The 57,289-nt window shown below is 48.0% G+C and carries 56 protein-coding genes (2 of these 56 running past the window's edge); 22 read left to right on the top strand and 34 right to left on the bottom strand.

Annotated elements, in window-relative coordinates:
- The 4 genes in view from ACYQ1O_RS06775 to ACYQ1O_RS06760 are tightly spaced (at most 49 nt apart) and all read left to right on the top strand, a layout consistent with a single transcriptional unit that may run on beyond the window.
- Positions 1–799 carry the 3' portion of an AAA family ATPase gene (locus ACYQ1O_RS06775; RefSeq protein WP_459990903.1) on the top strand. The gene continues 152 nt to the left of window position 1, outside the view, so only the last 799 of its 951 coding nucleotides appear in the window; its start codon lies beyond the left edge, outside the window; it ends in the stop codon at positions 797–799.
- Positions 799–1,368, top strand: coding sequence for a hypothetical protein (locus ACYQ1O_RS06770; protein ID WP_459990902.1), 570 nt, complete (start codon positions 799–801; stop codon positions 1,366–1,368). The genes ACYQ1O_RS06775 and ACYQ1O_RS06770 overlap by 1 nt, the downstream gene beginning before the upstream one ends.
- A gap of 49 nt (positions 1,369–1,417) precedes the next feature.
- On the top strand, positions 1,418–2,110 hold the full coding sequence (locus ACYQ1O_RS06765) for a response regulator transcription factor (protein ID WP_459990901.1): 693 nt from the start codon (positions 1,418–1,420) through the stop codon (positions 2,108–2,110).
- The gene (locus ACYQ1O_RS06760) at positions 2,101–3,696 is read left to right on the top strand and encodes a sensor histidine kinase (protein WP_459990900.1); all 1,596 of its coding nucleotides are present in this window, start codon (positions 2,101–2,103) and stop codon (positions 3,694–3,696) included. Before ACYQ1O_RS06765 ends, ACYQ1O_RS06760 begins: the two co-directional genes overlap by 10 nt.
- A 529-nt stretch (positions 3,697–4,225) precedes the next feature.
- Here ACYQ1O_RS06760 and ACYQ1O_RS06755 read toward each other — a convergent pair.
- Positions 4,226–4,867: a YdcF family protein gene (locus tag ACYQ1O_RS06755; RefSeq protein WP_459990899.1), complete on the bottom strand. Its 642-nt coding sequence runs from the start codon at positions 4,865–4,867 to the stop codon at positions 4,226–4,228.
- 399 nt (positions 4,868–5,266) lie between these two features.
- Here ACYQ1O_RS06755 and ACYQ1O_RS06750 point away from each other — a divergent pair, with 399 nt between their 5' ends.
- Positions 5,267–6,754 carry a CheR family methyltransferase gene (locus tag ACYQ1O_RS06750; protein WP_459990898.1) on the top strand — a complete coding sequence of 496 codons (1,488 nt, stop codon included), beginning with the start codon at positions 5,267–5,269 and terminating at the stop codon, positions 6,752–6,754.
- A gap of 168 nt (positions 6,755–6,922) precedes the next feature.
- Positions 6,923–7,489 (top strand): histidine kinase, encoded by a 567-nt coding sequence (locus ACYQ1O_RS06745; protein WP_459990897.1) that lies wholly within the window; start codon positions 6,923–6,925, stop codon positions 7,487–7,489.
- Positions 7,490–7,557: 68 nt separating this feature from the next.
- On the opposite strand, the gene ACYQ1O_RS06740 is transcribed toward ACYQ1O_RS06745, so the two are convergent.
- The 5 genes from ACYQ1O_RS06740 to shc form a co-directional block, all read right to left on the bottom strand.
- Positions 7,558–8,385: a response regulator gene (locus tag ACYQ1O_RS06740; RefSeq protein WP_459990896.1), complete on the bottom strand. Its 828-nt coding sequence runs from the start codon at positions 8,383–8,385 to the stop codon at positions 7,558–7,560.
- 333 nt (positions 8,386–8,718) lie between these two features.
- Positions 8,719–9,519: an OmpA family protein gene (locus ACYQ1O_RS06735; RefSeq protein ID WP_459990895.1), complete on the bottom strand. Its 801-nt coding sequence runs from the start codon at positions 9,517–9,519 to the stop codon at positions 8,719–8,721.
- A 17-nt stretch (positions 9,520–9,536) separates the two neighbouring features.
- Positions 9,537–9,917, bottom strand: coding sequence for a DUF4398 domain-containing protein (locus ACYQ1O_RS06730; protein ID WP_459990894.1), 381 nt, complete (start codon positions 9,915–9,917; stop codon positions 9,537–9,539).
- A gap of 242 nt (positions 9,918–10,159) precedes the next feature.
- A complete protein-coding gene (locus ACYQ1O_RS06725) occupies positions 10,160–11,140 on the bottom strand; it encodes an SPX domain-containing protein (protein WP_459990893.1) in 981 nt (326 codons plus the stop codon).
- A 52-nt stretch (positions 11,141–11,192) separates the two neighbouring features.
- The gene (shc, locus tag ACYQ1O_RS06720) at positions 11,193–13,184 is read right to left on the bottom strand and encodes a squalene--hopene cyclase (RefSeq protein WP_459990892.1); all 1,992 of its coding nucleotides are present in this window, start codon (positions 13,182–13,184) and stop codon (positions 11,193–11,195) included.
- Positions 13,185–13,477: 293 nt separating this feature from the next.
- Between shc and ACYQ1O_RS06715 the strand changes: the two genes are divergently transcribed.
- Together ACYQ1O_RS06715 and ACYQ1O_RS06710 are read left to right on the top strand one after the other, a co-directional pair.
- Positions 13,478–13,846 (top strand): DUF4870 family protein, encoded by a 369-nt coding sequence (locus ACYQ1O_RS06715; protein WP_459990891.1) that lies wholly within the window; start codon positions 13,478–13,480, stop codon positions 13,844–13,846.
- A gap of 87 nt (positions 13,847–13,933) precedes the next feature.
- Positions 13,934–14,377: a host attachment protein gene (locus ACYQ1O_RS06710; RefSeq protein WP_459990890.1), complete on the top strand. Its 444-nt coding sequence runs from the start codon at positions 13,934–13,936 to the stop codon at positions 14,375–14,377.
- Positions 14,378–14,500: 123 nt separating this feature from the next.
- On the opposite strand, the gene ACYQ1O_RS06705 is transcribed toward ACYQ1O_RS06710, so the two are convergent.
- The 3 genes from ACYQ1O_RS06705 to ACYQ1O_RS06695 form a co-directional block, all read right to left on the bottom strand.
- Complete coding sequence (locus ACYQ1O_RS06705; RefSeq protein WP_459990889.1) at positions 14,501–15,883, bottom strand: NAD-dependent succinate-semialdehyde dehydrogenase; 1,383 nt, start codon at positions 15,881–15,883, stop codon at positions 14,501–14,503.
- 197 nt (positions 15,884–16,080) lie between these two features.
- Positions 16,081–16,629 carry a general stress protein gene (locus ACYQ1O_RS06700; RefSeq protein ID WP_459990888.1) on the bottom strand — a complete coding sequence of 183 codons (549 nt, stop codon included), beginning with the start codon at positions 16,627–16,629 and terminating at the stop codon, positions 16,081–16,083.
- 109 nt (positions 16,630–16,738) lie between these two features.
- The gene (locus ACYQ1O_RS06695; protein WP_459990887.1) at positions 16,739–17,083 is read right to left on the bottom strand and encodes an acid-shock protein; all 345 of its coding nucleotides are present in this window, start codon (positions 17,081–17,083) and stop codon (positions 16,739–16,741) included.
- A gap of 307 nt (positions 17,084–17,390) precedes the next feature.
- On the opposite strand from ACYQ1O_RS06695, the gene ACYQ1O_RS06690 reads away from it, so the two are divergent.
- The 5 genes from ACYQ1O_RS06690 to ACYQ1O_RS06670 all read left to right on the top strand — a co-directional run bounded on the left by ACYQ1O_RS06690 (position 17,391) and on the right by ACYQ1O_RS06670 (position 22,412).
- Positions 17,391–18,041 carry a BON domain-containing protein gene (locus tag ACYQ1O_RS06690; protein WP_459990886.1) on the top strand — a complete coding sequence of 217 codons (651 nt, stop codon included), beginning with the start codon at positions 17,391–17,393 and terminating at the stop codon, positions 18,039–18,041.
- Positions 18,042–18,127: 86 nt separating this feature from the next.
- Positions 18,128–18,952: an ATP-binding cassette domain-containing protein gene (locus tag ACYQ1O_RS06685; protein WP_459990885.1), complete on the top strand. Its 825-nt coding sequence runs from the start codon at positions 18,128–18,130 to the stop codon at positions 18,950–18,952.
- Positions 18,953–18,961: 9 nt separating this feature from the next.
- A complete protein-coding gene (locus ACYQ1O_RS06680) occupies positions 18,962–19,732 on the top strand; it encodes an ABC transporter permease (RefSeq protein ID WP_459990884.1) in 771 nt (256 codons plus the stop codon).
- A gap of 175 nt (positions 19,733–19,907) precedes the next feature.
- A complete protein-coding gene (locus tag ACYQ1O_RS06675; protein WP_459990883.1) occupies positions 19,908–21,644 on the top strand; it encodes a DUF4407 domain-containing protein in 1,737 nt (578 codons plus the stop codon).
- A gap of 30 nt (positions 21,645–21,674) precedes the next feature.
- The gene (locus tag ACYQ1O_RS06670) at positions 21,675–22,412 is read left to right on the top strand and encodes a hypothetical protein (protein ID WP_459990882.1); all 738 of its coding nucleotides are present in this window, start codon (positions 21,675–21,677) and stop codon (positions 22,410–22,412) included.
- Positions 22,413–22,491: 79 nt separating this feature from the next.
- Here ACYQ1O_RS06670 and ACYQ1O_RS06665 read toward each other — a convergent pair whose 3' ends face one another.
- The 8 genes from ACYQ1O_RS06665 to ACYQ1O_RS06630 form a co-directional block, all read right to left on the bottom strand.
- Complete coding sequence (locus ACYQ1O_RS06665; protein ID WP_459990878.1) at positions 22,492–22,824, bottom strand: helix-turn-helix domain-containing protein; 333 nt, start codon at positions 22,822–22,824, stop codon at positions 22,492–22,494.
- Positions 22,808–23,068, bottom strand: coding sequence for a type II toxin-antitoxin system RelE family toxin (locus tag ACYQ1O_RS06660; protein ID WP_459990881.1), 261 nt, complete (start codon positions 23,066–23,068; stop codon positions 22,808–22,810). The genes ACYQ1O_RS06665 and ACYQ1O_RS06660 overlap by 17 nt, the downstream gene beginning before the upstream one ends.
- A gap of 69 nt (positions 23,069–23,137) precedes the next feature.
- Entirely contained in the window at positions 23,138–23,572 is a 435-nt protein-coding gene (locus ACYQ1O_RS06655; protein WP_459990880.1) for a type II toxin-antitoxin system VapC family toxin, read from the bottom strand.
- Positions 23,559–23,813: an AbrB/MazE/SpoVT family DNA-binding domain-containing protein gene (locus ACYQ1O_RS06650; RefSeq protein ID WP_459990879.1), complete on the bottom strand. Its 255-nt coding sequence runs from the start codon at positions 23,811–23,813 to the stop codon at positions 23,559–23,561. The genes ACYQ1O_RS06655 and ACYQ1O_RS06650 overlap by 14 nt, the downstream gene beginning before the upstream one ends.
- A 272-nt stretch (positions 23,814–24,085) precedes the next feature.
- Positions 24,086–24,418 (bottom strand): helix-turn-helix domain-containing protein, encoded by a 333-nt coding sequence (locus ACYQ1O_RS06645; protein ID WP_459990878.1) that lies wholly within the window; start codon positions 24,416–24,418, stop codon positions 24,086–24,088.
- Positions 24,402–24,527 carry a type II toxin-antitoxin system RelE family toxin gene (locus ACYQ1O_RS06640; protein WP_459990877.1) on the bottom strand — a complete coding sequence of 42 codons (126 nt, stop codon included), beginning with the start codon at positions 24,525–24,527 and terminating at the stop codon, positions 24,402–24,404. The genes ACYQ1O_RS06645 and ACYQ1O_RS06640 overlap by 17 nt, the downstream gene beginning before the upstream one ends.
- A 322-nt stretch (positions 24,528–24,849) precedes the next feature.
- Complete coding sequence (locus ACYQ1O_RS06635) at positions 24,850–25,500, bottom strand: hypothetical protein (protein WP_459990876.1); 651 nt, start codon at positions 25,498–25,500, stop codon at positions 24,850–24,852.
- A gap of 91 nt (positions 25,501–25,591) precedes the next feature.
- Positions 25,592–26,026 carry a GlcG/HbpS family heme-binding protein gene (locus ACYQ1O_RS06630; protein ID WP_459990875.1) on the bottom strand — a complete coding sequence of 145 codons (435 nt, stop codon included), beginning with the start codon at positions 26,024–26,026 and terminating at the stop codon, positions 25,592–25,594.
- 72 nt (positions 26,027–26,098) lie between these two features.
- On the opposite strand from ACYQ1O_RS06630, the gene ACYQ1O_RS06625 reads away from it, so the two are divergent.
- Entirely contained in the window at positions 26,099–26,395 is a 297-nt protein-coding gene (locus ACYQ1O_RS06625) for a hypothetical protein (RefSeq protein WP_459990873.1), read from the top strand.
- Positions 26,396–26,479: 84 nt separating this feature from the next.
- Here the strand turns inward: ACYQ1O_RS06625 and ACYQ1O_RS06620 are convergent, their stop codons facing one another.
- The 3 genes from ACYQ1O_RS06620 to ACYQ1O_RS06610 all read right to left on the bottom strand — a co-directional run bounded on the left by ACYQ1O_RS06620 (position 26,480) and on the right by ACYQ1O_RS06610 (position 32,447).
- Positions 26,480–26,776, bottom strand: coding sequence for a DUF1840 domain-containing protein (locus ACYQ1O_RS06620; protein WP_459990872.1), 297 nt, complete (start codon positions 26,774–26,776; stop codon positions 26,480–26,482).
- Between the two features lie 157 nt (positions 26,777–26,933).
- Positions 26,934–28,589: a glucose-6-phosphate isomerase gene (gene pgi, locus ACYQ1O_RS06615; RefSeq protein WP_459990871.1), complete on the bottom strand. Its 1,656-nt coding sequence runs from the start codon at positions 28,587–28,589 to the stop codon at positions 26,934–26,936.
- A gap of 240 nt (positions 28,590–28,829) precedes the next feature.
- Entirely contained in the window at positions 28,830–32,447 is a 3,618-nt protein-coding gene (locus ACYQ1O_RS06610; RefSeq protein ID WP_459990870.1) for an HAD-IC family P-type ATPase, read from the bottom strand.
- 729 nt (positions 32,448–33,176) lie between these two features.
- On the opposite strand from ACYQ1O_RS06610, the gene ACYQ1O_RS06605 reads away from it, so the two are divergent.
- The 5 genes from ACYQ1O_RS06605 (at position 33,177) to ACYQ1O_RS06585 (ending at position 39,041) form a co-directional block, all read left to right on the top strand.
- A complete protein-coding gene (locus ACYQ1O_RS06605) occupies positions 33,177–33,833 on the top strand; it encodes a BON domain-containing protein (protein ID WP_459990869.1) in 657 nt (218 codons plus the stop codon).
- Between the two features lie 17 nt (positions 33,834–33,850).
- A complete protein-coding gene (locus ACYQ1O_RS06600) occupies positions 33,851–34,552 on the top strand; it encodes a VIT1/CCC1 transporter family protein (protein ID WP_459990868.1) in 702 nt (233 codons plus the stop codon).
- 67 nt (positions 34,553–34,619) lie between these two features.
- On the top strand, positions 34,620–35,177 hold the full coding sequence (locus ACYQ1O_RS06595; RefSeq protein ID WP_459990867.1) for a LysR substrate-binding domain-containing protein: 558 nt from the start codon (positions 34,620–34,622) through the stop codon (positions 35,175–35,177).
- Positions 35,178–35,706: 529 nt separating this feature from the next.
- On the top strand, positions 35,707–37,986 hold the full coding sequence (locus ACYQ1O_RS06590; RefSeq protein WP_459990866.1) for a tetratricopeptide repeat protein: 2,280 nt from the start codon (positions 35,707–35,709) through the stop codon (positions 37,984–37,986).
- A 311-nt stretch (positions 37,987–38,297) separates the two neighbouring features.
- Positions 38,298–39,041 (top strand): L-dopachrome tautomerase-related protein, encoded by a 744-nt coding sequence (locus ACYQ1O_RS06585; RefSeq protein WP_459990865.1) that lies wholly within the window; start codon positions 38,298–38,300, stop codon positions 39,039–39,041.
- A 37-nt stretch (positions 39,042–39,078) separates the two neighbouring features.
- Here ACYQ1O_RS06585 and ACYQ1O_RS06580 read toward each other — a convergent pair whose 3' ends face one another.
- The 14 genes from ACYQ1O_RS06580 to ACYQ1O_RS06515 all read right to left on the bottom strand — a co-directional run bounded on the left by ACYQ1O_RS06580 (position 39,079) and on the right by ACYQ1O_RS06515 (position 55,061).
- Positions 39,079–40,113, bottom strand: coding sequence for a class I fructose-bisphosphate aldolase (locus tag ACYQ1O_RS06580; protein WP_459990864.1), 1,035 nt, complete (start codon positions 40,111–40,113; stop codon positions 39,079–39,081).
- 92 nt (positions 40,114–40,205) lie between these two features.
- On the bottom strand, positions 40,206–42,569 hold the full coding sequence (locus ACYQ1O_RS06575) for a phosphoketolase family protein (protein WP_459990863.1): 2,364 nt from the start codon (positions 42,567–42,569) through the stop codon (positions 40,206–40,208).
- A gap of 52 nt (positions 42,570–42,621) precedes the next feature.
- On the bottom strand, positions 42,622–43,605 hold the full coding sequence (locus ACYQ1O_RS06570) for a zinc-dependent alcohol dehydrogenase family protein (RefSeq protein WP_459990862.1): 984 nt from the start codon (positions 43,603–43,605) through the stop codon (positions 42,622–42,624).
- Positions 43,606–43,613: 8 nt separating this feature from the next.
- Positions 43,614–44,459, bottom strand: a complete 846-nt coding sequence (locus ACYQ1O_RS06565) for an oxidoreductase (protein WP_459990861.1) — start codon at positions 44,457–44,459, stop codon at positions 43,614–43,616.
- A gap of 503 nt (positions 44,460–44,962) precedes the next feature.
- On the bottom strand, positions 44,963–45,154 hold the full coding sequence (locus tag ACYQ1O_RS06560) for a hypothetical protein (protein WP_459990860.1): 192 nt from the start codon (positions 45,152–45,154) through the stop codon (positions 44,963–44,965).
- Between the two features lie 387 nt (positions 45,155–45,541).
- Positions 45,542–45,745, bottom strand: coding sequence for a hypothetical protein (locus ACYQ1O_RS06555; RefSeq protein ID WP_459990859.1), 204 nt, complete (start codon positions 45,743–45,745; stop codon positions 45,542–45,544).
- A gap of 398 nt (positions 45,746–46,143) precedes the next feature.
- A complete protein-coding gene (locus ACYQ1O_RS06550; RefSeq protein WP_459990858.1) occupies positions 46,144–46,968 on the bottom strand; it encodes a transglutaminase-like domain-containing protein in 825 nt (274 codons plus the stop codon).
- A gap of 452 nt (positions 46,969–47,420) precedes the next feature.
- Positions 47,421–48,158, bottom strand: a complete 738-nt coding sequence (locus tag ACYQ1O_RS06545; RefSeq protein WP_459990857.1) for an N-formylglutamate amidohydrolase — start codon at positions 48,156–48,158, stop codon at positions 47,421–47,423.
- 11 nt (positions 48,159–48,169) lie between these two features.
- On the bottom strand, positions 48,170–48,895 hold the full coding sequence (locus tag ACYQ1O_RS06540; protein WP_459990856.1) for a proteasome-type protease: 726 nt from the start codon (positions 48,893–48,895) through the stop codon (positions 48,170–48,172).
- Between the two features lie 148 nt (positions 48,896–49,043).
- Positions 49,044–50,267: an ABC transporter permease gene (locus tag ACYQ1O_RS06535; RefSeq protein ID WP_459990855.1), complete on the bottom strand. Its 1,224-nt coding sequence runs from the start codon at positions 50,265–50,267 to the stop codon at positions 49,044–49,046.
- Complete coding sequence (locus ACYQ1O_RS06530; protein WP_459990854.1) at positions 50,264–50,944, bottom strand: ABC transporter ATP-binding protein; 681 nt, start codon at positions 50,942–50,944, stop codon at positions 50,264–50,266. The genes ACYQ1O_RS06535 and ACYQ1O_RS06530 overlap by 4 nt, the downstream gene beginning before the upstream one ends.
- 207 nt (positions 50,945–51,151) lie before the next feature.
- Complete coding sequence (locus ACYQ1O_RS06525; RefSeq protein WP_459990853.1) at positions 51,152–52,300, bottom strand: efflux RND transporter periplasmic adaptor subunit; 1,149 nt, start codon at positions 52,298–52,300, stop codon at positions 51,152–51,154.
- A gap of 665 nt (positions 52,301–52,965) precedes the next feature.
- Positions 52,966–54,420 carry a TolC family protein gene (locus ACYQ1O_RS06520; protein ID WP_459990852.1) on the bottom strand — a complete coding sequence of 485 codons (1,455 nt, stop codon included), beginning with the start codon at positions 54,418–54,420 and terminating at the stop codon, positions 52,966–52,968.
- Complete coding sequence (locus tag ACYQ1O_RS06515; protein ID WP_459990851.1) at positions 54,417–55,061, bottom strand: MarC family protein; 645 nt, start codon at positions 55,059–55,061, stop codon at positions 54,417–54,419. Before ACYQ1O_RS06515 ends, ACYQ1O_RS06520 begins: the two co-directional genes overlap by 4 nt.
- 717 nt (positions 55,062–55,778) lie before the next feature.
- Here ACYQ1O_RS06515 and ACYQ1O_RS06510 point away from each other — a divergent pair.
- The 3 genes in view from ACYQ1O_RS06510 to ACYQ1O_RS06500 are tightly spaced (at most 56 nt apart) and all read left to right on the top strand, a layout consistent with a single transcriptional unit that may run on beyond the window.
- Positions 55,779–56,462, top strand: coding sequence for a hypothetical protein (locus tag ACYQ1O_RS06510; protein WP_459990850.1), 684 nt, complete (start codon positions 55,779–55,781; stop codon positions 56,460–56,462).
- Between the two features lie 56 nt (positions 56,463–56,518).
- Entirely contained in the window at positions 56,519–56,962 is a 444-nt protein-coding gene (locus tag ACYQ1O_RS06505) for a hypothetical protein (protein WP_459990849.1), read from the top strand.
- Between the two features lie 20 nt (positions 56,963–56,982).
- Positions 56,983–57,289: the 5' portion of a hypothetical protein gene (locus tag ACYQ1O_RS06500; protein WP_459990848.1), read on the top strand. The gene runs 95 nt beyond the window's last position; only the first 307 of its 402 coding nucleotides appear in the window; the start codon lies at positions 56,983–56,985; its stop codon lies beyond the right edge, outside the window.

Here is a 57,289-nt window from a genome sequence, read left to right as displayed (position 1 = left end):
GTCTATTAACATTAACAACATGATTACAGCTATTTGTGGCATTAAGTTTTTGCGTGAAGTCTTGAATTCCAAAACAACAAAATCTGAACCCAAAAAATTATTAAATGCCACCCACCGTTATAGCGCCACTTCAAACTTAAGAAACAGCTCGCTTTTGATTCAAGAAAAAGATGCTTTAAAAGAATACCAATTCAACATTGATGGAAAATTCAAAACCATTAACGACAGAGAATTGACCATTATTCTTGAGCGTATAGAAAATATTGGATTCATAGATAATTTAGGATGGAACAATGAGAAATTAATTCAAGCCTACCAGTCCATCCAAAAAGCCGATCAAGAAACCGAGCTAGATAATTTTATTCAAGAATTCGACCACAGCATCGCCAACTTCAAAGTCATCGGCGACAAACCCCAATGTAAAACCAATGGCGAATACCGCGACATCAGCGAATTCGGCGATGGCTTAAAACACTATATTTCCATCATCTGCGCCCTTTACGCCTGCGAAAACGGCTATCTGTTCATCGATGAAATCGACAACGGCATCCATTACAGCCAGCTTGACCGCCTTTGGGAAATCATCCTTACCGTTTCCAAAAAAACCAATTGCCAAGTGTTTGCCAGCACCCATTCTAAGGAAATGCTGGAATCGTTTGCGCGAGTGGCAACTAAGCTGGATGAACAAGACATTAGCTACACCATTTTAGTGAAGAATAAACAGCAAGAACTTAAAACCATTTCACTGAATTATGAAATGCTCTTGGACAGCATGAAGCAAGGCCATGAGGTGAGATAATGAAGCCGATTTTTATCTTGCACGAAGGCAACGAGAAAAAAACCGCAGATAATGAGCTAATACGTTTGCTTATGGAAGATTTAGGGCTTGACCTAAATTTGGTCGATTTTCGTGGCATGGGATCGAAAAGCAATTTTTTTAAGGCAGAAAAATATGGCGTTTTAATCCAAGCCGCACAAGCCAACCAAATCGAGAAAATATTGTGTGTTATTGATGCCGATGATGCCAACAACGACGCAAAATACGGCGGCGCAGAAAATACCCGTAAGGAAATGGCGCTAATGCTCGCCCAACTAGGGCTTCAGGACATCAGCCAAGTTTTTGTGGCTTGCGATCCCGATACACAAATAGGCTACCTAGAATCACTTATCCTATCTACCATCCCTGAAACAGAAAAAGCCTGCATCAAAAGCTTTCTGCAATGCTCTAACTTTCATACAAAAAAAATAGACAAAATCATTTTGTACAACATCTACAAACATGCCTACCCGAACGCCCCTTACAATTTCGCCCACGAGAATTTTGAGCCGCTAAAAACCGCCCTTCATTTACTGTTTACGCCTATTTGAAAGCGGGCTGCGGTAAACTAAAAAATCCACACACCCACCCCAATCCCACATGACCAAACACATCCTCATCGCCGATGACGACCAACATATCCGCGAAGTGATTAGTTTTGCTTTGGAAAAAGCAGGTATGCAGGTCAGTTTGGCGGAAGACGGTCGGCAAGCGCTGGCGGTGTTCCAAAACTTGGCCTTCGATTTGCTGGTGCTGGACATCAACATGCCCGAATTTGATGGCTTGGAAGTGTGCCGCGAAATCCGCAAACAATCGGAAGTGCCGATTTTGTTTTTGTCGTCGCGTGATGAAGAAATCGACCGCATTTTAGGTTTGGAAATGGGCGGCGACGATTATGTCACCAAGCCGTTCAGCCCGCGTGAATTGGTGGCGCGCATCAATGCCATTTTAAAACGCAGCCAACCTACCCTAAAACCCAGCGCCGAAAGCCCACGGCTCACGCAAGGCAAATTGCACATGGATAGCGAACAGCATTCAGCCTGCTGGGATGGCAAAACCATCAGCCTGACCGCCACCGAATTCGCCATGCTGTTGCTGTTGGTGCGCCATCCGCAACGCGTCTTCAACCGCGATGCGATTATGCAGCAAGCTTACGGGCATCATGTCTACGTCAGCGACCGCACCATTGACAGCCACATCCGCCATATCCGCCACAAATTTGCCGAAGCGGGTTGCGGGGCGGTGATTGACACCGTCCACGGCGTTGGCTACAAACTGGCGCCATGCGAATAAACGCACAGCTGCCGCTATTCCACCGGCGGCTTTTTCGGTTGCGGAGCATTTTATTGTTGATGATGCTGATGGTGTTGGGCTTGCCATTGGGCGGCCTGTATTTTTTCCGCATTTACGAAAACGAACTGGTGCAACAAACCGAGCGCGAACTGATCGCCCAAGCGGCGGTATTGTCGGCGTCGTACCGCCAACTTGCCCGACAATTGCACGACGGCGGCAGCGATTACGGCATTTTTTTGCCGACACTGCCGCTTAGCCCCGCCAACTTTGAACCCATCATCCCCACCTTAAACCTGATTAACCCCATTTTGCCGCCACGTCCTGAGGCCGCCCCCCGCCAACAAGCCCCCGATGCGCTCGCCAGCAAAATGGGCCGGCTGATGCAACCGGTCATGGCGGATACCCAAAGGATCATGTTGTCGGGTATGCGTTTGCTGGACTATAAAGGTACGGTCATCGCCGGACGCGAAGAAATCGGCGGCTCGCTGGCGCATATACCGGAAGTGCAAAGCGCCTTGCTAGGCCATTACGCCAGCGCCATCCGCCAACGCCTGTCCAACGAACCGCCACCACCGCTGTATTCCATCAGCCGTGGCACCAACATCCGCATTTTTGTTGCCTTCCCTATTATTGAAAACCGCCACCTGCAAGGTGTGGTGTATTTGTCGCGCTCGCCGGAAAACATCCTCAAGCATTTGTTTGCCGTCAGGAAAAAAGTCTTGCTCGCCTTTATTGGCGTATTGGTTTTAGTGGTGCTGTTGGTGCTGTTGGTATCGGCAACCATTTCCAGACCCATACGTGAACTGATCCAGCAAACCGAACGCGTCAAACAAGGCGAGCAAAAACAAGTTGAACCAGTAAAAAACCCTGTCAGCTTTGAAATTGCCCAACTTTCGGAAAGCTTCGCCAGCTTATCGCAAGCCTTAACCGAGCGTAACGACTACTTGCGCCGCTTTGCCAACCATATCTCGCACGAATTTAAAACGCCGCTGACCGCCATGCAGGGCGCATTGGAACTGCTGCAAGAACACGCAGGCAGTATGCCGCTTGAACAACAACAACGCTTTATTGCCAACTTGCAAGACGACACCTTGCGCCTGCGGCAATTGGTCAACCGGCTGCTCGAACTCGCGCGCGCCGATGCCTTACAACGCAGCCAAGCACACAGCGTATTGCCGGAAGTGTTGGCGCATTTAAGCAAGCGCTATCAGGAACGCGGCTTGCAACTGTGCCACACCGCCTTACCGACCGACAGCCTGGCGATTGCCCCCGATGCCTTGGAAGCGGTCTTGGTCAATCTGTTGGAAAACAGCTGGCAACACCACGCCCGACAGATCCACATCCGCACAAAAACTGATGGCGGCATGATGCAAATCCAGCTGCACGATGACGGCGACGGCATTTCTGCCGCCAACCGCAATAAGATTTTCACCCCCTTTTTCACCACCCGACGCAATACCGGTGGCACAGGCTTGGGTTTGGAGATCAGCCAATCATTGCTTAAAGCCTATGGAGGGAAAATTGCACTGGGCGAAAGCGACAAAGGCGCATTGTTTATACTGAGCTTGCTTTGCAAGCAAGGTTAAAGGCGGGGAAATCGCAGGCTGAATACACAGCTAAAGAAAATATTTGCCGTACAACGGGAATGCGGCACCCGCAACCAGAAACATAAATGAAATATAAGCCGCCACTTTGAACAGAAACATTAAGGTATCACCCTTATTTTTGCTAAATAAGGACATTCGGATGGCGGTGCTATGTACGTCGTCAATTTCAATTTCAAAGCCGTGGGTTTCAACGCCAGCGTCATTGACTGCGTCGAAATTGCTCAGCGCACCTTAAGCGGTGCTTGCTTGTGCCATTGGGCTGAGTGTGCATAGACACAAAATGAGCAGATTAAATTTGAACCTTTGGGTAATCTGCCAAGAAATCGCGCAAAATTTGTTAACGGTCTTTGCGAAGCAATACCTTTTTTGCGGGGTTCTATTGAGACAAGAGACTCTGAGGGTTGTTTGATGGCGAAAGTGAATTGGGGCAGTACAACACAGCTTGCTCTAAGCAATGAACATACGTCGCAATGCCCGTTCGTTTTTGCGGCTAAAAGGTTTAGTTTTACTACCAAAACCCAACCGCTTTGCCACCAATATGCACGATATAAAAAAACACCTCGTATAGTAAGGAACTGGCTTTGGTGCGCCAGCCTTGATACCGTGTCGTTGGCGTAGGTGAAGGATAAGCCTGAATGCCCATATCTTCGGCAATTTTCATGGCCCTTTTCATATGCAACGGATCACTGACAATCAGCGCATTTTGAAGATTGGCAGCTTTCATAATGCGATCCGCCTCGAATAAATTTCCGTATGTTATGCGGGAAATATGTTCCGTCAATATTTTTGCCATGGGAACACCTTGTTGACTGGCATATAAACGGGCCACGTCAGATTCTGCCTTATCATCTCCGTTGCCAATACCGCCCGTAAAAATCAAGTATTTGACCCGACCTGACCGATAGAGGGTAATGCCATGATTAATCCGTTCTTGAAATACGGGCGAAGGTTTTCCGTTCCAAACCGCCGCACCCAATACAACAGCAACATCTGCCGATGCCGGACTAGAAACTGATGAATAAGAGAATATTTTCCAACCTAATAAGCACACGCATATGGTGGATAGTATTCCAATCGGCAACGCTATTTTTTTCCAGAAAAAACCCATTTTCAGACGATAGCCCCCAAACGATTTTAAAAATAGATTCAATTGAATTTTAACCACGCAACGTAAAACTGATGAACACCCCTTTTTACAACGCACACTTTGAATATTATGTTATACAGTGACACCTTTACATCACTTTAAAGCTTTTTGTCACCTCAACCCCAAAAATCGCCAAACCCATCAAAAATCAGTTCATCCACAACCAACTATCCACATAAAGGTGGGATAGCGCACGGATGTTTGTTTTTATTCAGTTACACTTAAAGCGTGGTCAAAGTGTATAAAAAAGCACGGGCAAAAAAACAGCCATTGATGATGCCGTGGGTCGCTATTACGTGAGGACAGCGGAAGATAGAGGATATTTACTAAAATGCCACTCAGGTAGAATGTTGTTATTCGCAGCTGCCTAACAAAGCTCGGTTTAATCGTTGATGAGGTTTTATGCAAGTGAAAGAGCCAAGCACCCAGCCAGTAGAACCTAACAACAATATGCAAACACCAGTGCTTGCTTTGCGTATTGTTGGTATAGGCGCATCTATCGGTGGCTTAGAAGCTTTGGAAGCACTTTTCCGCCATAGCCCATCCGATAGCGGCATGGCATTTGTGTTGGCTCACCATCTTGATCCTAGCCCGCCTAGTCCGCTGACCGAAATGTTGCAACGGAACACGGCGATGACGGTATTTGAAGCACAAGACCAAATTGCCGTAGCGCCCAACTGTGTGTATATCATTCCGCCCAACCGTGAGATGTCAATATTTCATGGCAAGCTGCAATTGCGCAAACCGGATGACCCACACGGACACCAGTTGCCAATTGATGCCTTTTTGCGTTCATTAGCGGAAGACCAACAAGAAAATGCTGTCGGCATTATTTTATCCGGCACAGGTACAGACGGCACACAAGGCTTGCGCGCTATTCTGGGCGGCGGCGGTATCACATTGGTACAAGCGCCAAGTACTGCAAAATATGACGAAATGCCTTCAAGCGCCATACAAGCGGGATACGCCAGCCATATTTTATCGGTTGATAAAATGCCGGCGGTTTTGCTAAGCGATGTTCGCCACAGTTGTACAGATCCCCTGAAAGCAACGGCGGGAATAAACCGCATCCTCATACAGTTGCGGACCAGTACCGGACACGATTTCTCCCTGTACAAAAAAAGCACGATAGGTCGGCGTATTGAACGGCATATGGCTCAGCATTTGATTGAAAATGTGGATGTTTATGTACGTTATCTGAAAGAAAATGCTGAAGAAGTCCGTGCTTTATTCAAAGAACTCTTGATAAACGTCACCCGATTTTTCCGCGACCCCGAAGCCTTTGCCCTGCTAGAAAACGAGATTCTCCCCAAACTTTGCCAAAGCAAACCTGATGGCAGCGTATTTCGGGTCTGGGTGGCGGGCTGCGCCACCGGTGAAGAAGCGTATTCCATTGCCATCTTGCTGCGGGAACTGATGGACAAGTCGCAACAGGCATTCAAAGTGCAAATTTACAGCACCGACTTGTCAGAAGAAGTCATCGCTATCGCGCGTGCGGGTTTTTATCCCCCCCATATTATCCAGGATGTAAGCCAAGAGCGTCTGCGCGGCTTCTTTATCAAGGATGACAAGGGTTACCGGGTCAGAAAGGAAATTCGAGAAATGGTGGTGTTTACCATCCAAAATGTCATTAAAGACCCGCCATTCTCCAGATTGGATTTGCTGAGTTGCCGCAATTTAATGATTTATCTGGAAATGCAACTACAAAACCGGCTGATCCCGGCTTTCCATAACGCCCTCAATCCTAACGGGGTGTTATTCTTGTCGCCATCGGAAAGCATTGGCAATCATACTGATTTGTTTACCACACTGAACCGTAAATGGAAGTTTTATCGGGCCACCCATGCCATTGCCACTTGCAACACCATTGGGCCACTGGTTGCAACATAGATTTAAATGCTTGGCGATAAAGGGTCGAACATGATTTTCCGATAATAGGATTACACAACACACATCAATGCTCGGCGCATTGTCAGCAATACCAACGGATCGTCGTTGATTTTATTAACGATGGAAAACACTGGCGAGACCTCCTCTGATGAAGAAAAGGAATAAGCGATGAACAACAAACGTGATGGCGCTGGCTCGCGTCAAACCTTAAGGTCAGACGCCGAAAAAATGGTGGTTAGCCTCTCGCCCGATGAAATGACGGCATTACCTGCCGCCATTTTGCTACATGAACTGCTCGTCCATAAGATCGAGCTGGAAATGCAAAACGAAGAACTGCAAAGCGCGCAGGCAACTCTTGAAGAGGCGCGGGACCACTATCTCGACTTATATGAATTTGCCCCAGTGGGCTACATGACCATCACGCGTGACAGTATGGTGAGTGAGATTAATCTGACAGGTGCCACAATGCTGGGTATTGACCGCACTAAATTATTGCAGCGCCGTTTTTCGCATTTTGTTGCAGATCAAGACAAGGATCGTTGGCATCGTTTGTTTATGCACATGATGACCACTACCCAAGATGAAAAAAAGGCGGTCGACATGCATTTGCTTTACCAAGACGGCTCAGCATTTTATGCCCACCTTGATTGCCTTCGGAATAGCCGTTTAGAGGCTTTACCGACGCTGCGGGTCATCATCACGGCTATTAGCCCAACCCCGCCAGGTGGAAACTGAAATTAAATAAGGTTTTGGGGAACGGCTCTAAAGACATTTGGAGCCGCAGCGTTCGAAAAACTACTTTTTTACTGGGGAAACAACGCTTCCGTTACATCTTTGCCAATACCACGATAGCCAACAAAGCCGACCTTCGGCTCGAAGATAGGCTCGCCACTGACCATCAAATATTGGCGTGTTCCATCATTTTTAGTGCGACTGTAGACAAAATCCAGAAAAGGTTTTTGGGCAACCAGATTAGCCTCCAGGATGGCCCGCTCCTCCTCATCCCAATACACGCCTTCATCTTCTGTGCTAACAGAGCAGCCGTCCAAACGGATACCCAGCATTTCAAAGACCGGCCCGTAGGTTTTAACGAATTCGCCATCACTGTTCTGCTCCCAATACCAATCGGACGACAGCTCAGTCAAGCGGCGGAAACGGGCTTCGCTGACCCGCAATTCGGCAGTGCGCTCGATGACTTTCTGCTCCAGCATCTGGTTGGTGTTTTGCAGCCTTTTGTATAACAGTTGTATTTCCAGCATGTTGTGTATGCGGGTCTGCACATCAAGGAGATCAAAAGGCTTGGTGATAAAATCTTTTCCACCCAGTGTCAAGGCTTTAAGTTTTTCGCTAGGTTCGCTGGTAATAAACAACACAGGAATATGAAACCCAGTACCAAGTGTTTGAAGCTTTTCCATGATCTGAAAACCATCCATGCAAGGCATTTGTGTGTCCAGCACGATTAAGTCATAGTCATTTTGTTCGTACAAACTGCAGACTTGATAAGGATCTGTGGTCGAGGCAACATGGAAATAACCCGCACTTTCGAGCATTTGTTCAAGCAAAATCACATGGGACGACTGATCGTCTACGATTAATATGCTGGCATTAAGGATTTCTTGTTTGCTTATCATGGGTGTTGTCCAGTTTTACTAGATTGAACGACGTCTGTTTGAGAAAACTCAACGCATCATTCAATGTATTTCGTAAACTCATTAAGTCTAGTTTAGTTGAGATTTAAATTAAGTGGCGTTAAAGCAAGAAAAAATGCTTGTAAACTATTTCCAATTTTGCTTGGCATGACAAAGCTACTGAGTGCGGCTACCGGAACAACAACACAATAAAGGGCTTCGCGCCCTCCTAAAGTCTCGATGCCGACGCAGCCCTCAGTCATTTGCTAGAAAAATAGTGGCGTCATAACGAATGGTTACACCATTTTTATCTTTATATGGCAGGTTGGCTAATCGCTAACGTGGCGCGACATTTCCGTTGGCATCGGAAAGGATAATTTCCACGCGACGGTTCAATTGACGGCTACCCGCATCGTCATTACTGGCGATCGGCGAACTTTCGCCATAACCTTGTGTGGCAATACGCCCGCGGTTAATGCCATCACTGACCAGTGCCGACTGCACGGAATAGGCTCGGCGTTCGGAAAGGTCTTGGTTATGCGCGTCACTTCCGGTGCTGTCGGTGTGGCCTTCAACAGAGACTTTGTATTCTGAATATTGCGAGAGAAAATCCGCCAGTTTTTGGACGTTACGGATACCGCCAGATTTTAGTTGCGCCTTGTCAACATTGAACAAAATATCGCTTAAGGTAATCACCATGCCACGGTCGGTTTTCTTGGCATTCAAGGCATCCAATTGGCGTTGCTGGTCGGCAATCACATCACGACCACGCTCTACCTCAGCGGTTCTGGCATTAAGCCGGACTTCATTGCGGTTGGCACTGGCGTTCGCCACCACCCGCTCTGCAGTTTTGCGTTTGGCGACTTGTTCGGCAATGCTGACTTGTTGGTCGCCAATATAAGCCAACTGATTGACAGCGCCTTCTTCCTCGTTAGCCAAAGCGGCATCTGCCTTGGCTAAGGTGGCACTGGCATCTTGCAGTTCCAATACTGCCAAAGTGGAGACTTCGCTGTTGCTGAGAGCCGTGTTGTAATGGTCATCGGCGGCATCCAAAGCGGCATTTTGCGGCACCGTGCTACAGCCGGACAACAGCGTGATCGCCATTAAGCGAACAGGTAAATACATATTTTTTTTCATGATAGGCTCGATGTGGGTTATTGCGCGCTACGGTCAATTTCTTGACGTAATATGTTATTGCCTTCCTGCAAGGCACTGGCTGCTTTTTGGGCTTTGGTGGAACGCGCGGTAGCCGCAGCAAGTTGGGCATCAACTTGTGCTTGCTCGGCCCATTGCCGGGCATTCAAATAGTCTTCTTGAAGCATGGCACGGTCGGCGGCATCCATTTTGTCCATTGCCGATTTCAGCAAGGCCGGTGCAACTTCGTTGCTGCCCGCCCTGGATGCGCTTTCTAATACCGCTTTAGAAACCGCCATCTGTTCAACAGGTGGCGGAAGGCTTGAGCAAGCATTAACCAGCAAGGCAATAGCGGCACTCAGGATCAAAAAATTTGCTTTTTGGGGTGTCAATTCTTTCATGATGGTTTATCCGTTAGATTAAATGTCGATTGAAACCATTAGCTGCTCTGATGATTTCAATGCTGATAGGTTGCTCATCAACTCGCCTTTAAAAGGCCTATGCAAAAAGTTGATTTCAATAACCATTCGTCATGATTAAACGCTGTTTTCCTACCTAAAACAGTACGGTAGCGTACATAAACCGTTTTGTGGGGTTAACAATACGCAGGGCGCCAAGCTATTTTTATCAGCTTAGCCAAGCCTTAGGCCGACAAAAATATCCCTTTCAGCTCTTCAGGCACTAACGCATAGTTACGCCAGATGCGCTCCACATCTTCTTGATGATGCGGGCCAAAACGATTCGGAAATTTCTTTAACAAAGCCACGCCATCCGCCGCTTGCGCACGATGCAAAGCCGCCACGGCTTGGATCACCAATAGCAAATTGTCATCGGCTATGGGCACGTCACGTTCCAAATAAACATTAATCATCGCGGCAAGCTCGATGGATGGCAGTTGCACGGGCAGGAACAGCAGCCATTTTTCAATTTCATGGTCGGACGTTGTCCGCATCACATCGCCGAGCATTTTATACATGGGTTTTTCGCAGCGGGAATAAGCCCAAATGTAATTCAGCACCCAGCCTCTGTCGCTGTCACTCAAATTGCCGGTATGCAAAATCGGTTCGGCTTGGCGGAGCAGCTCATCGGCAAGTTCAGTCAACTGGTATTTGCCGATAAAATCGCTGGCAAGGTATTTCAGGTTTTTGTGGCTTTTGGGTTCTATCCACGTACTGAGAATTTTGATGATTTCTTTCGGCAGCATTTTTACCAGCGTGTCGAAAAAAGCCACGCTTTCGGTAAAAGTACATTCGCCGCTATTGGGGCGTGCCGGATAGAGCAAGGTCGGTGTCTGGTCAATTTGGCTGGCAATTTCCTTCAATAACCGGAACACTTCCACGGGTGTCAGCACGTTATAGGCTTTTAAGGCTTGATAGACTTGCTCTTGGCTATCGTGCAACAAGTTTTTCAGAATTTCTTCACGGAACAGATGTGAGGTGTATTCGTAAGTCAAGCCGATAACAACCGCGACAATTAAGGCAATCGATAAATGCTCCGCCCAATTGCGCAAAACTTCGGGCAACATGGGCTGAAAATATTTTAAGAAAAACGCGCAAAGTAAAATGATTCCGAAAATGAGAAAAGGAATAATGGCGTAATTCTTATGTCCTGAAGAGGATGGCATGGTGTAGTCCAGAAAACCTGCAAACGGGAAAAATGTGCTGATACAAAAATCATCACGGATGACCACAAGCCCGATTGGCTAAGGCTTCAACCTGCCCGTTTTGGAAACACGCCAATGCCCAGAGCGGAAAATAGGTGTTGTAACCATGATATTTTAGGTAAAAGACGCGAGGAAAACCGGGGGCATTAAAGTTTTCGTCTTGCCAATCGCCATTGGCTTGCTGTGTATCCAGCAAATAATTCACACCCGCCTGCACTTCTGCGCAAGCCATTTCACCCGCAGCCAGCAAAGCCAAGACAGCCAGCGCCGTATGGAAAGCTGTGCTGCAATGCGCTTCGCCAGCCAGTTTGGCATTTTCATAGCTGCGGTTGTCTTCACCCCAACCGCCATCTTCCCGGTGTTTTGATTTTAACCAAGCGACGGCCTTGCCGACGCTGGGATCATCGGCGGGCACACCGGCACTGGCAAAGCCAGTCAACACTGACCAGGTACCGTAAATATAATTGCTGCCCCAGCGACCAAACCAACTGCCATCCGCCTCTTGCGTTTTCCGCAAAAAGCCGATGCTACGGTCAATCACGCGACGGTAGCGGGGATTTTTCTCCACCAGTTTGCTCAGTAAGAGCAGGCAACGCGCGGTGACATCCGCCGTGGGTGGATCAATTAACGCCCCGTGGTCGGCAAACGGAATGTCATTAAGATAATAATGGGTATTGTCGGCATCAAACGCGCCGTATCCACCATTACGGGATTGCATGCCAGCAATCCATTGGCCTGCACGGTCAATACTTTCAATAAATGCCCGCTCTTCACTTTGTATTAAGGCCAAAGCCGCAACGGCGGTATCGTCCACATCGGGATAGTAACTGTTACCAAATTGGAAGGCCCAGCCACCACCCTGCAAATGAGGCCGTTGCTTTCGCCAATCACCCGGTTCGTCACGTAATTGGTTGCTTTCCAACCAATGCAATGCCATTTCCAAACGCTCTTGGGTATCAGGCTGAGAATCATGACGCTCCAGTTCTTGCAGCACCAATATTGCCAACCCCGTATCCCAAACCGGTGACACGCAGGGCTGGCAGTAAGCGGAATCTGTTTTTATCACTAGCAAGCGGTTAATTGCCGCTTTGGCGATCCGTCGTTTTTTGTTATCGGCAGGCACACCAAAATAATCCATCACTTCATAAGCATTGACCATGGCGGTAAAAATGCCGCCCAAGCCATCGTAACCATTCAAGCGTTCCATAAACCAAGCTTGCGCTTTGGCGGTGGCTTTGCGGCGGATGAAATTTGGAATGAGTGGCTCCAGCCGTCGTCCGATCAGATCAAGCGCCAAAATGGCTTTGCCCAAAACGGTTTTGACAGGTGAAAAATAATGCTTTTCTTGCTCGGGCGGCACCACAAACAACTCGGCAACGCCAATCTGGGAAGGATTGCGGGCTTTAACTTTGTAAGTACAAAGAATAAACAACGGCACCATGACGGTCCGCGACCAATAGGCGACTTTATCCAAATGGAAGGGAAACCAGGTGGGCAGCAACATGATTTCCACCGGCATAAAAGGCACGCCACGCCAAGGCAATTGCTGGTACATCGCCAGTAAAATACGTGTAAAAACATTGGCCCGCGCCGCGCCGCCCTGCGCCAGTATCCATTCCCGTGCTTTTTTTAAAGGCTCGGATTGGCTGTCATCGCCCGCCAACTTCAAGGCGTAATAGGCTTTCACCGTGCAACTCAAATCCCCTGCCCCGCCGAAAAATAACGGATAACTGCCGTCAGCGCTTTGTTGCGAGCGTAAATAGCGGGCAATTTTTTCCTGCAAACTTTTGTCGATTTCGTCAACAAAATGCATCATCAAAATATATTCGGCAGGAATCGTGCAATCGGCTTCCAGTTCAAACACCCAATAGCCATCTTCGTGTTGCGATGTCAGCAGCTGGGTACGGGCCCGTTTAATGGCCAAACTTAACATTGGCTGTTTGCCGATTGGCGAGCCAAAAGTCGCCGAACCTACCTGTAAATCTGAGGCGTTTTCTCTAAACATACGGTGGATGCCTATGGCTGGATGTACAAAAAAAGGGGGTATTAGGGCAAATCATCCGATTATTTAGGTCATTACCGATTATTTGAATACACCCAAACTGTTCATCAGGGCGATGAGTTCAGGATATATAAAATAGAAACGCCCTTCTGTGCGATAACGCACTGACCAAAAACTATTTCGCGCTTAAAGTGAATTCAGTTTGGTTGTCCCAAACTTGGCAGCCGTGTGGTCTGATAGATCCATGAACATCTACTAACGGTTATTTGCTTATTTAACGCAATGAGGTGATTTTTATGAACACAACCGTAGTAACACAACAAAAAACCGACAAATCAGAGAAATTAAAAAATCTGGCGACAGCGGTTTATCTATGCCAAGCCCTGACCTTTTTTTTGGCGGGATTCCCCCTGCTACTGGGCGTAGCGATTAATTTTTATAACCGCAACGAAGCGCAAGGCACTTGGCTTGAATCGCATTTTGACTGGCAGATTAAAACCGCGTGGGTTTCGTTGGCAGGATTCGCCTTTGCCGGATTATTTTTTACCGTAAGCTTGGAAGTAAGTGTGCTTATTTTGCTGGTAACTTTGATTCTGCAAGTTTATAGAATCGTTGTCGGTTGGATGGCGCTGACTGCTGAACAACCCATAAAAAATATAGGCTGATTTTTTTGCGGCTGTTTTCAGATATATCTGTATCTGTTGAGGCTGCAAACAATGCAGGCTCAACATTCAATTAAAAGGAATTCCCTTATGAAACTAACTTGGATCGTGGTTGCCAACAACACCTCTGCACGCTTTTTTACCGCTGAAACCCCTTCATCCGACTTAGTGGAGATTGAGAGCATTAGCCATCCGGAAGGCTATTTGCATGATCGGGAAATCACCTCGAGCTTGCCGGGCAGAATTAAAAGTTCTGACGGCAGCGGACACGCGCTGGAACAAGCGACCGACCCGAAATACCATGAAGCGGATAAGTTTGCGCACACGGTCGGCGGAATACTCTCAGAGGCTCTCAATGAAAATAAATACCAGCAATTATTGATTATTGCCGAACCTTCTTTCCTCGGATTATTGCGCCAGTGTTTGTCGGAACAAGTTAAAAAACACGTCACCTTTGAGTTGGCAAAAAATATCACCACGCACAGTCTTAACGAGATTCGCCAGCATCTTCCCCACTATTTGCCGAATGAATAACAGATGCTACGCAGATATTTACTGACATTGAGAAATAATGATCCACCGCTGGCTTATCTCACCTGAAGCGAATCCATTATTTGCGCCCCTTGGGTTTTCCAAGGGGTGAGCCTATTTTTTACCTTATGCCGATGTATCAATCGCATCAACGCGAATCAGTTTTTTGTTGATGAATTCTTGAATGCCTAGATTAGAAAGTTCACGCCCGTAACCGGAATTTTTGATGCCGCCAAACGGTAAATCGGGCGTTGTCCAGGTCGGATGATTGATAAAGACCATGCCTGTTTCAATGCGGCTGGCGACAAATTTTCCCCATTCGATGTCTTGGGTAAAAATGGAGCCGCCTAAGCCGTAGTTGGAATCATTCGCCAGAATGACCGCTTCGCCTTCATCTTTCACTCGAAAAAACAACGCGACCGGGCCAAAGAATTCTTCGTTATAAGCGGGGTTATCGGGCTTAAGATGGGTGAGGATGGTTGGCTGCATAAACGCGCCAGTGCGGTCGATGCGTTTGCCGCCTGTTAACACAATCGCCCCGCCCGCCACGGCTTGATCGACTTGTTCTAATAGATGTTGCAAAGCCGCTTCGGTCGATAATGGACCCAATGTGGTGCTTGCTTCCATTGGATCGCCGGGTGTAAGCAAGGCTAATGCCGCGCTAAACTTTTCCAAAAACTGATCGGCTAATTGGTCGACAACAATAAAGCGTTTTGCCGCCACGCAGCATTGGCCGTTATTGTTCATCTTCGCCCAAACTGCCCATTCGACGGTTTTGTCGAGATCGGCATCATCAAGCACGATAAAAGCATCGCTGCCGCCGAGTTCCATGGTCGATTTTTTCAGATTTAGCCCCGCCCGTGCGGCAACGCTTTTGCCCGCTTCCGCGCTGCCTGTTAACGCCACGCCTTTGATCCGGGCATCATCAATCACATGGTTGACCTGGTCGTGGGAGATCAAGAGATTGGTGTACGCACCGACGGGCGCACCTGCATCTAACCAGAGTTTTTCAAACGCCAGCGCACATTGCGGCACACAAGAGGCGTGTTTCACCATCACCACATTGCCTGCCATCAAATTAGGCGCGGCAAAACGCGCGAGTTGGTAATAAGGGAAATTCCACGGCTGTACGCCGAACAATACCCCCAGCGGTTCGCTCACCACCATCGCTTCACCAGTGCTGGGAATGAGGTGTTCAGGTGCCAAAAAATGTTCGGCATGTTGGGCGTAATAATCGAGAATGTCGGCGCTTAAGGCGACTTCGCCACGCGACTGGGCAATCAATTTGCCCATTTCTAAAGTGACCAGCCTTGCCAACGATTCACTTTGCTCACGCATCAGTGCCGCCGCTTTGGCAACTACATCCGCCCGATGGGCAAAAGTCGTTTGCCGCCATTTCTCAAAACAAGCCGCAGCGGTCGCCAGCGCGGTTTCTAGTTGCCCGTCGGTTTGTGCATCGAAGCTTTTTAGGGTTTCGCCGTTATAGGGATTGATGCTTTGGTAAGCCATATGCGTTCCTCTGCCAATTGCTAATCTGGATGATCGCGTCGGTTGGCGCGGTGGGTAATGATTTTTCGCGTGATTAAAGAAGGTGTTCTTTTCCAGTCTTCTTTAACGACAAAACTTTTGCTAAAAATCAATCGGACTCATGGAATGAAGGCCCAAAATCCGATTGATTTTCAGAACATGTTGGCAAAGCGAGGGGTTTAAGCTAGCGCAGGCTGCTTTTTATCCAATGATTCATTATGAATATATGCTTCTTCGGCTTTGTTTTGCATCAGGACGGCTTTTGCTTGTTCCAATTCAACCACTGTTCCGTGGGCGATCAATAGAAATTTATGGGCTTTAAGGGCGGTTTCGTAAAGGATGACACTGTCTTTTGGAATGCCAATACTGGCTAAAGCGCCACCTAAAGCCGTTAGCCCGCCGGTAATGACCGCCGACTCAAGTACGCCCAATATCCAGCTGACCAAAGGGCCGCCGACCATCACCGCACCAATACCCGGTATAAGCAGAAATGCCGAGCCAAACAGCAAGCCCCACATAGTCCCCCAAAACAGACCAAATTTTCCCCAAGTTGCCATCCGATCACCGGTATTGTAATAACCGATGACGTTTTCTTTAGATTCGTAGTCTTTCCCGATGACCGACAACTTTTTCATATCGAAACCGGATTTTTCCAGTTCTTTAACGGCGCTTTCTGCATCGTCATGACTGCTAAACAAAGCAACAACGGAGTGATGACTTTGGGACATGGTATTTCTCCAAATTAATTTAAATTAAAAATTGCAATCCTAAGAATGGGGCAGAACAAACCCTAAGGCTTGTCCTGACACTTAACCCAAAAACCCAGTAAAGGTCGGGTTACTTAGGGTTTGCTAATTTTTCATGTTCGGCGGCGGTTTTTTCATATTCTTTTGCCAGCGCGTCTTCGTGCTTAGCAATGGCTTCATGTCTGTCACCTAAGATACGTTGACCGTTGCTTTGGTAGACCGCATCCAGTGAGCGATGGTGTTTAGCCAAACCTTTATGGTATTCCGCGTGTTTCATATTCAGTTCGGCAGCCGCTTTATGTTCAACAGGTGTTGTGGCTGGTGCAGTGACTTGCTCAGGTGCGACAGGTGCAGGCACCACTTCTGCCCATACCGATGCCGACATAACTCCCATAAAAACCGCCAGAACCAATCCCAAAAATTTATTCTTATTCATTATTTTTCTCTGAATGAAGTTAAAAAGCGATAAATCACGTCCACCCCAAATCCTTTCTCGGTTAGTGTGTCCGCTAGATTCATCAAAAGCGTTCTACAGATGAGCCCGATACTAACAACAAGGCTATTGCGCATCTGTGTCGCTATAATCTTCGTTCCCCATCAGACAGTCTGTTTGCCAACACACATAAGCAGGCCGCATCAAACCGCGCCTAATTTTTCTTAAGCTACGTGGGTTAACGCACCGATTAGATAACGCGTTGCTTGCACACTGGAACGCCCTACCCTAACCAGATGCAAGGATAACTATGAAATCAGATACGCAATTACAAACTGACGTTATTGACGAACTTAACTTTGAGCCTTCAATCAATGCGGCACAAATCGGTGTGGTGGCAAAAAATGGCATCGTGACTTTATCGGGCTGTGTGAACACTTATTCGGAAAAATGGAATGCCGAACGCGCCACCCTAAGGGTTTCGGGCGTCAAAGCGTTGGCTGTTGAGATGGAAGTCACCTTACTAGGCTTAAGCAAACGCACCGATACCGACATTGCACGGGCGGCAGAAAGTGTTTTGGAATGGACAAGCTTTTTGCCGAATAAATCGGTCAAGCTGATGGTTGAAGATGGCTGGATAACGATATCGGGTGAAGTTGATTGGGATTACCAAAGGGAAGCAGCGGCAGATGCCGTCCGCTATTTAATGGGTGTGACGGGCGTTAGCAACAACGTCACCATAAAAGCCAAGGTGGCTTCTGAAGTCATCAAAACAGATATTGAAGCAGCTTTAAAGCGTCGCGCCAGCCGTGATGCGCAAGCAATAGTGGTCGAAGTCCAAGGCAATAATGTGACGTTAAGCGGCAAAGTGCATAGCTGGTCAGAACGTGATTTAGCCACCCATTCCGCTTGGTGTTCACCGGGTGTGCATAATGTAAAAGACAAGATGGTTATCAGTTAATAACTCCTCAAGAGAATCCATCTACGAAGGGTTCTCTTTCAATTTAGCAGTGCCTTGCTTTTGATTTATCCAGCGACCCATTACAAATGAACGTCATCACATCCGAAAATAACGGTTTATTTGCTATTAAAACCTCGCAACTCACCCGCCAGTTCGGTCACTTGATTGCAGTTGACCACATCGAATTGACCGTGCCTTATAAATCCATTTTCGGATTGCTCGGCACCAACGGAGCGGGCAAAAGCACGATGATAAAAATGCTCACCACCTTACTGCCGCCAACCTCTGGCACAGCAGAAGTGGGTGGTTTCGATATTATTAAATCCCCAGCAAAAGTCCGTCGGCACATAGGTTATGTACCGCAATTGCTATCCGCGGACGGTGCGCTGACCGGATACGAGAATTTACTGCTTTCAGCCCGATTGTACGGTTTGAAAAGCGCCGAAACCCGCTCACAAATTAAAGATGCGTTAGCATTCATGGGGCTTGCGGAAGTCGCCACTAAATTGGTGAGAACCTATTCCGGCGGCATGATCCGCAGGCTAGAACTCGCTCAAGCCATGCTACATCGCCCCGCCATCTTATTTTTAGACGAACCGACCATCGGCCTTGATCCAGTCGCCAGGCATTTGGTTTGGGATAGATTGCGTGATCTCAGGCGTGACTACGGCATGACGGTACTCATTACCACCCACGACATGGAAGAAGCGGAAACACTGTGCGACACCTTGGCAATTCTCCAAAGCGGACGAGTTAGCGTAGTCGGTACGCCAGCCGATTTGCGGCTTGGCATCGGTGTGGATGCGACCATGGATGATGTGTTCATCCATTACGCGGGGAATTTGCAACACGAAGGCGACAGTTACAGCAATGTAGCCCAAAGCCGTCACTCTACCCAACGCTTCGGTTGAGTCCAACACATGAAACAATTCATTCTTGAAAGTACGGCGATTGCGGAAGTTGAGCTGATTAAACTGGTTCGTGACCCGACCGAGCTGCTTGCCCGCGCCATACAGCCCGTGCTGTGGCTAGTAATTTTCGGGCAAGTTTTAGCGCAAGTGCGTGGCATTCATATCGGACAGACCAGTTATCTTGCCTTTCTAACCCCCGGCATTCTGGCGCAAAGCATTTTATTCAGCGGCATTTTTTACGGCATCGCCATCATTTGGGAACGCGATTTAGGCGTGGTGCATAAGCTATTGGTCAGCCCTGCCCTACGAATTTCGCTGGTTTTTGGCAAAGCGCTTTCTGCTGGATTTCGGGGAATTATCCAAGCCATTATCATTTACGTGGTCGCATTTTTAATGCACGTCGAATTAAGGCTGGAGCCGCTCGCCATTTTAGCCATGCTCGGCAGCGTGATGTTGGGATCGGGCATCTTCGCCACTTTTTCCCTCATCATCGCCTGTATTGTCAAAACCCGCGAACGTTTCATGGGCATAGGCCAATTGCTGACCATGCCCATGTTCTTCGCCAGCAACGCCATTTATCCGCTAGACCTGATGCCACATTGGATACAAGTCATCGCCAAAATTAATCCGCTCACGTATTTGATCGACGCTTTACGCGGTTTGGTGATTATCGGCGGCGAAAATGTTTACAGCTACGCTGTAGATTTTGGCGTATTGGGTGGGACGTTCGTGGTTTTGCTGTGGATTGCGGTTTGGTTATACCCAAGCTTGGCAGAGTGAATCAGCTGAATAAATGGTGGGCAGAACCGCCTGCCCACATTACAGGGCTGTAAAAGTTTCAAACACTTTTGTACAAAGATTAGACGACTTATCTTATTAAATGGCAATAATATCAAACCAAGTTATACTCTGGCCTCATAATAAAACCTAAATTTACACTATCATTTTCCTGCCTATGTTTTCCAAATTTTTTCTTTGGTGTGCTGGCACAAGCCAAGAGTTGCTAAAAAAATGTCCTGAGAGTGACTGGCGCCATCAAGAACAATTGGGTGCACATGTTTTTGCTACCGCGCTGTTGGGTCTTGTTTCTTCTTTTGTTTCCTTATCTTATGCGTTTGGGGAGCAATCTGGGATTATTTTTGTATTTGCCTTGCTATGGGGCTTGTCAATTTTCCTGTTTGATCGCACTTTGATTATTTCCCCTATCCTCTCTGTATCTTCAAAAGCCACTAACGACGCATCTTCTAACCTAGGCGAACCCAAAATTGCATGGTGGATGCTTTTTATACGCCTGCTTATGGCAATTTTGCTGGCTCTGTTTATCGCTACCCCGTTTGAATTAAAGATATTCCAACCTGAAATTGAAGTTCTTATCATTGAGCAAAATCTTGCGGAACAAACGCAAGAACTCAATAAAGAAATTGCTGATTGGTTAGGAAAAAAAGGCCTTACCATACGGCAGTACGATGAAGCATCAAAAGCGCAAAAAAGTGAAGAGCAAACAAGCCTTGATACTCAGATAAAGGCTGCACAAGATCAGGTGAATAAACTTATATCGGCAAGAGAAGGTGAACTTAATGGCACGAGTGGCAGTAAGATAAAAGGTTATGGTGATTACACCCTGCATCTAAATTCAGAAATTAAGGAACAGGAGGATAAGATTTCGAATTTTCAGCAGCGCCTAAGTGAAATAGCTAAAAATCAAGATATTGTTTCTCGCGCTGAAAAGAAAAAGTTTCTAATAACCTTAGACGAATATCAGCGGGAGGTTGATGTTAGGAAAGAAAGGCTAAATTATCTAGCGACGGTACACACCGAAAAAGAAAAAAGCATTGAAAAGGAGAAGATAGATTTGGATTCAAACACCGCCATAAGCGATCCGAGTATTGACATGGCCGAAATTTTGCGTACAAAATCTATAAAAACCGACGCGTTGAATGGTATTGACTTGAAAGATGCCAGTAAGTCCTCACTTTTGGAGCGGATTAAAGCACTCAATGCGTTAAAAGACAAGCCTGAAGTCAGTTGGTCATTTTGGGTTATTTGGGCTGTTTTTGTGTTGTTTGAAACGCTGCCGATTAGCGCAAAGTATTTTTTCAAGAACTCTCCGTACGATTTGGAAGTATTGCAAGAAAAAGTACACGTTAAAATTGAGTACCAAAAAAGGGCTATTATAAACAAAGAGGAACTGACAAGACTCGTAGGCACTGAGTATACAAAATCCAGAACCCAAGATAAGGCCAATGAAGAAATATTGAAGGACGAAACCGGAAGTAAGATGGTGCGAGCCTATGTCACTAAATTATCACAAACCATAGATCGGTTTTTAGCAAACAACTCACTTGATCCAAGCAATGACGAAGAGATTAAACAGGGTTTTGAGGCTTATTTCCAAGACTTTGTCAATTTTTCAAAACATCAGACTGAACAACCCAACCTTCCTCTTCAGCCTCAAGCTGCCAAACCTTTTCATGCAATGAAATTTATGTATCTTACTGTTTTCTGTATTGCACTTTCTGTGATCCAGATAAGCATCGTTTTATATGTCTTGGATACAAGTGGCAGTTATGATATTCCTGTGCAAGCATGGGCAACAATTTTGGGAGCAATTATAGCTTCCGGTATAGGTTTCGCCGCGTTATTCATTAACTCGAAAAAACTGGAACACGATACTAAACCCTCAAGCAAATAGCGTGGAAAATCCCACCAGAAGGTAACTTTTATGCGTAACGAAACATCTTTATTGAAAAATGAAGCCGACTTGATAGCACAACTTCGTGCCAAAATTGTTGAAATTGAGGGCTTAGAAAGGGAATTGATCCAAAAAATCGAAATGCCGGACAACAATTCCCAAGAAGATCAAACTAGGCCTGCAACTTCCCGCAGTGACCAAGGGAATACTAAGCAAAAAAAAATCGCTTGGATGAACCACATGAATGGATCAATTGAAAAAATTTCTTATGGTGAATTGTTCAAGGTCGGAGTGACGGCTACTATTTTCGTTGCGATTACTATTTTTGTTGTTCTCTTAGTGTTCCCCGAAAAAAAGCCCAACATCCTATTTGAACAAAATAATTCAAAAATTGAGCCATCTACTCTGAGCGATGAGCTTAGTAAGCTCAACCAAAATCTGATGGATATGGAAAAACAGCTTGCGGAAAAAGATCAGGTTATAGAAGCCCTGAAACGGCGTGAGTTGGCTACCAAAACAACAGGTTCAACGAACGACATCCTAACAGTGTTGCCATCAAAAGCTAAAGTTACGATAAAGGCCAATGTTTCGAGTAAATACCGCATTAGCATCGACAAAAAAAATGGCAATCCCTTCGAGCCAGCATATGTTGATGGTATAGAGCTGGATCCAGGAAAATATAAAATATCCGTATGGGTTGATAGTAAGCGTATGAAAGAAGCCGAGTTGACAGTTGATGACAAGGACATAAACATCACTATTCCTTAGGGTTTTAGCTCAAACTTGATCTGGCAGTCACTGATTTTTATATTTGCCTTTCGAATTAAGCCTTTAGTATTTCACTTAATCAATACCCCAACTGCTCCAACGAAATCCCCAGCGCATCGGCAGCTTTTTGTAAGGTCGCTTTGCGTGGGCGTTTGGCGGCTTCTATTTGGGCGTATCCGGCTTGGCTGATGCCCATGCGTTCTGCCATTTCGGTTTGCGTCAGCATCAGGTGTTCGCGCCATGCTTGCAGCATACTCACTTCATCCATGATACGCCTGCCAACTACGGCATTAGGGATCGTACCTGCTGCTACCGCACCGGGTAGTTTGATGAAATCGGCGTAGGGCAAGACCACAAAAGCGGGTTTGCCGTCGCTACCTAAGATGGTTTGATAATTAGTAAGTGCGTTCATCTCGTTTTTTTACCTCTTCAATGCTGACAATGTGGACTTCGCCATTAAATTCAAAAAACACGCGGTAATCGCCAATCCGCAAACGGTAGCTGTAGTCGTGATTGACGAGTTTTTTAACGTTTGGGCAATTCGGGAAATCTGCTAAGGATTGGGCTTCACGATAAATCCGTTTGCGCTTGACCGCATCTTTAATTTTTTCAAGCTGTTTTAAGGCTTTAGGCTGCCAAGCGAGTGTGTTTGTCATAAAATATAAGTTTTATATAAGTATTGTCAAGGCACAAAGACACAACCCCCTAGGGGCACTGAACTATCGCTACAAGAGCAAATCCGACTCTGGCTTTTTAAGGCTAGTCACAATCGGCAAAGCCCCCAACTTTTTTTCATTTTCAAAGGTAAACAAAGTTGTCGCGCCAGCTTTCTGCGCCGCCCTTGCAATCAGGCAATCGGACAGGTCGACTGCGGCAAATTCCTGATAATCCAGCAAGGCACAGTTAAGCACCGCCCAATCTTCAAATTGGAATTTAGTATTGCTTGCCAGTTCGTGCAGCACAGAATGGATTTCTTGGCGAGTACAGGCAAACACGCTTTCCAACACCCATTCCATTTCGGCAATGACAATGGCAGAAACAAACACCTTATCGGCTTGATTGATGATGGCTTGAGCACGCGCCACTTGCCACTCTGGATTTTTGGTGTCGATGGGCTGGAACAAAAAGCGCAGCAGAACATTGGTATCAACTGCAATCATGGCTGAGGAATTTGTTGGCGGCGCGTTTTTTGATGGCGGTGCTGATGTCTTCGTCTGGTGGGAAATCGTTGCCTTTGAGCAGATGGCTGAATTTGCTCGCCAGATTATCCGTTTTCATTTTGACGATATGCGCCACACCGTCACGCGCAAAAACTTCGACATAATCGCCAGGTTGTAGGTTTATCGCCTGACAAACGGCTTGCGGCAATGTTACTTGCCTTTTGCTGGTTATTTTGTGCATGGGCTGTCTCCTTGGTATTACTACTATGTAGATGGTAATACCAAAGTGGGGGTAGGTCAATTTGGCAGGGCTGGCTTATTGAACATAGGGCTGTAAGGTGGATTCGCTGCCAAGCAATCCACCCATTTTTGGTTAACAACGGCGGTTTGCCTAACGGCGAAACCACCCTACGGTTCTGCCCACCACTTTTGTCAGTAAATCAAAGCCGTAAGGCTCAATAACCAACGGGCATTGCGCCGTGTGTTGGGTACTTCGTTTGTATAATGACACTATCAATACCCCAACTGCTCCAACGAAATCCCCAACGCATCGGCAGCTTTTTGTAAGGTCGCTTTGCGTGGGCGTTTGGCGGCTTCTATTTGGGCGTATCCGGCTTGGCTGATGCCCATGCGTTCCGCCATTTCGGTTTGCGTCAGCATCAGGTGTTCGCGCCATGCTTGCAGCATACTCACTTCATCCATGATACGCCTGCCAACTACGGCATTAGGGATCGTACCTGCTGCTACCGCGCCGGGTAGTTTGATGAAATCGGCGTAGGGCAAGACCACAAAGGCGGGTTTGCCGTCGCTGCCTAAGATGGTTTGATAATTAGTAAGTGCGTTCATCTCGTTTTTTTACCTCTTCAATGCTGACAATGTGGACTTCGCCATTAAATTCAAAAAACACGCGGTAATCGCCAATCCGCAAACGGTAGCTGTAGTCGTGATTGCCCATCGTTCCCACGCTCTGCGTGGGAATGCCGCCCGTGACGCTCCAGCGTCGCCTTACGCAACGCCGGAGCGTTGCAGGATGGGTTCCACGCAGAGCGTCAGTGCCATTAAGTTAAGGATTAACATTACCTATCAATGAGATAGGTTGGATGTGGCAGGATTTTTCCGTTCGTCCTGAGCTTGTCGAAGGATGAACGGAAAAATTCGTGAGCAAAGACTTAAACCATTCATGCTTCGACAAGCTCAGCACGAACGGTTTAAATCTTTGGTTAATATTATTTTTTCCTTAACTTAATGGCAATGACGCAGAGCGTGGGAACGATAATTCATCGCTTACAGTCAACATCGCAACTCAGCCTCACTGGCAGCCGACCCACATATCTTACGGCATCGAGAATATCGCATTCGGTCGCGCTGTCAGGTTGGAAGCGGCGGATTCTCAGCATTCCCTTTGGTCGTAACATCAACAGGTAGAAGTTTGGCCCATCACTGTCGGTTTCAACACCCCATTCAGTGATGTCAGTCCAAGGGAAAAACAATTCCCCCGTTTGCTCGGCTATCCAATGTTTCCCCATTCCTTCGGAAACGCCTTGCATCATGAGCAAGCTGTATCTGGACACAACCACCCCATCAGGCAGTATCTCGATCCGATCCATTTTGTTAGCAAATCGCACGGGGGCAATAACCGTGGGCGCTCCAATGGCGGGCACAACTCGCCCAGACTTCCATTCTTCAGCGATGTCGGGTGGCAACCGCCGCCAAACCAACCATCGCGATACCGCAATAAAGGTGAGTCCGGAGAGTGGCAACACTGCGAATAGCAGCCCGAAGATAAGCCCAGGGGCAGCAACTTTCCCAGCAATTGCAAAACCTACAAATGGGCTAAAAATTAGCCCCATGAAACAAAGCGCAAACCAACCGAGCGGTGTGCTTGCGCCTTTTGGTAGTGGAGTACGTCGGTATTCTGTGGGATTCATTATAGTTTTACCATTAGGAATTTTACTGTTTTGAAAGGATTAGTACGGTAGCGTGGGCAATGCTGTTTTGCCCACCACTTTTGTCAGCAAATCAAGTCCGCCATGGATGCGATGGCAGATCGGAAACGCCAATCACATCAACACCCGCTTTAGCCACTTGATGGTCGTTTTCTACCGAGCTACCGCTAACGCCCACAGCGCCAATCAAATTACCGTCTTTATCAACAATCGGCACGCCGCCCGGAAAGGTAATTAAGCCGTTGTTGGAATGCTCAATGCCATATAACGGCGCACCCGGTTGCGATAACTGGCCTATTTGCCCGGTGTTCATGCCGAAAAAACAGGCGGTCTTAGCTTTTTTGATGGCAATATCAATACTGCCCACCCAAGCCCCATTCATACGGGTAAATGCTTTTAAATCCGCACCGGAATCGACAACCGCGATACACATCTGCGTGCCTAATTTGTTGGCCTCGGCAATAGCGGCGGCGATGGCTTGTTCGGCTTGTTCATACGTTACGTGCATGGTTTTGCTCCTAAATTTTTTGGTTATTTAACTGATGTTACGCAGACATTTTCTGCGATATGAAAATAAATAATGATGAATCGCTACCGCGACAGTTTTTCTAATCGGGTTCTCGCACCCGAAGGCGAGTTACTTTCTTTTGCGCCGCCAAAAGCAAGTAGCCAAAGAAAAGGCGGCCCGATTGCCGCTAATGTCTTGCGCTCCTCGCATTTGTCGGGGGACGGCAGAATGGGCTTCCTGCCCATCTGCCGCCGTGCGGCATCCATGCCGCACCCCTTCGGGCTATTCACGACAAATACTCCGGTGCTCGACGCAGCAAACGGGAGAAAAGCGCGTTACTATTTAACGTCAGGAATGAACATTAATTAACTCGTCGCTTAAGACCTTATTTATAGTTCCCACGCTCCGGCGTGGGAACTATAGTCATGATTAGACAACTCGATTAACCGCCCTCTACTTCCACATCACATTACTATTTTCCTTTACCGCATCGTTAAGCAACTTGATGAGCGGCAATCCTCTTTTTGATAAGCTCACTTCCGGTTCTTTATCCTCTTTATCGGTTATTGGCGGCGTTGGTTTGATGTTGTCGAGCGCCGTTAGTAATCGATTTAAAGCCGCCGGTACGTCGGCGGCTAGAATCGCTCCCGGTACGTTTCCGCTGTGCCCCATCATTTTTAGCAAGGTTAAGGCAATATCACCAAATAAGGTGATGTCGGAATAACCGCGTGTTGAAAAGGTGACTAACATAATGCTCCTTAAGCAGATAAGTATAGGTAAATCAGTTGTTTAACATTTAGCCGTCAAGTTTTCGGTTTTGGGGTAGAGACGTTGCAATGCAACGTCTCTACAGTTCCCGAAAATTTGACCATTTGAAGTACCGATAAAATCTGACATCGGGCTAATGTTAGCTGGGCTGGTTTTTTAACTGCCGATACCGCTTGATTAGCGCATTTGTGGAGCTGTCATGATTTAGCGACGGTTCTTCTGCACTCATCAATTCGGCGGCGGTTTTTTGCGCTAAGGCTTTGCCCAATTCCACGCCCCATTGGTCGAATGAGTCGATATTCCAAATCACGCCTTGGGTAAATACGCTGTGTTCGTAAAGCGCGACCAGCACACCCAGTGTTTTTGGCGTTAATTGCTCTAGCAGCAGGACATTGCTGGGGCGGTTGCCTTCAAACGTGCGGTGCGGAATCAACCAATCGCTGACACCTTCGGCTTTCACTTCCGCAGCGGTTTTGCCGAAAGCCAAGGCTTCGGTTTGCGCGAACAGGTTTGCCATCAGCAAATCATGCTGATCGCCTTGCGGGTTTAAGGCTTGGCAGAAACCGATAAAATCGCAAGGAATCAGCCGCGTGCCTTGGTGCAATAACTGGAAAAAAGAATGCTGCCCGTTGGTGCCGGGTTCGCCCCAGTAAATGGGCGAGGTTTGGTAATCGACTTCCGCACCGTCCAAGGTGATGTGCTTGCCGTTGCTCTCCATGGTCAATTGCTGCAAGTACGCCGGAAAGCGTTTCAGATATTGGCAATAAGGAAAGACCGCCACCGATTCGGTGTTGAAAAAATTGTTGTACCAAACACCCAGCAAACCCATGATGACGGGAATATTTTTCTCGAACGGCGCGGTGCGGAAATGCTCGTCCATTTCATGAAAACCCGCCAGCATCGCCCGAAAATTATCTGCGCCCACGGCGATCATGGTCGATAGGCCAATGGCCGAATCCATCGAATAGCGTCCGCCGTCCCAATCCCAAAAACCGAACATATTGTCTACGTTGATGCCAAACTCAGCGACTGCGTCGGCGTTGGTTGATACGGCAACAAAATGCTGACGGACGGCAGTTTCATCGCCTAGCGATTGCAGACACCACGCCCGCGCGGCACGGGCATTGGTTAAAGTTTCTAAGGTGGTAAAGGTTTTCGAGCAAACGATAAACAGCGTTTCTTCGGGGTTAAGATCAATCAGCGCTTCGGTAAAATCGGTGCCATCGACATTGGAGATAAACCGCAAGGTCAGATCGCGTTGGCTGTAGTGCCGCAAAGCTTCGTAAGCCATCACCGGGCCAAGATCGGAACCGCCGATGCCGATATTGACGATGTTGCGGATGCGTTTGCCAGTGTGACCCAGCCATTCGCCGTTACGGACTTGCGCGGAAAAAGCCGCCATCCTATCCAACACCGCATGGACTTCACTGACCACATCCACGCCATCTAACAAGATATGATCCGCTTTAGGCGCGCGCAAGGCGGTGTGCAGCGCGGCACGTTGTTCGGTGACGTTGATGGTTTCGCCATCAAACATCGCGTTGATGCGCTGGCGCAAACCACATTCATCGGCAAGCGTGACCAGCAATTGCACAGTTTCATCGGTGATGCGGTTTTTGGAATAATCCAGATAAATACCCGCCGCTTCCACCACCAAGCGCTCACCGCGTGCAGCGTCATCGGCAAACAATTGGCGCAGGTGTAAGGGCTGTATCTGCTGGAAATGCGACTGCAAAGTTTGCCAAGCGGGCAGCTTTATTAACGGCGGCGCTGAAGAATAAAGGTTTTTTGTCACTTATCACTCCTGTTTTTAGGCTTTAATAGCAAGATCGGCAACACCACGCCGAACAAAAAACTTAGAGAATAGACCAATTCGCCAACCTCGTGAATGAAATACGGTCATTCCACTAAAGTGTGACAAGGATTTAATGATAAGCCCGACCTACCGATAAAAAGTTCGCCGCACGCCAATACGCATCGATATTTTGCAGAGATTCGTATGTTTGCACGTCAGTTGCCATTGTTTTACAGCCTATTATTTGGGGATTGCCGGAATGGCTTGCCGTGAAGTTAGCCGTATTTCTGTTTGCGCGGCGCACAGGCAAGCACCGAAGATAACAATGCCACCGGCGAGATAAATCCAAATCAGCAAGGACATGAAACCACCAAACGCACCATAAACCGCGTTTAATAAGGGTAGCTTTTCCAGGCAAATGGCAAAAATAATTTCAGTCAATTGTAAAAGCAGTGTTGTGCATAATGCCGCGCCCCACACTTCGCTAAAGCGTATAAGCCGAGCCGATGCCAGTCGATAGAACACGCTCAAACCAAGAAACACCATTAAAGTAGGAAAAAAATAGTTTCCGAGTAGATAAGCCCAATCACGCTTCCCATTCGCGGAAAACAGCCAGACCATGATTATTTTCGTCAGGATGGGAATTAGGATAATTAACAGCACCGAACCGACCAAAACGACTAACAAGCTCATATCTTTAAAAGGCAAGTGCCATCTTAGGGCTATTTCATCACCCCAAGCCTTGTTGGCGGCACCAATCAACGTCGTCAAAAACTGCATTGCCGCCCAAATCACTATCAGAAATGCCACGATGCTGACCTGACCGCCCGCATCGCTCACGCCGGAAATCGTGTCAACAAGATAAGTTTGCATTGCGCCATTAATGGGAACGAAATGCTGAAGATAAGCAATGGCTTCAATGCTGGCCTGATCCCGATCAAACGCCGAAGCAAGATTGACAATCAGGACGGTAAAGGGAAACAAGGAAAAAAACGCATAGTAAGCAAACGCCGCTGCGGACTGCGCCCCATCCATCTGCGAAAACTTCTGCATCGCCAACTTAATAATTGCCCAGCCTTGACTGGATTTTGGTTTAGCTTTGCTGGCATGATTTTGTGAATGCGCGGTTTTTTGCCACCGCGCATTTTGCACGAGTTTGACCGCTTCCAACACCAGCAACGGAATAGTGCCGATTGCCAGCAACAAAAAGGTATCGTCTAACGGCATGGCGGATGTCTTCAAAAAGCTGCCCAACATGGCGTTATGTTGGCTGAGCACTTGCAGGCCAAAGGAAATGCCCACGACAATCACTAAATTGGTATTGGTAAACAACGCGATACGCCAAACGGGCTTGGTTTCGCTACGCGCACCAAAAGACCGTAACAATTCGGCATAAACCAACACCGCGAAAGCCGATGTGCGTGCCGTCGCGGTTGTCCCGGTCTGCAAGCCGTAAGCGTAAACCGCAAACGCGACCCCAGCGGTGAGAAAGCCCGTTAAGAACATGGTACGCAGAAAGCCGCCGTCGGTAATTTGTTCGGAGCGGTGACGCGGGCGGCGTTGCATCACGTCGCGGTCAATCGGGTCAGTCGCCAAACACAGTGCTGGCAAGCCGTCGGTGATGAGATTAATCCACAACAAATGGATTGGCAGTAACGGTGTCGGCATTCCGGCAATCACGCAAACCGCGACCAGCAACAATTCACCCGTACTGCCCGCCAGCAGATATTGCAGGGTTTTGCGGATGTTGTCATAAATGCCCCTACCTTCTTCGACGGCAGCAATAATGGTGGCGAAATTATCATCGGTGATAATCATATCCGCCGCTTGCTTGGTCACTTCTGTGCCGGTTTTTCCCATGGTGATGCCAATGTCCGCACCACGAATCGCAGGCGCGTCGTTAACCCCGTCACCCGTCATCGCCACCACGGCATCATTGGCTTGCCAAGCGCGGATAATCCGTAATTTGTGCTCCGCCGTCACACGCGCATACACGGCGATTTTGGCGACCAGATCACGCAAGCCAGCATCGGAGAGCTTATCTAACTCAACGCCGGAAACTGCCAAATCATCAACGCTAGCAATGCCGATTTCACGGGCGATGGCGATGGCGGTATGCGGATGGTCGCCAGTAATCATTACTACGCGAATCCCGGCATCACGGCATTGAGCAACGGCGGCTTGGGCTTCTTTACGCGGCGGATCGTACATGCCAGACAGGCCGACAAACACCAAATCTTGCTCGACTGCCTCTGCACTCATTTCAGCTGTCGGCACGGTTTGGTCAAGATTGTCACGGTACGCAGACCCCAACACGCGTAAGGCTTGCTGCGCCATCGACGAGGTTTGTGACAAAATTTGTTGCCGATCCGCTTCGGTCAACGGACGGATGCCTGAGTCAGTGTAAACGGAAGTGCAGCGTTCCAGCAGAATGCCAGGTGCGCCATTCACGAACGCCCGCAGCTTGCCGTCTTGCATTCGGCGGATGACTGAACTGCGTTTGCGGTCGGAATCAAAAGGGATTTCGTATAGCTTAGGCGCTTCCCGCTCCAATCGCTCCCGATCAACACCCGCTTTCGCGCCTGCCGCCAATAACGCGCCTTCTGTTGGATCGCCTAGGGTTTTCCATAACCCATCTTCCTGAACCAGATGGGCGTTGTTACAACCGATGATAATCGTCGCCAACTCTTGCACCGCAATGGCGTTTTGTCCCTCCAAGGGCTTATCTTCAAAAAGGATTGCACCGACAGGCGCGTAACCTTCGCCCGTCACTTGATAGCTTCGACCTGCCACATAAAACATCCGCACCGTCATCTCGCCGACGGTTAACGTGCCCGTTTTGTCCGTGCAAATCACGCTAGTCGAACCTAAGGTTTCGACTGCCGCCAGTTTACGCACCAGCGCACGACGCTTAGCCATACGCAACACGCCAAGCGAAAGCGCTACCGTGACCACCGCGGGCAAACCTTCCGGCACAGCAGCCACCGCGAGGCTAATGGAAGTCATGGTCAATTCAACCAGCTTCGTCCCGCGCAGCAAACCCAATCCAAACAACAGCGCGACTATGCCTAGCGCCACCCAAACCAGAATCTGCCCGAAGGCATCTAACTTGCGCTGTAAAGGCGTACCGGGTTCGGCTTCCGCTTCCACCAGCAAACCAGCAATCCGACCTAATTCCGTATCCATCGCCGTTGCCACCACCACTGCCGTGCCTGTACCCACAGCGATGCTAGTCCCCATAAAGACCATATTATTGCGGTCGCCCAGCGGAATATCGTCCTTGGTTAACGCTAAGCTATTTTTGGATTGGGCTTTGGATTCGCCAGTCAATGCCGCTTCTATGCACTTGAGAGATGCTGCAGTTAGCAGCCTGGCATCAGCGGCGACCACATCGCCCGCTTCTAATAAGAGTATGTCGCCCGTGACAATCGCCGAGGCCATGATGGACATAACCCGACCATCACGACGCACTTTAGCTTGCGGCGTGGTCATTTTTTTCAGGGCGGCGATGGATTTCTCGGCGTTGAATTCCTGATAAAAACCGATGACCGCATTCAAAATGACAATCGCTAAGATGGCAATGGCATCCATGCCTTCGCCCAAAAAGCCAGAAACAGCACCAGCGGCGATGAGTATCCAAGTGATAAAAGTTTTGAATTGATTAAGGAAGATTTGAAACGGACGTATCCGCTGATCTTCTTTGAGTTGGTTCGGGCCGTTAGTGGCTAGGCGTTGTTTGGCTTCTGCGTTTGTCAGTCCATTTGACGACGATCCCATCGCCACTAAAATTTCGTCGGGCGACTGGCTGTACCAAGTTTTGCCTGCTGGCTGCCCGGCAACAGGGCGTACCGGATTCATTGAAAAAACCCCGCCTTAGCCGCTTTAGCATTATTTAACTTCTGCAACGACTTGGTTATTTTTCCTGAAAAACAGTGTGATTTTGTCATAGTGAGTCACTCTAAAGGCAAAGAAAAGTAGAGTCGGTTCGGTGGCGTACATTAGGTTTAGCCTTAAGGCGCAAGGGGTTAAAAACCCGATGTTGTTAATTTAAGCAACACAATCCGTTCGTATCCAAGGGCATAAATACTGAGCTTGTCGAAGCATGAGCGGCTTGTGTTGAGGCGGATAGATTTTTCCATTCGTCTTTCGACAAGCTCAAGACGAACGGAAAAATCATTTTATAGTTCCCACGCTCCGGCGTGGGAATTCATCCTACAACGCTCCAGCGTTGTTTACTACTGAAACGCAACGCTGGGGCGTCAGCGGCGGCATTCCCACGCGGGAGCGTCACTGCCATTAAGTTAAGGAAAAAAATTATATGAACCAGAGACTTAAACCATTCATGCTTCGACAAGCTCGGCACGAACGGAAAAATCCTGACACATCCAGCCTATCACATTGATAAATAATGTTAATTCTTAACTTAATGGCAGTGACGCTTGAGCGTGGGAACGATAGCCAATGGCAGTATCGCGTACATAAAATTTGGAGGAATTTAAATATTGCCAACAAAAGCGCAATAGCGCACAGACCGCCGCCTTACTTTACTGCAAGCTTCAGCTCCACCCAATTCCAATGGAAAAAACCATGATGAAAACCGATAAAGAAGTCCAAAAAGATGTGATTGCAGAGCTTAGCTTTGATCCTGCCGTTAATCAGGCGGAAATTGGCGTTGAAGTGAAAGACGGTGTTGTCACCTTAACAGGCCATGTCAGCAATTATTCAGAAAAATGGAATGCCGAAACTGCTGCGCAGCGGGTTGCAGGTGTAAAAGCCTTAGTGATTGATATGGATACCGTCCTACCGGAATTGAGCGTACGCAGCGATGCTGACATTGCCCAATCGGTAGAAAATATTTTGCGTTGGAAAACCTTTTTGCCAGAAAACGCCGTTAAGATCATGATTGAAAATGGCTGGGTGAAATTGTCTGGCGAAGTGGAATGGGAATACCAACGGCTATTGACCATTGAGGCGATTCGCCATATCACTGGCGTGACTGGCGTGAGTGACAACATCAAGCTGAAACCCAAAATAGGCTCAAACGCAATCAAAGCCATTATCGAAGCGGCCTTAAATCGCCGTACCAGAGATGTCTCGCAAAATATCCAGGTTGCCGTCCAAGGCAGCGAGGTGACGTTGTCGGGTAAAGTCCTGAATTGGTCAGACCGGTATTTGGCTATCCATTCCGCCTGGAACACGCCAGGAGTCAGTAACGTGAAAGATCACATCGTTTTCACCAACTGATCGCGGATTAATTTCCTATGGCTGCATTACGCCGGCACACCGAACGCCACCGCACCGACAGAATTGGTTGGCTGCGCGCCGCTGTTTTGGGGGCTAACGATGGCATTGTTTCCACCGCCAGTTTGGTAATCGGGGTTGCCGCCGCCGATGCCAGCCATAGCAGCATTCTAGTGACAGGCGTGGCTGGGTTGGTCGCGGGTGCCATGTCGATGGCGGCAGGCGAATATGTGTCGGTGTATTCCCAAGCCGATACCGAACAAGCAGACTTGCAGCGCGAACGCGCCGAACTCCAAAAGAACCTCACCGCCGAACAACGCGAACTGGCGGAGATTTACATCCAACGTGGACTTAAACCCAATCTAGCGACGCAAGTCGCCAAGCAATTGATGGCCCACGATGCCTTAGCTGCCCACGCCCGCGACGAACTGGGCATTTCCGAAGCATTTAGCGCGAAACCAATTCAAGCGGCACTTGCTTCAGCTGCCAGTTTTTCCGTCGGCGCAGCGTTGCCGCTGGCGGTGACGGTTGTCGTCCCCGACGCCAATTTGATCGCGTGGGTGGCAGGAACTTCATTGGCTTTTTTGATTTTATTAGGTGCAATTGCCGCTAACGTCGGCGGCGCAAATTGGCTGGTGGGTGCTGGGCGCGTAACTTTCTGGGGTGCGCTGGCAATGGCTGTTACTGCGGGTGTTGGAAGCTTATTTGGGGCGGTGGTTTAAGTTGAACATATTTGTCCGCTAGAAATATCTATCTGACTAACCAAGATTATCAGGCCATATTGAAAAAATGGCGCCGGGTAATCTTCATGTCAAGCGAACGGAAGCTTCATTCCCCGTTTCACAATTGGAAAACGGTAGCTTAGATGTGGTGCTGGGGTTTGAATCGGTGTTAAACCCGCCAGCGCATTTGCAGCGTGAATATTTATTTAGCGACAAGATGGCTTACGTGGTCAGACAAGATCATTCATTGCTAAGCAAGCCGCCTTCTTTAGAGGAGTTTGTGTCGGTTCCGCACATGCTTATTTCACGAACCGGCAGTAACGTTGGCATCATCGATCAAAAATTGGCAGAACTGGGCTTGGAGCTGCGTATCAAGCTCATCGTCCCGCATTTCCTTTCCGCACCGTTGATCGTTGCCAAAACCGATATGATTCTTACCTTGCCTTATCGAATTGCCGAACAGTTTACGAGGATTGCGCCGCTGGCCATATTCCCGCTCCCTTTCGAACTGCCAGACTACGATTTATGTATGATCTGGCATCCCTTAATGGATAAAGACCCAGCCCACCAATGGTTGCGGGATAAAATTTTGCATTTGGCGAGATTATTAACCCATCATCAATAACTAACGATTTCTGGAAGGTGTTGTAAAACAAATGATTTATTGTGTTTTATCACCTCAAAGGGACAGAATTATTATCAACGTTGACCAACCTTTTTCATTTCTGATGCCCAAAGAAAGCTTTTTGCTTATATTAAATTATTGGTAAAAAGCAGCCGTTGGCAATGATAGGGATTGGTTGGCTGGTGACTGCTAATTGCTGACAAAGAGCAGACCTTTGTCAATGACTGGAAATAGCTCATTACAGCCAATGATTTGGCGTGAATCAAAAATCCGATAAAACCTAAGCCGCTTATAAAAATAGCGGCGCTACGTTGCTACGTTTCCTGAATATTGCGTAGACTAAGTTTAGCTTTGAATGCCTAACTAAGTGATGTGGGAAAGGCCACCATATTATCCTAAAACAACTATTGCCACAGTTTGGATGATATACGGAAATGAAAAAATCCTGCAATTCAAAAAATTATTGCACCAATATGATTTTTTTGGTAGATGTACAGAAAACATCTAATTACTAGTTAAAGGTCTTCACATGCGCCAATTCCGTCCGCTTTTACGCAAGCGTGGGTCGAGGTCTGAATTGATAGTCTTTATCGGCTTATCCGTTAATGCCAAAGAAGACACAGTCAAACCGAAGAAGCATCCTCTCGAAATTGCCAAGGAGTCATTTGAATCTGCACGATCCATCGCCCTCAGTATTCTTATTTTCGTGGGTGGACTTGCTGCCACAGTTGCTATAGGAAGGGAGGTTTTCTCAAATGACATCTTGATAGATGTCACCGAAATATCCCAGCAAATTGCCAATAGCGGAGTTTCGGTTACCACTCTTGCTGCAGAGTTGGCTGCCAGGGTTCGCGCCCTGCAAGCTGAAGCTGAATCGCAGAAAGCACTTCCTGCAGCTGAGCTTGCCTATCTACTGCAGTCCGAGAACAAGACAAAAGCACTTCCGACACTCCCATCATCGACGCAAAAGCTACTTATCGACCACGCCGAGCCTATACCGGAGCTAATTTCGTCCGCTGCTGACTCAAAGGTACGAGCGGCTATTGATTACATTAGACACGTTTTCGGTCATCAAGATAATCGGCTATCAGTTGTACTTACTAGCACCGAAGAAAAACTCTTTGAGGCACGGTTGCGCCTTCGGCGTAAAGGTATCGACGAGGTTACAACCATTTCGAAAGGAACTGTCGACGAGCTATTGATTGAGATCCCCAGATGGCTGGCGAAGCAGCTCTTCCCGGAAGATTATATTGTCGCTCTGTTTGCCCGGGAGCGCAGAGAAAAAGATAGAAACTTCTCTCAGACAAAAGCCATAATTCAAGAACTAGGACGAACTCGTGGCGGGCTAGATGACATATTTCTTCGCACCATCCTTGGTGACATCGCATTTCATAAAGAGTCCTACGCCGAAGCATCAGCTATCTACCGATCTGTCATCCAGGATAATCCTCGCTTCAGAGACTTGGTCATATACAGGCTCTCGCAGGCGCTTATAGCCGATTCAAAATTGTACGAAGCGGTGTCTCTATTAAGCAAAGAGATCAATGACTTATCATCTTCTGCAAACTCCGAAAGGCCACTCACATACCTTGCCCTCTTGTACGCTCAGTCTCTACCGGACAGCCACGCGCGCAGTGTCTCAAGAAACTGCGAAGTGAGGGCTAACTGCCTTTCGATTGAAGCAGTGATAAAACGCCTTGAAGGAAACTCACCATCATCTGCCTCGTTAAGCAACGCTCTCGGTGTTCTTCGCTATCAGGACGGAGATATGGAAAATGCAGAGCGGCTTTTTGAGCTTGCAAGGAGGCTCGATCCGAGATACCCGTCGGCACTAAACAATCTTGGAATTATTCAGCTCAAGAAACAAAATGCCGGCGCAGCATTACTGCTGCTGCAGAGTGCCTCTGCGATAAGTGAAGACTCTGGGGTCATACAGCTGAATATTGGCAATACGCTAGAAAGTTTCGGTCGCTTCGAGGAGGCTGCACAGTATTTTGCAACTGCCGCGTCGCTTGACCGTGAGAATCTCGTCTGTCATACCTGTTGGGCATTGTCCCTTCTCAATAGCTACCGAATAGACGAAGCACTTTCCGCTGTAAGAAGCGGACTCTCCCTTGACCCTGGAAATGCCTCCCTACTTCTAGTTTCAGGCCTAATTTCATCAAAGCTAGGGTGTTATCGCGAAGCGGCAGAATCCTATGAGGCCACACTTGTGGCAAAAGATAGTCGAGTGAATATGGCGATGATTTACAGAAACTACGGTGATGCTCTTGTTCGGCTTGGACGGCGGAAGGAGGCAATCCAAATGTTCCAAAACGAAGAGCGGGCTCTCCGCTTCTCATCGGATACCGCCGACATATTGAACGAAATCATCTCGCGGATATATGCTGCGGGTAGACGCTACGATCAGGAAGCAATTAAAGAATTTTATGTATGGGCGGAGCGCGCCCAAATCGATGATCCCGGAACAAAAAGCGATGTATCAAGCGCATATGGGCGTCTTGCCGAAGCCCTACTTTGGATCGGTAAACCAGATCGCGCACTTGAAGCAGCCAGACGTGCGGTATTATTAGATGCGAAAGATTGGGAGAAGCATCACACATTAGGGCGTGTTTACTCTGCCATTCGGAAAGGATCGCTTGCGAGAAATGAGTTTCGTCTAGCTCTACTACTTGGCGGAGATAAAGACGTCAGGCTATTAGCTGATTGGAACAACAGCCTTAGAAATAATCATTTGCCAAGTGAAGTAAAGAGAGTACGCGCGGAGTTTAAGATTCATCCTCATACGTGTATAGCCAAAGACATATAATCAGCCGTTGGAGCGGACGACTAAGTACTACCCAATCAGGCACCGTCAACGGCAGGTTAGTTGATCGGCAGCTCATTGAATGGAGTCGATATTGAGGGGGAAGCTTTGAATGTCACTTTTGGGTCGGCATCCGCCGACCAATATGACATTAATTAATATCTTCCAGTGACTGCTTTGGGATAGTTTTATCTATGCCTGTATCGTTTCACGATCATAAAACTCATAAATACCACCATGAATATTCATCATTTAACACGCGTAATTGGATAGCGTAATGTGTTAACTGATTCATTTTCTAGTTGGAGATATTTATGAAAACATTACCTAAATTAGTGGCCATTAGCGTTCTATCCTTGTTAGCGATTGGGGTGGACGCTAAATCAAACTTCGATATCATCGCCAATCTTGATAATGGCCCCGGCAATGTGACTGTAACGGACACGGGTCGGATCATTATGAGTATGCATCAATTTTATCAGCCAAAATTTACCGTGGTTGAATATAAAGAGAACACACTCGTGCCGTTTCCGAATTGGGAGTTGGCGGATGTGGATTCAAAAGCGGCGATGAAACTGGATTCTGTGCTGGGCATTCGCTCAGCGAATGGGATCGTGTGGATGTTGGATAATGGTATGCGTAGTGGCGTTACGCCCAAACTCGTGGGTTGGGATATTAAGGCGGACAAGCTACATCAAGTCATCATGTTGCCAGCTCCGATTGCGCCAAAGGATGCCTTTGTTAATGATTTTGCCGTTGATACCCGCCACAATATTATCGTCATCAGTGATCCGGCGGGCGGGGCGAATGCTGGCCTGATCGTTGTTAACCTAAAAACGGGCAAATTAAGGCGTGTACTGGTAGGAGATAGCAGCGTGATTCCTGAAAATGTCGATTTAATAATCGACAAGGTGGCTATTCAAGTCAAGGATAACTCAGGCAAGCTAAGTAAGCCTCATATCGGTGTTAATCCGATTACTGAAGACTTGAATAATGAATGGGTTTATTTTGGGCCTATGCACGGCCTTAGCTTGTATCGAATAAAAGCGGCGGATTAATGAAAGGCAAATCGAAAGGCTTTAGAGAGTCGGTAGGTCATGCTTGAGCATCCTCTTCCATCTTGACATCGTATTGGCTGCGCCGCGCCGCTTGGTTGCATTTTGCCCGGTGATACAAAACGTGTTGCGCTGCCATGACGTGATCCGGTTTGCCAATCCACATGTCCAGAGCGGGTTGCTGGATGGCGCGGGCAAATGAAAACGCCAACGCCCAAGGCAGTTGGGATTTGAATCTTGCATTCATGGCATTCAAACGGGCCGTAGCCACTTCAGCGGCTTGTCCGCCTGACAAAAATGCAATCCCCGGCACTGCGGCAGGAACGGCCCGTAAGAGACAATTCACCGTCGCATCAGCTACCTCATCCATCGTGGCTTGCTGGGAACAAGTTATTCCCGGCGCCACCATATTAGGCTTTAGGATCATCCCCTCCAACATAACCCCTTGTATGTAAAGCTGGTCGAAAACCGTTCTCAGGACTTCCTCTGTTACCTTGCTGCATTGCGCTAGCGTGTGCGCGCCGTTCATCAGCACTTCCGGCTCGACGACAGGCACCAAGCCCGCTTCTTGGCACAACGCGGCATAACGGGCCAATGCCTGCGCGTTGGCTTCTATACAAGCCCGACTGGGAATGCCCGCATCCATAGCAATCACCGCACGCCACTTGGCAAAACGGATACCCATTTGTGCATATTCAGCCAAACGTTCGCGTAAACCATCCAATCCTTCGGTTATTTTTTCCCTAGGATGACCCGCCATAGCCTTTGCACCCGTATCCACTTTGATGCCAGGAATGATGCCTGCATCAATGAGAATTTTGACAAACGGCGTACCGTCTTTATGGTGCTGGCGGACTGTTTCATCATAGAGAATCGCACCACTGATGCTGTCACTCAGATTGGGCGTTGTGATAATCAATTCGCGCCAAGTGCGCCGCGCCTCCTCGGTCTGGGGAATATCCAACTGGGCAAAGCGCTTATTGCAGGTTGGATTACTTTCATCCATCGCCAATAAACCTTTGTCGTCGGCGACCAATGTCCTTGCGGTATCTATCAGCGTTTGTTTGCGCATCATTGATATTTCCGTAAATGATAATTAATGGATGAGCTAAAAGCCTATCGTATTGGCGAACTGGCAAAGCTGTTTCAGCAGACAGCCCCAGTCGTTTACCCTTTCCATTTCCAGTTACGGATTTCCGGCATATCTTGACCATGTTTGTTGATGTACTGCTTGTGTTCGATCAACTTGGCTTTCAGTTGCTCTTTAAGCAAACGGCCTTTTTCGCCAACTTTGGGAACTCGGTCAATCGTATCCATGACCAGGTGAAAGCGATCCAGATCATTTAGCACCGTCATATCAAAGGACGTAGTGATCGTGCCTTCTTCTTTGTAACCACGGACGTGAATATTGTCGTGATTCGTGCGACGGTAAGTCAGTCGATGGATTAGCCACGGATAGGCATGGAAGGCGAAGATGACGGGGTTATCTTTGGTGAAAAGCGCGTCGAAAGCCTCATCGCTTAAACCATGAGGATGTTCGAGTTGCGGCTGCAACTTCATTAAATCAACAACATTGACGACGCGAATTTTTAGATCAGGCAGATGCTCGCGCAGGATGGATACGGCAGCCAGCGTTTCCAGTGTCGGCACATCGCCACAGCAAGCCATGACCACATCGGGTTCACTGTTGATGTCGCAACTCGCCCATTGCCAGATACCAATACCGGCGGTGCAATGCTTGATAGCTTCCTCCATTGTCAGCCATTGCGGGGCTTGATACTTGCCTGCGATCACGACATTGACGTAATGGCGGCTGCGCAAGCAATGATCCCAGACCGACAACAGACAGTTGGCATCTGGCGGCAGGTATACGCGCACGACCGAGGCTTTTTTGTTGACGACATGGTCGATAAAACCAGGGTCTTGATGGGTAAAGCCGTTGTGCATCTGCTGCCAAACATGCGAAGCAAGCAGATAATTCAGCGAGGCAATCGGCTTGCGCCACGCAAGCCCTTTGGTCACTTTCAACCATTTGGCGTGTTGGTTGAACATCGAATCGATGATATGGATAAACGCCTCGTAGCAATTGAACAGGCCGTGCCGACCCGTCAGCAAATAACCTTCCAGCCAACCTTCGCATTGATGCTCGCTTAACATTTCCATCACCCGACCGTCATGGGCGAGAAACTCATCGTTATCTTGGGTGCGGGCTTCCCACTGACGTTCAGTCGCTTCAAACACCGCACCAAGGCGGTTGGATAAGGTTTCGTCTGGACCGAAAATTCGGAAATTGCGCTGCTCGCGGTTGAGTTTGATGACATCGCGTAGAAACACACCGAGTTCATGGGCGTCTGCAGCGTTAACGGATCCGGGCGACGGTACGTTAACGGCATAGTGACGAAAATCGGGCATGACCAAGTCACGTAACAACAGACCGCCGTTAGCATGAGGGTTAGCGCCCATGCGGCGGTCACCTTTGGGCGCAAGTTCAGCCAGTTCTGGCTTTAGTTTTCCGTGGGTATCGAACAGCTCATCCGGTCGGTAACTGCGCAACCAGCTCTCTAACAGCGTTAGATGTTCGGGATGCGTAGACGGATCGGAAAGCGGTACTTGATGCGCCCGGAAAGTGCCTTCAATTTGCAGGCCGTCCACCCATTTCGGCCCCGTCCAGCCTTTCGGTGACTTGAGGACAATCATGGGCCAGCGCGGGCGCATGCTGTTGCCATTGACGCGGGCTTCGTGCTGGATGCGTTGGATGTCTGCCACCACCATGTCCAGTGTCGCCGCCATCGCTTCGTGCATCAACAGCGGGTCATGCCCTTCGACGTAATAAGGTATCCAACCGTTGCCGCGCAGAAATTGATCCAGCTCTTCCGGCTCAATACGTGCGAACACGGTGGGATTGGCTATCTTGTAACCGTTGAGATGCAGGATGGGCAGAACTGCACCATCGGTGGCAGGATCGAGAAATTTGTTCGAATGCCAAGAGGTCGCCAATGGCCCCGTCTCAGCCTCGCCATCTCCGACCACGCAAGCAACAATGAGCTGTGGATTGTCGAATACCGCACCGAACGAATGGCTGAGCGAATAGCCCAGTTCACCGCCCTCGTGTATCGAGCCTGGACACTCCGGCGAGGCGTGGCTGGGAATGCCGCCCGGAAAGGAAAATTGAAGGAAAAGCTTTTGCAACCCCGCTTCATCCTGACTGATGTCGGGATAGATTTCGCTGTAAGTGCCTTCAAGATAGGTGTTGCTGACGACTGCCGGGCCGCCATGCCCGGGCCCTGAGACGTAAATCATGTCGAGATCGTATTTTTTGATAACACGATTCAAGTGCACATAAATGAAATTCTGCCCAGGGGTCGTACCCCAGTGTCCCAGTAACATGGGCTTGATGTCTGCAAGCAAGAGCGGTCGCTTTAACAAAGGATTGTCGAAAAGATAAATCTGGGCGACCGACAAATAATTAGAAGCGCGCCAATAGGCATCTATTTTGTGGAGCATTTCGGGTGTGAGTGTGTCCGTTTTCATGATTTATGTTAGTTTCCCGATTGATAAGTGTTGAATATCGCTAACTTCGAATTTACGGCACCAGCACCGCCGCCCCCACAAACCGACCTGCCCGTAAATCGGCAAGCGCTTGGTTGGCTTGTTGAAGTGGATAAGCGGTGGTTTGGGTGACTATGCCCATCTGGGGGGCGAGGCGCAGGAAGTCCAAGCCATCTTGGCGGGTGAGATTGGCGACTGACACAATTTGCCGCTCGCCCCACAATAACTGATAGGGGAAGCTGGGGATGTCGCTCATGTGAATGCCAGCGCAGACTACACGCCCGCCTTTGCGGACGGCTTTTAAGGCCAGCGGAACTAACTCTCCGACTGGCGCAAATATAATCGCGGTATCCAAAGGTTCTGGTGGCGTTTCTTCCGAACCGCCCGCCCAAACCGCGCTGAGTTGTCTGGCGAAATCTTGTGCAGCCACATCGCCAGTTCGGGTAAAGGCAAACACCGAACGGCCTTGCCAGTTGGCGATTTGCGCGACGATGTGCGCCGCTGCACCGAAGCCGTAAAGCCCCAGCTTTTTCCCCTTACCTGCCTTCAGCAACGAACGCCAACCAATCAAGCCTGCACACAATAACGGCGCTAAGGCTATATCACTGCCGACTTCACCCAAAGGGAAAGCAAAACGGGCATCGGCAATCACCTTGGTGGCAAAGCCGCCATCGCGGGTGTACCCGGTGAACAAGGGCTGGTCGCAGAGGTTTTCGTGCTGCGCCAAACAATAAGGGCAACTGCCGCAAACATGTCCAAGCCAAGGGATGCCGACGCGATCACCGATGTGAAAACCGTCAACATTAGCGCCGATGGCTTCCACGCGTCCGACAATTTCGTGTCCGGGAATAATGGGGAAAATGGGATTAGGCAATTCACCATCAAGGACGTGCAAATCGGTTCGGCACACGCCACAAGCCAGCACTTTGACGCGAATTTCGCCGGATTGCGGTTGCCGATCCGGCAGTTCTGTCCATTCCAACGCGGCATGGGCTTGCTTTAACACCATAGCAAACATGATAAGCGTTAAGTTTTCGGAAAATCAGCACCGCGCGTGACGGTTTCCCACGTAGCAAATTCTTTTTGCAAACTGGCGAGTTTGGCTTTTGCACCTTCGAAAGCATCATTACCCAATAATAAATGATGCGGCGGATTATCGGATTCGACCGCTTGCACAATGGCATGGACGGCGCGTATCGGATCGCCCGATTGTTTGCCAGAAATAGCGCGGATATTTTTGCGCCATTTGCCTGCGGTTTTCGCGTAATCGTCAATGATGTGCTTGCTTTCGTTGGCTGAACGGCCTGCCCAATCGGTACGAAAACCGCTGGGTTCAACTACCATCACTTTAATACCCAAGGGTTCGACTTCTTGTGACAGCGCGTCCGACAAGCCTTCGACGGCAAATTTTGTGGCGTTGTAATAACCTAAAGATGGCAATCCGGTCAGTCCGGCAATGGACGATAAATTGACGATAAAACCTTTGCGGCGTTTTCGCATGGTTGGCAAAGCCACATGAATCATCCGGCACAAGCCAAAGAAATTAACATCAAACATTTTCCGCACTTCGTCTTCTTCGCTTTCTTCCACTGCGCCGAAATAGCCGATGCCCGCATTGTTGACCAAAACGTCAATATGCCCGAAAGCATCTTCGGCGGCTTTGATTGCCGCTTCGGCTTGAACGTGATCGGTCACGTCGAGCTTAAGCACCAAAGCATCGCCTAATTCTGCCAAATCTTTCACATCATCAGGATGACGCGCGGTCACGACGGTGCGGTAGCCGAGTTTTAACACATGGCTGGCAAGCTCGCGCCCAAAGCCAGTGGAGCAACCAGTAATAAACCAAACGGGGCTTTCGTTATTTGTTGTCATTGCTGTTTATCCTTGTGGGTTATGCGGATGCGTTAATCGCATCAACGCGAATCAGTTTTTTGTTGATGAATCCTTGAATACCTAGATTGGCAAATTAACGACCGTCCTCTGAATGGCAATGTCCTGCTAGAAATTAATTATCATCAACGAAATAACCCTGATGATGACGAAACCAAAGAAGGCGCGGACAAGATAGAACCCTACCCTGCCTTCTATTTACAAGCCGTTGATAAAATTAATAAATAAGAAAATATGCTGAAGAGGGAGATACTGAATGCTCCCTATTGTTGAGGCTAAAAATACCCATTGCGGAAAATTTTTTCTGTACGTCACCGAACCAATGCAGCATTAAAAATGCTTAATTCTAAAATTCGGTTTTCCCAAGCCAATAATGGAATCCACACTTACCCCTCAAAAAATGGTCGAGTTTGAGCATGGTTTAATGAATGCAAACGCCCATCAAAATACGTAAAAGCAGCTGTTACATACTGTATAAATATAATCTACCGTCTAATATTTTTAATTATTTTTTTGAATAAAAAATTTAATCCATTAATACAAAAACCCAAAAAAACAAGAATTAAACTGATAATGATGGAAATAAAAATAATCGAACCTAATCCAGCAAAGACACCATTACCCATATCAACCCCCATAATTTCGTCAATAGCTATAGCCAACATGCCGAGAGACATAACTAGCACCGGGAGTATGAATGCTGACATAAATAAAAATACGCTAATTTTGTTTAAATCCCTAAGTGAACGGTATAAATCTCTGAAAAAAATAATAAGGCTGTATATTATTGCAAAAACCATTAATGCGTATAAAAAATAACAAATATAGGTGAATACCATTGCGATCATATTTAATTTAACCTGAAATTTTTGTAAAGGGTTGGCAGCTAAAAAAATAGCAACAATCTATTATTTAAATAAATAATTTCAAAGCCGTCAGTGGTCGGACGTAAATACGTTTCAATGACTGATTGTATTATCTTGTTAGGCAAAAAACCAAAAGTGCATAAAAAAACACTCAGTGTGATAATGGCTTTTTCTTGAAAAGGGTAGATATTACGATTTTCAACGCATCCGAACGCATAATGATTCAGTCGTTGGAATGGCTCCGTATATCACACGATTATTTCCACTGACGGATTGGTCTTTCGCATTGCCATCAAGTGGATAGTATCCAACCAATCCGGAAGCAATATCAGCATTAGCCGGAGATAACATCGCCGAAAGTGAAAAAAATATCAATCCGGTTAAAAATTCACGAATTTTCATAAAATCCTCATTGGGTAATTGTATTTACGGTAGTAATTTGACCTGCATTAATTAGGCATTCATATTGAAGCAAAAAAACGCCAACAGCTTGCCATAACTTTTTAATGATTTATACCGATTTTTCTTTTGCATACCAAAACGTTGCATTTTCTACAATACAAATAAGGTTGGTTTTTAAGCTTCTGGCAAGAATTTCGCCAACTATTGCCGGTATCTATGTTCTGAACTACCGAACATTTCACTGGCTTGTTTGATGGTGTTTTGAGGATTTTCTAGGTTAAAGCGGGGTTTTACGTTTTGCGGTGACAATCTTTTCAGGACTTAGTCAGAAGCGCTAAAGGTTCTTCTGACTGCCCAATTCGAATACTTGGCAAGCAACTGTTGGCGTGGGGCTTGGGTTAAACGCACCCCAGCTCATTGGCTTTGTCAGTTCGAATCATAAATTTCATTAAGGTATTGGGGCCAAAAGTGGAGCTGATGGCGACATCAGCGGCATCACGACCCCGTGCTATCAACACCCTTCCGATGCGCGGCGTGTTGTTGCGGGCATCGAAGGTATACCATTGCCCATCAAGATAAGCCTCAAACCAACCGGCAAAATCCATGGGGTCTGGGTTTGCAGGAATGCCGATGTCGCCCAAATAGCCAGTGCAGTAGCGGGCAGGGATATTCATGCAGCGGCAAAAGGCGATGGCAAGGTGCGCGTAATCGCGGCAAACGCCGGTGCGTTCATGAAAAGCTTCCCAGGCCGTTTTGGTACGTCGGGCATGTTGATAGCCAAAACTGATGTGTTGATTGACATAATTGCAGATCGCTTGCACCCGCCCCCATCCTGTTGGGGTTTTGTCGAACAATTGCCAAGCCGCTTCTGTAAGGCGATCGGTCTCGCAATAACGGCTACCCAGTAAAAATAGCAGCGTATTGTCGGGCAGCGCTTCCACGGGCGTTTGCCGCGCTTGCGGCATCACTCTATCGGGTTCTCCGTCATCTTTTATGAGTGATGATGAGGTCAATCTCAGCAGCCCTTGCGGAGCAACAATGCGGCTGCACCAATTTCCGTAGGTATCATGATAAGCGGTAATGGGTATCGGTGGGTCGGTCACCAACTTGTCTGGAATAATGAAATCTGCAACGCGGCTGTGATGGACGTTTAAAGTCAGGATCATAGGCGTCGGCTGGAGGCAGTCGTAAATGATTTCGTAGCCTAAGTGGATTTTTATCATGCGGATGCTCCTTGATTAACGGCTGAATGCTTAAACTTTGCCGTGCTGAGTGGTTTTTTTGATTCGCTATTGATTAACATATTTTTCTCCCGTTTGCCGCGCCGAACACCGCAGGTTTTGTCGGGATAAGCCCGCATACCCGAAGGGTATAAAGGGGCGCGGCAAGGATGCCGCGCGTCAGCAGGAGGGCAGGAAGCCCTCTCTGCTGACCCCCGACAAAACCGAGGAGCGCAGGATGAAGCGGCAACAGGGCCGCCTTTTCTTTGGCTACTTTCTTTTCGACTGTATGGATGCAGGAGGTAGAGCAACGCAGGAGCAGTTGCCGAGGCGGCGCAAAAGAAAGTAGCTCGCCTTCGGGTGCGAGAACCCGATTAACAATCTGTCGCGATAGTGACTCATCATCTGTTTTTATATCGCAGGAAATGTCTGCGTAAAATCAGTTAGCTAAAAAGCTACCAACTCTGGCTTATCAGCACGTTTTGCAACGATTCGATGATAGCCTTACGCAAGTCATGCCATTGCTGCCCACCTGAAATAACGTAGTGTTGGTTAATTTCCAGCTCGATGCCGATATAAGCCGATGCCGGTAACCGCTGCCGAAACCAAGCCGTTAAACCGTCATTCTTGCCGAGATACGGATAATTGCGGCGGACAACCAGCTCGGGCGCGCAGGCTTTCAGTGCCCACTGCCAATGCTTGCAAAAACCAAGTTCGCCTGATCGGGCCGGGTCGTAAAGCAGGCCAACATCGGCTGTGCGGCGGACGCCGTTCAATTCAGGCGTAAAGCTGTGCGAAGAAAGATGGATGACCTGGCCCTGTTCGGCTATTGCCTGCCTGACCAATTGCTCCACTTGCCCGCGATAAGGATGGTAATAATGCTGCAAAATGCTTTCGCGTAGATCCGTTGCCCGATGGGCAACCCAATCCGCATGCAAATTGGGATGACCGACAGACCGGTTCAAGTCAACCAACAGACGGCTAATATGGGAAGAAACCAAGGGGGCAGAAAAAGCATCAGCCAGCTCCCTTGCCATCATCAGCGCACCAAAATCAAAGCCTCGGTGCGTATACAACAATGCTTGACGGTCTTTAAACAAGTCGTGGTAAAGCTCAGGAATCTGATTGCCGCCATGCTCGCAAGTAATGACGATGCCAACATTTTTATAGGACGTCGTGTTTGCAGCTTGCATACTTGGCGGGTTTACCAATTCAGGTTAGGTATATTGCCCAGTATTTGACGTGTACCATCAGTCCACCGCTTGCCCAACGCGCTAAAATAGCTATCGCCCATCTCAAAACGCCGCCGCATTTTCACTTCTAGGCTGTCGTGCTGATAGCAAAGCAAATCAATCGGCATACCGACCGATAAATTGCTGCACATCGTCGAATCAAAAGAAACCAAAATACATTTGATGGCATCGGCTAAAGAAGTCGCCGGCGTAATCACCCGATCAATAATCGGCTTGCCGTATTTGGTTTCGCCGGTTTGGAAATACGACGTCTCCAAACTGGCCTCGATAAAATTGCCTTGTGTATACAACCGAAACAGGCGCTGTGGCTCGCCTTTAATTTGACCGCCGACGATGAATGATGCATTAAAGCTAATCGCACTGGCCGCTAAATGTTGGCCGTCACGCCTGTCTACATCGCGCATTGCATCCGATACCCGCATGGCCACCTCAAACATAGAATCTGCGCCCCAGAGATTAGGCACATCATTTTTCTCATTACGTTGTTTCAAAAGGCTGATGACCGCCTGTGTTCCCGCGAGATTACCCGAACTTAATAAGACGATTACCCGATTCCCTGCGCGTTCAAAAACCGTCATCTTGCAAAAGCTTGCGATATTGTCAACACCCGCATGAGTGCGTGAGTCCGAGGCAAATACTAGCCCCGTGTCGAGCATGATGCCTACACAGTAAGTCATAAAAACGTATCCCAATCATCCATTAAAAGCCAAGCCCGCATCATTGAACAAAGCTAGGGGTTGGTAACCATTCTACTTAAACGCCATGCCCGGTCTGTCTGTTACCGAACATAGCTAGACTTTTTTAAAAATTACCATCTTTCTCCCGCTACTGAAACCGCAAAGCCTCAATCGGCTTTAAATTCGCCGCTTTCCGCGCCGGATAAAAACCAAAAAACACCCCGACACTGGCGGCAACACCAAACGCCATCAACACCGAGCTGAGCGTCACCACCGCCAAAGTATCGTAGACTTGGCTGTAAAGATACGCGCAAGCAATCCCCAACACCGCGCCGATAAAGCTGCCCGCCAGCGAAATCATCACGGCTTCAAACAGAAATTGCAGCAAAATGTCACCGTTTCTTGCGCCAATTGCCATGCGGATACCGATTTCGCGTGTCCTTTCGGTGACCGACACCAGCATGATGTTCATGATGCCGATGCCACCGACCAACAGCGACACCGAGGCGATGGCGCCGAGCATGGTGGACATGGCTTCGGTGGTGCTGGCGGCGGCTTGGGCTAAGGCGGTGAGGTTGCGGACGGAAAAATCATTTTCTTTATCGGCATGGATGCGATGCCGCGTGTGCAGCAAATCCACCATTTCCTGTTCAGCTTTCGCCATCACTTCAGCGGACTTGGCTTTCACCAAAATCATCCGTACCATGCCGGGGAATTGGTTGCCGAACAATTGCCGTTGTGCGGTGGTGATCGGCACTAACACGGTGTCGTCTTGATCGCGTCCGTCCAGACTTTGGCCTTTTTGCGCTAACACACCCAACACCAAAAACGGGCTGTTTTTTACTCGGACGATTTTGCCGACTGGATTTTCATCGCCAAACAGGTTTTTCACCACGGTTTGCCCCATCAACAGCACCCGCGTCGCTGCGCGGGTGTCGCTGTCTTTAAAACCTTCGCCCGCGACCACTTGCCAATCGCGCACTTCAAGTACGGGTGGGGTCGTGCCTACGACTTGGGTACTCCAATTGTTAGAGGCGTAAATTAGTTGCGCGGAATTAAAAATATTGGGCGCGACGGCGGCGATTTCCGGCAACTCGCTGATCGCTTCAGAATCGGCTAAGGTCAGCGTCGGCACCGTGCCGGAACCTTGCCGCGTACCACCCGCCGAGGTAGAGCCGGACAAAACAATAAACAAATTGCTGCCCATCGACGCGATGGACTCATTCACCATCAATTCCGCGCCTTGCCCAATAGCCATCATCATAATGACCGCGCCGACACCAAACACCATCCCCAGCATGGTGAGCAATGTCCGCATCCGATTGGCGAGCATCGCCGCCCAGCCTTCGCCCAATAATGCGCCGACTATCATTTGCTTTTGTCGCTTTCGATTTGCCCGTCCTTTACCAAAATCATGCGCTTGGCGTGGGCGGCAATATCGGGTTCGTGGGTAACTAAGATGATGGTGATTTTCTGCTCTGTGTTCATATCGAGAAAAATTTTCATAATGTCTTCGCTGGTTTGCGTATCCAAATTGCCCGTCGGTTCATCAGCGAGGATGAGTTTTGGGTCGTTGACTAAAGCTCTGGCGATGGCGACGCGCTGTTGCTGTCCGCCGGATAATTGGTTGGGTCGGCGTTCGCCAAATTCTGCCAAGCCGACACGGTTGAGCATTTGCAGGGCTTTGTCGCGCCGCTCGGATTTGCTTTTACCTGCATACAGTAAAGGTAAGGCAATGTTTTCTAACAGCGAACTGCGCGGCAATAAGTTGAAGCCTTGAAAAACAAAACCGATTAATTGGTTACGCAGGTTCGCTAGTTCGTCTGAACTTAAGGTGGCGGTGTCGCGGTCTTGTAGGAAATAATGCCCGGCAGTGGCGGTATCCAAGCAACCGAGGATGTTCATTAAAGTCGATTTTCCTGAACCGGAATGGCCCATGATGGCGACGAACTCGCCGCTTTCGATGTTGAAGTTAATGTCTTTGAGTACGGGGACGTTTTCTAAGTATTGTTTGTAGAGTCCGCTGACGGAGATTAGGGGGCGGGTCATAAGGATCTATCGCAAAAGGTTAGGCCGCCATCTCGGCAGGGATTGCCGAGATCCAGAAGCCATGGATGGCAAACGTTGAATACATCCCTGTAATCTGGATTCCGGCAATCCCTGCCGGAATGACGTTTTCTATTTACTTTCACGTTGCGACTTTACTAATTTGCAAACCGCAGAGCTTAATAGAGTCGCACCAATATAATTTGGGCATCAAAACGCCTTAACGCGGAAGTTTTGTTTATCCGCAACAGCTTTGCCTTCCGCACTATTCGCATTCAAATCTTCAAGAATCACCGCATCACCCGCTTTTAAATCCCCGCCAATCACTTCACCATATTTGCCGTCGCTGATGCCGATTTCAACAGGCACGGCCACGGCTTTGCCATTTTCCAAACGGTACACCGTTTTTGCTATTTTTCCGGTCATGCTGCTCGTTGGATAAAACTTAAAGGCAGCTAGCGGGATTCTTAAACTATCTTTGCGTTCTTGAATAACGATATTCACAAAAGCCGTCATGCCGGGCAGCAAGATTTCATCAGGGTTGCTGACATCAATCACCACGTCATAAGTTACTACATTCTGCAAAACCGTCGAATCTAACCGAATGCGGCGGACTGCGCCGGTAAAAACGCGGTCTGGATAAGCATCAACGCTAAAGTTGACCGCTTGCTCTTTCCGCACCCCGCCGACATCGGCTTCAGCAACCGAGGTATCGATTTGCATCATTTTCAAATCTTTGGCGATGGTGAACAAAGTCGGCGTGGTAAAACTGGCGGCGACGGTTTGCCCAATATCGACACTGCGCGACACCACCACCCCCGACACAGGCGATTTGATAATGGTATAGCCGCGATTGGTTTTATCGCGCTTCAGCAATCCCACCGCCGCATCGACCAAGGCTTTCCCTACCGACAAAGCTTGCACGGATTGGTCAAGCTCAGATTTGGCGATGTAATCTTTCGCATACAATTCACGCGAGCGTTGCGCGTTTAATTGCGCCAGTTTCAATGAGGCTTGAGTGTTAGCCAGATTCGCTTGGCTTTGTTCGAGCTGGGCGTTAATCAACGACGGATCAATTTCTGCCAGAATCTGGCCTTGGGTCACGCGGTCGTTAAAATCGACATTTAGTTTATTGACCACGCCGGAAATCTGCGTACCGACGTTGACCAACACCACAGGATTTAACGTGCCGTTGGCGGAAATCAGGGTGGTGAGTTTGCCTTTAGCTAAGATTTCTGTGCGGTAGTTGGGCTTTTTTTCTGCCGTCCGCCAAGGGCTGAACCAATAGCCGCCCGCAAGGACGGCTATTAGCACAATCAAAATTATGGCGATGTGTCGACTAAACCAAGAGCGTTCCATAGGTTACCTGGATGGGATAAAAAAGTTGCGGCAAGGCGGCGGGAGGGAAACCAAAGCCTTCAAGTAAAGCAACACAGCCCCGTTCGTGCTCGACTGCATGGATGCAGGAGGTAGAGCAACGCCCCCAAGGGGGTCTAAGGACAGGTCAGTTGCCGAGAGCTTTGTCGAAGTATGAACGGCTGTGTTGCTAGGTCGGATTTTTCCATTTATCCTTCGACGACCAACGGAAGTCCCTGTGGGACAAGCTCAGGACGAACGGAAAAATCCGTGATCAAAATCGTAGGATGTGCTGAGGAACGAAGCGCATCTATCGAGTTTCATGCTGGTTCCCAAGCTCCGGCTTGGTAGCCCAAGTTTCAGAAGCTCTAGCTTCGAATACGACAAGAAGCTGGAGCTTCTGAAACCGCATTCCCAAGCCGGAGCTTCACTGCCATTAAGTTAATAATTAACAATACCTATCAATGGTATAGGCTGATTGTGGCAGGATTTTTCCGTTCGTCCTGAGCCTGTCGAAGGATGAGCGGAAAAATCCGTGAGCAGAGACTTAAACCATTCATGCTTCGACAAGCTCAGCACGAACGGATTAAGTCTCTGGTTCATATAGTTTTTTTCCTTAACTTAATGGCAGTGAAGCCGGAGCTTGGGAACGAGCGTCGAAACCTAATTTATCTTGACGGAAGCGAAGAATAATCCAACCTTCCCAAAGCCTGAGCCAATTGCGCCTTTTGCGTCAACCAAGCATATTGCGCTTGAATAACTTGCAGCCGCGCATTGGCATGGCTCCCTTGAGCAGTCAACACATCAATAATATTGCCCGCCCCAGCCTTATATCGCTCCATCGCCACGCGCTCCGATTGGAACGCACTCGCCAGCAAATCTTCGCTGCTTTTAAAGGTGTCATGGGCAATGTTTAACAATTGATAAGCCCTCCAGACATCCAAACTGACGGTTTGGTCGAGTTGGTCAAAATTGGCACGTTGCACTTCGAGCTGCTCTTTGGCGCTACGGACTTGATAAGTGATATTAAAACCCGTGAACAGCGGCACACTGATTTGCATCCCCACCGACCAGCTTTGGGTTTCGCTAGGCAAACTGGTATTGCTGTAACCCAAATTACCGACTAAAGAAATACTCGGCATATGCCCCGCTTCGGCGGCTTTTACGCTGGCTTCTGCCGCTTGAATATTGGCTTCGGCGGCTGCCAAATCGGGCCGTAGCGTTTTCGCCTGTTCAATCAATTGCCGCACATTGTTGTCTTGCTCAAGACTGGGTTTGGGTACCGACGGCGGCGCGATTTGCAAGTGATAATCGGCTTGCAGCCCCAACGCGTTCGCCAGACTACCGCTGGCAACCCTAGCTTCACCTTCCGTTTTTTGACGGTTCAGGCGGGCTTGGGCAAAAGCCGTTTGTGCCAGCAAGGCATCCGCCAACGCCGCTGCGCCAATGTCATGACGGGTTTTTGCCGCCTTCAAAGCTTCGCTGGTCGCGTTCTCCGACACTAAAGAGGCATCGGCGGCGGCTTGGCTAGCAAACACTTGGTAATAAGCTTGAATCGCCGAGAACATTACCGTTTGCAAAACCGCATCTTGTGTCCAATTGGACGCTTCCAAGGTTTTTTGTGCGGTCTCCAGCAAAGCTTCCCGTCCGCCAAAGTTATAAAGCAGATAACTTAAACTGAGTGCAGGCGTGAAGCGGTTGATGACTTGATCCGAATTGGAAGTGCTCGTATTGCTCGTAATGCTGGTAGTTGACGTCGATTGCACATTGCTGCCACTGGACGAATTTGCGCCACTAGAAAGCGAGGTCGTTAAGGTCACCGTAGGCAAATACGCCGCTTTGGCAATGCCGACTTGCCCAGCTTGATACCGCGCATTCGCCCAAGCCAGACGGGTTTGCGGATTAAAACACAGGGCTTGGTTAATCACATCCACCAACGTCCACGCCTGCTGGCTATCCGTGTTCAGGCGGCAAGGATCGTCCTCTTCGTGCTGTTTTTGGTCTGGGCTTTCACGGACTTGCTGATGCGTGTCGAATGGGTCGGCAAATCGGCTATCGGAATTGGCGGTGGCGATTAATGGGCAAAAAGCCATGAATAATACCGCCCATAAAATCGGTTTCATGGAAACACCTTCACCAAAACCGGAAACAATTCGCCCAATCCTTTGGCAATAAATTCCACGGCGATAGACGTTAATAGCAAGCCCATCAAACGCGTCACCACATTCATACCCGTGCGCCCCATGACATCGGCAATTTTCGGCGCGGCGAGCAGTGCCGCCAACACCAAAACACTCACCGACACAATCACGCTGCCCACTAATAAATAGTGGGCCAAAGAATGCCCGCCCTGACCATAAACAATCACCGTACTGATCGCCCCAGGGCCGCTTAATAAAGGAATCGCCAGCGGCACAACCGCAATAGAATCTTTCTCATACGATTCCGCCCGTTCTTCCGGCGTGTGGCGAATCGGGTCATTATTGGCATACAGCATGGAAATCCCCATCATCAGCATCAACAAACCACCCGCCACCCGAAATGACGGCAGGCCAATACCCAAAAAATGCAAAATCGGCTCGCCCGCCAATAAAGCCACCGACAACACCATCGCCACCGAAAACGCACACACCCAAGCTGTATGGTGACGCTCTGCAACGGGCCGATCCCTAGACAAAGCAATAAAAGTCGGGATCACGCCAATAGGATTAACCACAGAAACCAAGCCCACCGAGAGCTGTAAATAATCATTCCAGCTCAGCATGATTTATTGGCGATTGTTATCAAGTGTTAGTGGGGTTGGGTGAGGGTTTGGGCATAAATGGGCGTGGTTTGTTAACTGCAAAACCTGTAGATTAATTTGAATTGCTGGAGGCCGGAGTTTGTATGAAATAAATGGCTAAGTCTGTACGGTATCGCGCATTCGCTTGTTCCCAAACTAGAGCTTGAACGAACCAAACCTAGCCGACAAACTAACCACCTTTTTCTGAAGGACTTCGTTTACAAGGCTTAAAGAATGGCGCATTATCTGGCCTGTCCAAAAAAGCAAAAACAAAGCTGTTTTTTGATTTATTCGCCTGAAGTGTAATCTAGCTTTTTTAGGACATGCCAACTATTGATAAGCAATTGGAATTAAGTGATTTTTAATATTTTAAAAAATTATGAGCAAACTTTTAACGTGTTTTTTACGTCAATTAGGATGCCTAAGTAACGTTGGGCAATGAGAGTTTTTAGAAATATGTAGAACACAATAACTGAAAGGCATTGCGCTGAATGCTTGTTCACTGCATGACGGAATCAGCAGCGTTATTCCGTCCATAGACGAATTGGTTTAATAGTTGTAAGCCCTAGAAAAAAGCTTGTTTGGTATATAATACCCAACATTACACTCAAGCGTGACACTCCTTATTTTGGCGGTTTTGAAGGTTTGCTTCGGTGGCTTCGCCAATCTTCCCTGACAGGCACGCGTTGGAGGTTTTGCATGACAAATCGCATCACAAAGAGCGCCATAATTTCATCAGGTGCATTAGGCGCAGTGCACCTCATACTATTGGCAGCAAATGCTCTTGTTCAATATGCAAAGAAAAATATCAACACTGCAAGCGAGCTCGCCTACACAGCCATGGATTTTTTAACTCCGTTCATTCTTATAAGAGATGGATTGCTATTCGCTTCATTTCTATGTGCCTCTCTATCGTTTTGGCTCGTTTTCCGAAACAGAGAAAAATTACTGTCGAAGAAAGTCTTGGTTTATGTGATTTTTTCCCTTGCAGTAACAACATCCATCGCTACGGCCTTCTACGGATGCATTTTAAGTCTTTCCTTTATAGGTGAATTATGGAGAGAAAATATGTGCGAGACCTCTATTTATGAACGCTCGTTATCAGAAAACGGACGGTATATTGCTGAGGTTTCCATGACTGACTGTGGTGCTGTGAGCAGTTTTCATCGAAAAGTAACGATTTCTAGGCTTCCACTTACTTCATTCCCAATGACAGCGTTGTATTTGAAAGGTATTCCTTCTATAAATTTGGAATGGAAAGATAGGGTATTAGTTATTCATGGAAGCCGCCCTCTTGAAGAAATGGAACGTAGACCACCTGAGTACGCACAGATTGGTGGAGTTATGTTTCATTACGTAAATGATGTCGTAACAAATCAATGAACCAAGCCATCTCCCTAACCTGTCGCTCAAAATCAGTTGCCGCTACGCAAGCCCTTATGAAATTCAAAACATTATTCATATCACTATTATTTTTGCTTTCAAGCAGCATAGGCGCTGCTGCCAAAAATATAGAGGGTGACTATGAACATTCCATTTATACAGCCTGTTCACCCACATATGAAAACTACACTTCAAAAGGTTGCAAAGTCAAAGAAGGATTAAAAATTCAACGCCGCAATAAATCAAGCTTTAACTTGTGGATACATACTGAGGCGGATTGGGGGCATTTTTGTTCATTCCGTGGTGTTGGTCATTTTGAAAATGGTGTTCTAATGTCCAAGAATATTGGCTGTTCTGTTTCTATTAAATTAGTTGGTAATGTCGCAAGTGTCCAAGCGGTTGGTGAACATTGCTCCCCAAGTTATTGTGGCGCAAATGCCTATTTAGATGCTTCTGGCTTAAAGAAAAAAGTAAGGGTAATCCGTCACGGTGTCCATTAATTCAAACGTTGGGAAAATAAATGTTTAATATTGTACTGGCTAATATTGCACTTGCTTTGACCATAATACTGTGGGTTTTAAGCTCGTTATTATTTAAATCCGTACATGGGTGGTTTGCAGAACTCTCATTTTTTGGTGATGCCCTCATTTTATTTGCGGTCCTTCGCCTTACATTAGACAATCAAACCTTTAAGTTAAATAAAGTAGTTCACTTTATATTCGGCATTGCAAATATTTTATCGATTGCTGGTTTCGCCTTATTTTTTATAGGAACACATGAGGGAGCTAATGCTCTTGGAGCAGCGTTATTTGTTGGCATTTACTTTT

It is taken from the genome of Methylosoma difficile, assembly GCF_054657615.1.
This window is presented reverse-complemented; position numbering and strand designations above follow the sequence as displayed.

Excerpts from the sequence above, each read along its gene's own strand:
- ACYQ1O_RS06770 (WP_459990902.1), top strand. The coding sequence starts at position 799 with ATGAAGCCGATTTTTATCTTGCACGAAGGCAACGAGAAAAAAACCGCA.
- ACYQ1O_RS06765 (WP_459990901.1), top strand. The coding sequence starts at position 1,418 with ATGACCAAACACATCCTCATCGCCGATGACGACCAACATATCCGCGAA.
- ACYQ1O_RS06760 (WP_459990900.1), top strand. The coding sequence starts at position 2,101 with ATGCGAATAAACGCACAGCTGCCGCTATTCCACCGGCGGCTTTTTCGG.
- ACYQ1O_RS06750 (WP_459990898.1), top strand. The coding sequence starts at position 5,267 with ATGCAAGTGAAAGAGCCAAGCACCCAGCCAGTAGAACCTAACAACAAT.
- ACYQ1O_RS06745 (WP_459990897.1), top strand. The coding sequence starts at position 6,923 with ATGAACAACAAACGTGATGGCGCTGGCTCGCGTCAAACCTTAAGGTCA.
- ACYQ1O_RS06740 (WP_459990896.1), bottom strand. The coding sequence starts at position 8,385 with ATGATAAGCAAACAAGAAATCCTTAATGCCAGCATATTAATCGTAGAC.
- ACYQ1O_RS06735 (WP_459990895.1), bottom strand. The coding sequence starts at position 9,519 with ATGAAAAAAAATATGTATTTACCTGTTCGCTTAATGGCGATCACGCTG.
- ACYQ1O_RS06730 (WP_459990894.1), bottom strand. The coding sequence starts at position 9,917 with ATGAAAGAATTGACACCCCAAAAAGCAAATTTTTTGATCCTGAGTGCC.
- ACYQ1O_RS06725 (WP_459990893.1), bottom strand. The coding sequence starts at position 11,140 with ATGCCATCCTCTTCAGGACATAAGAATTACGCCATTATTCCTTTTCTC.
- shc (WP_459990892.1), bottom strand. The coding sequence starts at position 13,184 with ATGTTTAGAGAAAACGCCTCAGATTTACAGGTAGGTTCGGCGACTTTT.
- ACYQ1O_RS06715 (WP_459990891.1), top strand. The coding sequence starts at position 13,478 with ATGAACACAACCGTAGTAACACAACAAAAAACCGACAAATCAGAGAAA.
- ACYQ1O_RS06710 (WP_459990890.1), top strand. The coding sequence starts at position 13,934 with ATGAAACTAACTTGGATCGTGGTTGCCAACAACACCTCTGCACGCTTT.
- ACYQ1O_RS06705 (WP_459990889.1), bottom strand. The coding sequence starts at position 15,883 with ATGGCTTACCAAAGCATCAATCCCTATAACGGCGAAACCCTAAAAAGC.
- ACYQ1O_RS06700 (WP_459990888.1), bottom strand. The coding sequence starts at position 16,629 with ATGTCCCAAAGTCATCACTCCGTTGTTGCTTTGTTTAGCAGTCATGAC.
- ACYQ1O_RS06695 (WP_459990887.1), bottom strand. The coding sequence starts at position 17,083 with ATGAATAAGAATAAATTTTTGGGATTGGTTCTGGCGGTTTTTATGGGA.
- ACYQ1O_RS06690 (WP_459990886.1), top strand. The coding sequence starts at position 17,391 with ATGAAATCAGATACGCAATTACAAACTGACGTTATTGACGAACTTAAC.
- ACYQ1O_RS06685 (WP_459990885.1), top strand. The coding sequence starts at position 18,128 with ATGAACGTCATCACATCCGAAAATAACGGTTTATTTGCTATTAAAACC.
- ACYQ1O_RS06680 (WP_459990884.1), top strand. The coding sequence starts at position 18,962 with ATGAAACAATTCATTCTTGAAAGTACGGCGATTGCGGAAGTTGAGCTG.
- ACYQ1O_RS06675 (WP_459990883.1), top strand. The coding sequence starts at position 19,908 with ATGTTTTCCAAATTTTTTCTTTGGTGTGCTGGCACAAGCCAAGAGTTG.
- ACYQ1O_RS06670 (WP_459990882.1), top strand. The coding sequence starts at position 21,675 with ATGCGTAACGAAACATCTTTATTGAAAAATGAAGCCGACTTGATAGCA.
- ACYQ1O_RS06665 (WP_459990878.1), bottom strand. The coding sequence starts at position 22,824 with ATGAACGCACTTACTAATTATCAAACCATCTTAGGTAGCGACGGCAAA.
- ACYQ1O_RS06660 (WP_459990881.1), bottom strand. The coding sequence starts at position 23,068 with ATGACAAACACACTCGCTTGGCAGCCTAAAGCCTTAAAACAGCTTGAA.
- ACYQ1O_RS06655 (WP_459990880.1), bottom strand. The coding sequence starts at position 23,572 with ATGATTGCAGTTGATACCAATGTTCTGCTGCGCTTTTTGTTCCAGCCC.
- ACYQ1O_RS06650 (WP_459990879.1), bottom strand. The coding sequence starts at position 23,813 with ATGCACAAAATAACCAGCAAAAGGCAAGTAACATTGCCGCAAGCCGTT.
- ACYQ1O_RS06645 (WP_459990878.1), bottom strand. The coding sequence starts at position 24,418 with ATGAACGCACTTACTAATTATCAAACCATCTTAGGCAGCGACGGCAAA.
- ACYQ1O_RS06640 (WP_459990877.1), bottom strand. The coding sequence starts at position 24,527 with ATGGGCAATCACGACTACAGCTACCGTTTGCGGATTGGCGATTACCGC.
- ACYQ1O_RS06635 (WP_459990876.1), bottom strand. The coding sequence starts at position 25,500 with ATGAATCCCACAGAATACCGACGTACTCCACTACCAAAAGGCGCAAGC.
- ACYQ1O_RS06630 (WP_459990875.1), bottom strand. The coding sequence starts at position 26,026 with ATGCACGTAACGTATGAACAAGCCGAACAAGCCATCGCCGCCGCTATT.
- ACYQ1O_RS06625 (WP_459990873.1), top strand. The coding sequence starts at position 26,099 with ATGATGAATCGCTACCGCGACAGTTTTTCTAATCGGGTTCTCGCACCC.
- ACYQ1O_RS06620 (WP_459990872.1), bottom strand. The coding sequence starts at position 26,776 with ATGTTAGTCACCTTTTCAACACGCGGTTATTCCGACATCACCTTATTT.
- ACYQ1O_RS06610 (WP_459990870.1), bottom strand. The coding sequence starts at position 32,447 with ATGAATCCGGTACGCCCTGTTGCCGGGCAGCCAGCAGGCAAAACTTGG.
- ACYQ1O_RS06605 (WP_459990869.1), top strand. The coding sequence starts at position 33,177 with ATGATGAAAACCGATAAAGAAGTCCAAAAAGATGTGATTGCAGAGCTT.
- ACYQ1O_RS06600 (WP_459990868.1), top strand. The coding sequence starts at position 33,851 with ATGGCTGCATTACGCCGGCACACCGAACGCCACCGCACCGACAGAATT.
- ACYQ1O_RS06595 (WP_459990867.1), top strand. The coding sequence starts at position 34,620 with ATGGCGCCGGGTAATCTTCATGTCAAGCGAACGGAAGCTTCATTCCCC.
- ACYQ1O_RS06590 (WP_459990866.1), top strand. The coding sequence starts at position 35,707 with ATGCGCCAATTCCGTCCGCTTTTACGCAAGCGTGGGTCGAGGTCTGAA.
- ACYQ1O_RS06585 (WP_459990865.1), top strand. The coding sequence starts at position 38,298 with ATGAAAACATTACCTAAATTAGTGGCCATTAGCGTTCTATCCTTGTTA.
- ACYQ1O_RS06580 (WP_459990864.1), bottom strand. The coding sequence starts at position 40,113 with ATGATGCGCAAACAAACGCTGATAGATACCGCAAGGACATTGGTCGCC.
- ACYQ1O_RS06575 (WP_459990863.1), bottom strand. The coding sequence starts at position 42,569 with ATGAAAACGGACACACTCACACCCGAAATGCTCCACAAAATAGATGCC.
- ACYQ1O_RS06570 (WP_459990862.1), bottom strand. The coding sequence starts at position 43,605 with ATGTTTGCTATGGTGTTAAAGCAAGCCCATGCCGCGTTGGAATGGACA.
- ACYQ1O_RS06565 (WP_459990861.1), bottom strand. The coding sequence starts at position 44,459 with ATGACAACAAATAACGAAAGCCCCGTTTGGTTTATTACTGGTTGCTCC.
- ACYQ1O_RS06560 (WP_459990860.1), bottom strand. The coding sequence starts at position 45,154 with ATGTCTCTCGGCATGTTGGCTATAGCTATTGACGAAATTATGGGGGTT.
- ACYQ1O_RS06555 (WP_459990859.1), bottom strand. The coding sequence starts at position 45,745 with ATGAAAATTCGTGAATTTTTAACCGGATTGATATTTTTTTCACTTTCG.
- ACYQ1O_RS06550 (WP_459990858.1), bottom strand. The coding sequence starts at position 46,968 with ATGATAAAAATCCACTTAGGCTACGAAATCATTTACGACTGCCTCCAG.
- ACYQ1O_RS06545 (WP_459990857.1), bottom strand. The coding sequence starts at position 48,158 with ATGCAAGCTGCAAACACGACGTCCTATAAAAATGTTGGCATCGTCATT.
- ACYQ1O_RS06540 (WP_459990856.1), bottom strand. The coding sequence starts at position 48,895 with ATGACTTACTGTGTAGGCATCATGCTCGACACGGGGCTAGTATTTGCC.
- ACYQ1O_RS06535 (WP_459990855.1), bottom strand. The coding sequence starts at position 50,267 with ATGATAGTCGGCGCATTATTGGGCGAAGGCTGGGCGGCGATGCTCGCC.
- ACYQ1O_RS06530 (WP_459990854.1), bottom strand. The coding sequence starts at position 50,944 with ATGACCCGCCCCCTAATCTCCGTCAGCGGACTCTACAAACAATACTTA.
- ACYQ1O_RS06525 (WP_459990853.1), bottom strand. The coding sequence starts at position 52,300 with ATGGAACGCTCTTGGTTTAGTCGACACATCGCCATAATTTTGATTGTG.
- ACYQ1O_RS06520 (WP_459990852.1), bottom strand. The coding sequence starts at position 54,420 with ATGAAACCGATTTTATGGGCGGTATTATTCATGGCTTTTTGCCCATTA.
- ACYQ1O_RS06515 (WP_459990851.1), bottom strand. The coding sequence starts at position 55,061 with ATGCTGAGCTGGAATGATTATTTACAGCTCTCGGTGGGCTTGGTTTCT.
- ACYQ1O_RS06510 (WP_459990850.1), top strand. The coding sequence starts at position 55,779 with ATGACAAATCGCATCACAAAGAGCGCCATAATTTCATCAGGTGCATTA.
- ACYQ1O_RS06505 (WP_459990849.1), top strand. The coding sequence starts at position 56,519 with ATGAAATTCAAAACATTATTCATATCACTATTATTTTTGCTTTCAAGC.